31 protein-coding genes and 2 tRNA genes (1 of these 33 cut by a window edge) are annotated in these 41,891 nt (G+C 41.9%); 13 read left to right on the forward strand and 20 right to left on the reverse strand.

Going from position 1 to position 41,891, the window contains the following annotated elements; all coding sequences use genetic code 11:
- The 4 genes from gcvP to AB8P51_RS12240 form a co-directional block, all read left to right on the forward strand.
- A protein-coding gene (gene gcvP / locus AB8P51_RS12225; protein WP_369749113.1) for an aminomethyl-transferring glycine dehydrogenase crosses the window boundary here: on the forward strand, positions 1-1,069 show its 3' end. Its footprint begins 1,784 nt before the window's first position; 1,069 of the gene's 2,853 nt are visible here — the last part of the coding sequence; its start codon lies beyond the left edge, outside the window; the stop codon is at positions 1,067-1,069.
- Between the two features lie 149 nt (positions 1,070-1,218).
- Positions 1,219-2,277, forward strand: coding sequence for a 3-oxoacyl-ACP synthase III family protein (locus tag AB8P51_RS12230; RefSeq protein ID WP_369749114.1), 1,059 nt, complete (start codon positions 1,219-1,221; stop codon positions 2,275-2,277).
- A gap of 3 nt (positions 2,278-2,280) precedes the next feature.
- Positions 2,281-2,808 carry a methyltransferase gene (locus AB8P51_RS12235; protein ID WP_369749115.1) on the forward strand — a complete coding sequence of 176 codons (528 nt, stop codon included), beginning with the start codon at positions 2,281-2,283 and terminating at the stop codon, positions 2,806-2,808.
- A 14-nt stretch (positions 2,809-2,822) separates the two neighbouring features.
- Positions 2,823-3,692, forward strand: a complete 870-nt coding sequence (locus tag AB8P51_RS12240; RefSeq protein WP_369749117.1) for a glycosyltransferase family 2 protein — start codon at positions 2,823-2,825, stop codon at positions 3,690-3,692.
- Here AB8P51_RS12240 and pafA read toward each other — a convergent pair.
- Positions 3,684-5,339: an alkaline phosphatase PafA gene (pafA, locus tag AB8P51_RS12245; protein ID WP_369749118.1), complete on the reverse strand. Its 1,656-nt coding sequence runs from the start codon at positions 5,337-5,339 to the stop codon at positions 3,684-3,686. The two genes, AB8P51_RS12240 and pafA, sit on opposite strands and share 9 nt — an antisense overlap.
- Positions 5,340-5,448: 109 nt before the next feature.
- Between pafA and AB8P51_RS12250 the strand changes: the two genes are divergently transcribed.
- Both AB8P51_RS12250 and AB8P51_RS12255 read left to right on the forward strand, forming a co-directional pair.
- The gene (locus tag AB8P51_RS12250; protein WP_369749119.1) at positions 5,449-6,186 is read left to right on the forward strand and encodes an MlaE family ABC transporter permease; all 738 of its coding nucleotides are present in this window, start codon (positions 5,449-5,451) and stop codon (positions 6,184-6,186) included.
- Positions 6,186-6,953 carry an ABC transporter ATP-binding protein gene (locus AB8P51_RS12255; RefSeq protein WP_369749120.1) on the forward strand — a complete coding sequence of 256 codons (768 nt, stop codon included), beginning with the start codon at positions 6,186-6,188 and terminating at the stop codon, positions 6,951-6,953. The genes AB8P51_RS12250 and AB8P51_RS12255 overlap by 1 nt, the downstream gene beginning before the upstream one ends.
- Here AB8P51_RS12255 and AB8P51_RS12260 read toward each other — a convergent pair.
- The 9 genes from AB8P51_RS12260 to porV form a co-directional block, all read right to left on the reverse strand.
- Entirely contained in the window at positions 6,950-8,404 is a 1,455-nt protein-coding gene (locus AB8P51_RS12260) for a DUF389 domain-containing protein (RefSeq protein WP_369749121.1), read from the reverse strand. The two genes, AB8P51_RS12255 and AB8P51_RS12260, sit on opposite strands and share 4 nt — an antisense overlap.
- A gap of 14 nt (positions 8,405-8,418) precedes the next feature.
- Positions 8,419-9,501 carry a mannose-1-phosphate guanylyltransferase gene (locus AB8P51_RS12265; protein WP_369749122.1) on the reverse strand — a complete coding sequence of 361 codons (1,083 nt, stop codon included), beginning with the start codon at positions 9,499-9,501 and terminating at the stop codon, positions 8,419-8,421.
- Complete coding sequence (locus tag AB8P51_RS12270) at positions 9,491-10,105, reverse strand: SprT-like domain-containing protein (protein ID WP_369749123.1); 615 nt, start codon at positions 10,103-10,105, stop codon at positions 9,491-9,493. Before AB8P51_RS12270 ends, AB8P51_RS12265 begins: the two co-directional genes overlap by 11 nt.
- A gap of 150 nt (positions 10,106-10,255) precedes the next feature.
- Complete coding sequence (locus tag AB8P51_RS12275) at positions 10,256-10,936, reverse strand: SDR family NAD(P)-dependent oxidoreductase (protein ID WP_369749124.1); 681 nt, start codon at positions 10,934-10,936, stop codon at positions 10,256-10,258.
- Positions 10,936-11,886 carry a M28 family peptidase gene (locus tag AB8P51_RS12280; RefSeq protein WP_369749125.1) on the reverse strand — a complete coding sequence of 317 codons (951 nt, stop codon included), beginning with the start codon at positions 11,884-11,886 and terminating at the stop codon, positions 10,936-10,938. Before AB8P51_RS12280 ends, AB8P51_RS12275 begins: the two co-directional genes overlap by 1 nt.
- Positions 11,887-11,971: 85 nt before the next feature.
- On the reverse strand, positions 11,972-13,630 hold the full coding sequence (locus tag AB8P51_RS12285; protein WP_369749126.1) for a pyruvate dehydrogenase complex dihydrolipoamide acetyltransferase: 1,659 nt from the start codon (positions 13,628-13,630) through the stop codon (positions 11,972-11,974).
- A 4-nt stretch (positions 13,631-13,634) separates the two neighbouring features.
- Positions 13,635-14,633, reverse strand: coding sequence for a pyruvate dehydrogenase (acetyl-transferring) E1 component subunit alpha (gene pdhA / locus AB8P51_RS12290; protein ID WP_369749127.1), 999 nt, complete (start codon positions 14,631-14,633; stop codon positions 13,635-13,637).
- 175 nt (positions 14,634-14,808) lie between these two features.
- Complete coding sequence (gene cdd, locus AB8P51_RS12295; RefSeq protein ID WP_369749128.1) at positions 14,809-15,294, reverse strand: cytidine deaminase; 486 nt, start codon at positions 15,292-15,294, stop codon at positions 14,809-14,811.
- Between the two features lie 79 nt (positions 15,295-15,373).
- A complete protein-coding gene (porV, locus tag AB8P51_RS12300; protein WP_369749129.1) occupies positions 15,374-16,519 on the reverse strand; it encodes a type IX secretion system outer membrane channel protein PorV in 1,146 nt (381 codons plus the stop codon).
- 587 nt (positions 16,520-17,106) lie between these two features.
- Between porV and gldJ the strand changes: the two genes are divergently transcribed.
- The 4 genes from gldJ to AB8P51_RS12320 all read left to right on the forward strand — a co-directional run bounded on the left by gldJ (position 17,107) and on the right by AB8P51_RS12320 (position 21,766).
- Positions 17,107-18,774, forward strand: a complete 1,668-nt coding sequence (gene gldJ, locus AB8P51_RS12305) for a gliding motility lipoprotein GldJ (protein ID WP_369749130.1) — start codon at positions 17,107-17,109, stop codon at positions 18,772-18,774.
- Positions 18,775-19,332: 558 nt separating this feature from the next.
- Positions 19,333-19,491, forward strand: coding sequence for a DUF6747 family protein (locus tag AB8P51_RS12310; RefSeq protein ID WP_369749160.1), 159 nt, complete (start codon positions 19,333-19,335; stop codon positions 19,489-19,491).
- Positions 19,492-19,665: 174 nt separating this feature from the next.
- On the forward strand, positions 19,666-20,940 hold the full coding sequence (murF, locus tag AB8P51_RS12315) for a UDP-N-acetylmuramoyl-tripeptide--D-alanyl-D-alanine ligase (protein ID WP_369749131.1): 1,275 nt from the start codon (positions 19,666-19,668) through the stop codon (positions 20,938-20,940).
- 37 nt (positions 20,941-20,977) lie between these two features.
- Positions 20,978-21,766 carry a hypothetical protein gene (locus tag AB8P51_RS12320; protein ID WP_369749132.1) on the forward strand — a complete coding sequence of 263 codons (789 nt, stop codon included), beginning with the start codon at positions 20,978-20,980 and terminating at the stop codon, positions 21,764-21,766.
- 320 nt (positions 21,767-22,086) lie between these two features.
- Here the strand turns inward: AB8P51_RS12320 and AB8P51_RS12325 are convergent.
- The 10 genes from AB8P51_RS12325 to AB8P51_RS12370 all read right to left on the reverse strand — a co-directional run bounded on the left by AB8P51_RS12325 (position 22,087) and on the right by AB8P51_RS12370 (position 34,061).
- Positions 22,087-22,161, reverse strand: a tRNA-Val gene (locus tag AB8P51_RS12325).
- 159 nt (positions 22,162-22,320) lie between these two features.
- On the reverse strand, positions 22,321-25,149 hold the full coding sequence (locus AB8P51_RS12330) for a M16 family metallopeptidase (protein WP_369749133.1): 2,829 nt from the start codon (positions 25,147-25,149) through the stop codon (positions 22,321-22,323).
- Positions 25,150-25,287: 138 nt separating this feature from the next.
- A complete protein-coding gene (locus AB8P51_RS12335) occupies positions 25,288-27,522 on the reverse strand; it encodes a hypothetical protein (protein ID WP_369749134.1) in 2,235 nt (744 codons plus the stop codon).
- Positions 27,523-28,067: 545 nt separating this feature from the next.
- Positions 28,068-28,142, reverse strand: a tRNA-Val gene (locus AB8P51_RS12340).
- A gap of 58 nt (positions 28,143-28,200) precedes the next feature.
- The gene (locus AB8P51_RS12345; RefSeq protein ID WP_369749135.1) at positions 28,201-29,412 is read right to left on the reverse strand and encodes a folylpolyglutamate synthase/dihydrofolate synthase family protein; all 1,212 of its coding nucleotides are present in this window, start codon (positions 29,410-29,412) and stop codon (positions 28,201-28,203) included.
- 3 nt (positions 29,413-29,415) lie between these two features.
- Positions 29,416-30,312: an energy transducer TonB gene (locus AB8P51_RS12350; RefSeq protein WP_369749136.1), complete on the reverse strand. Its 897-nt coding sequence runs from the start codon at positions 30,310-30,312 to the stop codon at positions 29,416-29,418.
- Positions 30,312-30,698, reverse strand: a complete 387-nt coding sequence (locus tag AB8P51_RS12355) for an ExbD/TolR family protein (protein WP_369749137.1) — start codon at positions 30,696-30,698, stop codon at positions 30,312-30,314. The genes AB8P51_RS12350 and AB8P51_RS12355 overlap by 1 nt, the downstream gene beginning before the upstream one ends.
- A gap of 9 nt (positions 30,699-30,707) precedes the next feature.
- Positions 30,708-31,400, reverse strand: a complete 693-nt coding sequence (locus AB8P51_RS12360) for a MotA/TolQ/ExbB proton channel family protein (RefSeq protein WP_369749138.1) — start codon at positions 31,398-31,400, stop codon at positions 30,708-30,710.
- A 50-nt stretch (positions 31,401-31,450) separates the two neighbouring features.
- Positions 31,451-32,815: a sodium:proton antiporter NhaD gene (gene nhaD / locus AB8P51_RS12365; RefSeq protein WP_369749139.1), complete on the reverse strand. Its 1,365-nt coding sequence runs from the start codon at positions 32,813-32,815 to the stop codon at positions 31,451-31,453.
- A gap of 13 nt (positions 32,816-32,828) precedes the next feature.
- Positions 32,829-34,061, reverse strand: a complete 1,233-nt coding sequence (locus AB8P51_RS12370; protein WP_369749140.1) for a Glu/Leu/Phe/Val dehydrogenase dimerization domain-containing protein — start codon at positions 34,059-34,061, stop codon at positions 32,829-32,831.
- 290 nt (positions 34,062-34,351) lie between these two features.
- Between AB8P51_RS12370 and AB8P51_RS12375 the strand changes: the two genes are divergently transcribed.
- The 3 genes from AB8P51_RS12375 (at position 34,352) to AB8P51_RS12385 (ending at position 41,705) form a co-directional block, all read left to right on the forward strand.
- Positions 34,352-35,494, forward strand: a complete 1,143-nt coding sequence (locus AB8P51_RS12375) for an acyl-CoA dehydrogenase (protein ID WP_369749141.1) — start codon at positions 34,352-34,354, stop codon at positions 35,492-35,494.
- Between the two features lie 229 nt (positions 35,495-35,723).
- The gene (gene gltB, locus AB8P51_RS12380) at positions 35,724-40,229 is read left to right on the forward strand and encodes a glutamate synthase large subunit (protein WP_369749142.1); all 4,506 of its coding nucleotides are present in this window, start codon (positions 35,724-35,726) and stop codon (positions 40,227-40,229) included.
- 9 nt (positions 40,230-40,238) lie between these two features.
- Positions 40,239-41,705: a glutamate synthase subunit beta gene (locus tag AB8P51_RS12385; protein ID WP_369749143.1), complete on the forward strand. Its 1,467-nt coding sequence runs from the start codon at positions 40,239-40,241 to the stop codon at positions 41,703-41,705.
- The last annotated feature ends 186 nt before the right edge of the window (positions 41,706-41,891 follow it).

A 41,891-nucleotide genomic window follows, 5' to 3' on the forward strand; every position in this document is an offset into this window, starting at 1 on the left:
CGCGCATGGAACAAATCCAGCCTCAGCAGTTATGGCCGGGATGCGTGTTATTGTCACAAAGACCGATGAAAAAGGAAATATTGACGTCAACGATCTGGAGGAAAAAGTAAAGTTGCATTCAGAAAATCTCGCAGCTCTCATGGTGACATATCCTTCTACCCATGGAGTTTTTGAATCATCGATAAGAAAAATTACCCAACTGATCCATGATCACGGAGGACAGGTATATATGGATGGGGCAAATATGAATGCCCAGGTAGGACTGACAAATCCGGCAATTATCGGTGCCGATGTTTGTCACCTCAACTTGCATAAAACCTTTGCTATCCCACATGGTGGCGGTGGTCCGGGCGTTGGGCCGATATGTGTAGCAAAGCAGCTCGCACCATTTCTACCCGGGAATCCCGTAGTGAAGACAGGTGGCGAAAAGGCCATTACAGCAATTAGTGCAGCCCCCTGGGGCAGTGCCCTGGCTTGCCTGATTTCATATGGCTATATTAAAATGCTGGGGGCAGAAGGTCTGCGTCGGGCAACAGAAATTGCGATCCTCAATGCCAATTATATAAAGGAAAGGCTGGAGGGAAAATACGAGGTGTTGTACACTGGTGAACAAGGGAGGGCTGCCCATGAAATGATTATTGATTGCCGGCCTTTTAAGGTAAAGGAGGTAGAAGTTACAGATATTGCAAAGCGACTAATGGACTACGGATTTCATGCTCCAACAGTTTCTTTTCCCGTGGCAGAAACAATGATGATTGAACCAACTGAAAGTGAGGGGTTATCCGAATTGGATCGTTTCTGCGATGCGATGATCGCTATCCGGCAGGAAATTGATGAAATCGAGGAAGAAAAAGTTAATAATGTGATGAAAAATGCACCTCACACATTAAAAATGGTTACGGCTGATACCTGGAATTTCCCTTATTCACGCGAAAAAGCCGCCTTTCCTTTAGCCTATGTGGAGGAAAGTAAATTCTGGCCCAGCATCAGACGTGTTGATGAAGCCTATGGCGATCGTAATCTTATATGTACCTGCGCTCCAATCGAGGCATATGCCGAAAGTGAATAGGTCTTTTTTTGCTCACTATCCTTTTACTGTTCGTAAAACGAGCACTAAGGTCTTGTTTCTTCCTTTTTGGACATCGTATTTAGGTTGCATTCTACTTTTATTTTGATCAGCTTTTATTTACATTTCTGAAATAAATTAACATTTGCATTATGAGTATTGCCATTTCCGGTACAGGATGCTATATCCCTGAGGTGCTGGTTCCAAATAAAGCCTTTGAAGACAAACATTTCCTCAATAGCGACGGTTCTACCTTTCAACAGTCGAACACCGTAATAATTGAAAAATTCAAAGCGATTACAGGTATTAGTGAGCGTCGATATGCCAAGAAGGAATACAATGCCTCAGACCTGGCATTCTTTGCCTCACAAAATGCTTTGGAAGATGCCAACATCAGTGCCGAAGATTTAGACTATATCATCTTTGCACACAATTTCGGAGATGTCTCTTATGGGTCTTCCCAGGGAAACACACTACCAAGTCTGGCTACCCGGGTAAAGAACCACCTCCAGATAAAAAATCCAAAATGCGTTGCCTATGATCTGCTCTTCGGATGCCCGGGATGGATTGAAGGTATGATACAAGCCTATGCATTTATAAAGAGTGGAATAGCTAGAAGATGTCTTGTAATTGGGGCAGAAACACTGTCCCGTGTTGTAGACCCGCACGACAGGGATTCTATGATTTATTCAGACGGGGCAGGAGCTTGTATTGTGGAAGCCAAAGAAGGAGGAGGTGAAATCCTTGCGCATAACTCGGCTACATACGCCAATGAGGAGGCCTATTATTTGTTTCACGGCTCTTCATACCATCAGGAAATTCCAGACGACCTGCGGTACATTAAAATGTACGGGAGGAAGATTTACGAGTTTGCGATTACCTATGTGCCGGGAGCTATGAAAGAATGCCTTGATAAAAGTGGTATTTCCATCGACGAAGTTAAAAAGATCTTTATCCACCAGGCGAATGAGAAGATGGACGAGGCGATCATAAAACGATTCTATCAATTATACGATCGGGAGATGCCGGAAGGGGTAATGCCCATGAATATTCACGAATTAGGCAACAGCTCTGTTGCGACTGTTCCCACCCTCTTCGATATGGTACGAAAGGGAAAAATTAAAAATCAGCAGATCAGCAAAGGGGATGTTGTTATCTTTGCGAGTGTCGGTGCAGGTATGAATATCAATGCCGTCGTTTATAGATGCTAGTGAATGTACGAATCAAATTATCCTAAGAAAAGATACGAGAATACCCTTTCCTTTCTACAAAAGCATGTAAACACTTCAGAAACAATCCTGGATCTGGGGGTGGTTAATCCCTTTACTCATATCATGAAAAAACATGGGTATCGAGTAAAAAATACGCAGGGTGAGGATCTCGATCTGGATTATTCTGCCGTTTCCTCCTCAGACGCCTCGGTAGTTACGGCTTTTGAGATTTTTGAACATATGCTGGCTCCTTTCAATGTCCTGAAGGAAATTAAAGCCTCGAAGTTAGTTGCCAGTGTCCCTTTGAAACTCTGGTTTGCCTCAGCATACAGAAGTAAAACCGACCCAAGAGACCGGCATTACCACGAATTCGAATCCTGGCAATTCGATTGGCTACTTGAAAAAGCAGGGTGGAACATCATCGACTCAAAAAAATGGACGCATCCAGTAAATAAAATAGGAGTAAGACCTATTTTAAGGCGATTTACACCTCGATACTACATTGTGTATGCCGAACGATCAACTCCCTAAATAAGGAACCCACCATGTCATCGCAAGACGCTCTTTCTTATTATGTTGTCATTCCCGCACACAACGAGGAAGAATTCCTGGCAGATGCATTGGAAAGTGTTGCGAGTCAGACTGTATTGCCAAAAAAAGTTGTCATCGTAAATGATCATTCAACGGACGGTACGGCCAAGATAATAGATGAATATTCTTCAAAATATCCGTTTTTTGAAGGTGTAAACAATCATTCCTCAGACGAACATTTACCGGGAAGCAAAGTAGTAGCTGCTTTCAATAAGGGCCTTTCACTCCTTCACAATGACTATGATTTTATCGTGAAACTCGATGCGGATGTAGTTCTTCCAGCCAATTATTTTGAAACGATTTCGGAGGTCTTCCGGTCATCGCCGGATATAGGGATAGCAGGGGGATACGCTTATGAAAAAAATCCCGAAGGGAAATGGATCTTAAAACACCCCATGGACAAAGATCATATAAGAGGAGCTTTTAAAGCGTACTCTAATAGTTGTTTTCAGGCTATGAACGGACTCAGAACGGCTATGGGCTGGGATACCGTTGATGAGCTTCTTGCACAGTACCACGGCTTTAGAACGGCCGCGGTTAACTCCCTGAAGGTAAAGCATCAAAGGCCTATTGGTGCCGCCTATAATATTAAGGCCCGAAGGTCACAAGGTAAGGCGATGTTCCTTATGCGATATGGAATCATAATAACGATGATCGCCTCCCTAAAAATGGCCTTGAAAAACGGAAAATTGAGAATCATCCGCGATAACCTTCATGGATATCGGGACGCCAGGAAAAATGCCGTACCGTATATTGTCACCCCCGAGGAGGGCAAATTTATCAGAAAACTTCGCTGGAAGCGAATCCTGCGTAAGCTAATCTAGTACTTCCTCTATGGGCTGCCCTGTTGTTCCGCTTGGAAATGCTATGCCAAGCAGGGCTGAGATGGTTGGAGCAATATCATCTATCTCTGTTCTTTCTACCGTACTTCCCTGAGAGATTCCCTTACCGAAAAATAACAAGGGTACATGGGTGTCATAAGGATAAGGCGACCCATGGGTTGATCCTGTTTCAGGATAATAAACTACCCCCGGATTCAGCACGAGAAGAATATCCCCTGACCTTTTCTGATTATATCCATTCTGGATGATGTAAGGGATTCCGTGATTATATTCGTTATGCTCCATCTGGTACCCGGTAAACACCCTGCTTATCCCGTCATAGCTTAATAATTCCTGTCCGATCTTATATTGAACATCTTTTACCTCAAGATCGAGGTTTCGAATCACATCATGATCGAGAAAAAATTGCGCGTTGCTGTAGTTTTTAATCACATCTGCATCGCCGTAGGTGTAAGACATAAACTCCTTAAACTTGGCAGACATTCCCTGGGAATCCATATATCCGGCGGGGATTTTCTGATCTTTTAAATAGGCCGGAACGTCTACTGCCCCATGATCGGAAGAAAGAAATACAAGATATTCCCCTTTACCCACTTTTTGGTCGAGGACCTCAAGTAATCTTTCCAAATCCTGATCAAGCCGGAGATAGGTATCCTGAACTTCCTTTGAGTTCACCCCGAACTGATGTCCTACGTAATCGGTACTCGAATAGCTAACTGCAAGGAAATCAGGGATGGCATCCTTCCCAAGGTCTTCCCCATCGATAGCTGCCAGAGCGAAATCAGTAGTTAGACTATTTCCGTAGGCGGTTCCCCTAAGGAGATCAAACTGACCGTTATTTTCCCATATTGCAGGCAGATCATGTGGGAATACAGGAGCGGTTTCACCAGCGAACATTCCTTCATACATATTATTATCCGCGCCACTTTCCAGATAGGTGCTGATACTTTTTAGAGTAGTCCAGGGTTTCTTGTATTTTTCAACGGCATCAGAGGAATTAAAATTCTTAACCCACCTTGGAAGCTCTTCCATATAATATGAACTACTAATCCAATCCCCTTCTGCACCGCCATTATACCAATAAGCAGCATTCGCCATATGTCCTCCGGGCAACACGGCTCCGCGGTCTTTTAACGCCAGGGCTATTACCTTGCCTCTTTTTTGAGTAAACAAACGCAATTCATCTGTTACCGTCGAGACGGTCATCCTGTGAGGAGACATTTTTCCGGTACCTGCACTGGTCCCTACAGAAACGTAATTTTCATCGGAAGCACAATACACAATTTTGTCTGTGGTTTTGTCATACCAATTATTTCCTATGATACCGTGTGTGGAAGGTGTTGTTCCGGTATAAATAGAGGTATGGCCCGGACCTGTGGAGGTTGGAGCGTAATTAAAATGATTGTTTTTGCAGTTAAAACCTTCATTGACCAGCCTTTTAAAACCCCCATCCCCATAGTGATCCCAGAATCGAGTGAGATAGTCATATCTCATTTGATCTACGACAATCCCTACAACTAGCTTGGGAGTTGTTTTAATAGGTTTCTGGTTTTCCTGTGCAGTTGTTTGAAGTGCTGGAATTATAACCAAAGAGCCAAAAACCAGCATTGACCTGATATATTTTTTCATAGAATTAAGCGTATTCTCAAAAATAATTAAATAAACCCTATAAATTTTAATTCAGAGTTATAAGAGCGTTAATATTGTTATTTTTACAGCAATAAGCATACCATCTCCAATGAATTATGTAACCTCTATTGGTAGTTATTCCATCATGATCCGTGATGTTTTCAGGAAACCTACCAAATGGCCCATCATGAAATCTTTGATCTTAAAGGAAATTGATGAGCTCATTTACGGTTCCATGGGAATTATCATTTTTATTTCCTTCTTTATCGGCGGGGTTGTCGCTATACAAACTGCCCTGAACATCAGCAATCCTCTGATTCCTCGTAATCTGATAGGGTTTGCTACCAGGCAGTCCGTGATCCTCGAATTTGCCCCTACATTTACCTCGATCATCATGGCCGGGAAAGTGGGTTCATATATTACCTCAAGCATAGGAACCATGCGGGTTACAGAACAAATTGATGCACTGGAAGTTATGGGTGTCAATTCCCTGAATTACCTGGTATTTCCCAAGATCATCGCAATGTTCTTTTATCCTTTTGTGGTGGCCATTGCGATGTATATTGGAATCTTCGGAGGATGGATTGCAGGGGTTTTTGGAGGTTTTAGCTCCAGCGCCGATTTTGTAGAAGGTCTGCAACTCGATTTTATCCCTTTTCATGTCACCTATTCCTTTATTAAATCGGTTGTGTTTGCATTTATCATTGCGACAGTCCCATCCTACCACGGGTACTTTATGAAAGGAGGAGCCCTTGAGGTTGGGAAAGCGAGTACCACGGCTTTTGTCTGGACCAGTGTTGTGATTATCATTTTGAATTATATCCTCACTCAATTGTTATTAGGCTGATGATAGAAGTACACAATTTACACAAGTCGTTTGGCGAGAGTCATGTCCTGAAAGGGATCAGCACTTCTTTTGAAAAAGGAAAGACAAATCTGATTATCGGGCAGAGTGGTTCGGGGAAAACGGTATTTATCAAATGCTTGCTGGGTCTCTTCACACCCGATGAAGGTACCATTAGTTATGACGGCAGGATCTATTCAGAATTGGAACCAAGGGAACGAAGTGATCTCAGGCAGGAAATGGGGATGGTCTTTCAGGGAAGTGCATTATTCGATTCCATGACTGTAGAAGGGAATGTTATGTTTCCGTTGGATATGTTTACAAAACAATCGAAATCTGAAATGTTAGACCGGGTCAACTTTGTACTTAAAAGAGTGAACCTTATCGACGCCAATCACAAATACCCTTCAGAGATTTCCGGAGGAATGAAGAAAAGGGTTGCCATTGCCAGGGCCATTGTGATGAATCCAAAGTACCTGTTTTGTGATGAACCCAATTCGGGTCTCGATCCTAAAACGGCTATCTTAATTGATAACCTCATCCAGGAAATTACCCAGGAGTACGATATCACTACAGTGATCAATAGTCACGACATGAATTCGGTAATGGAGATCGGAGAAAAAATTATTTTCCTGAAAGACGGATTTAAAGAATGGGAAGGCTCTAACAAGGAGATCTTTAAAACCGATAACGCTGCAGTGACAAATTTTGTTTACTCCTCAGAACTCTTTAAAAAAGTGAGGCAAATGTATATTGAAGAGCGCAATTAATCCGGGCTTACCTTAACCTGCACTTTTGTGTCTTTTAACCTGATCTTTAGCCATTCATTTAACTTCTTCAAATCTGTATTGAGCTGGTCTATTTGAATACCTTCCTTCCATTTTACCTCAAAGACGGGAATGGTGTCGAGCGACTTAAAATCGGTGGTGATCATATAGGAAAAAGACAATTTTTCAAGATTGTCGTACTGACTTTGAGCTTCGGCGCTTATATCTGTGAAGGGAATCTGTTTCCTGGCAAAACTACTCAACTCCGTCAGTTCCTGTTCCAGGAGTCTAATTCGTTCATCTTTGCTGAGTAACTCAGATTTTTTGGCTTCGTAGAGTTCATTGACATAGTTTAACATCTGATCAGAATCATCCTGTCCTCCCTGAAGAATTTTTAGTTCTGTATTCTGCAATTTGGAATATGATGCCATTTGATTTTCCCAGGTGGCAATCACATTTTCCGGAATGGATTCGTCGCCCATAGTAACCAGTTCAATAGTAGAAATTCCATTGGGGTTATAATCGATTTCGGTAAGATTATTCATAAACCGACCTCTGTTTTTAAATTGATACAGGTCAATTGTATTGTGTATCAAATCATTAGCCTGATTCATAAACCGGGATTCCTGAAATACATTGTAAAAGGTGAAACCTGCGGGAATCATGACCAGGATTGCCACAAGAGAAGCAATTCGCGCAATAAAACGTCTTTTTGTAGAATTTGCATATTTCACCATGGGAAACCGCAGCAGCTTAAGTACGAGAAAAGTCGCCAGGCCTATAAAGATCGTATTGATCATAAAAAGATACATCGCCCCTCCGGCGAACGCAAAATTTCCGATAGCCAGGCCAAATCCGACCGTACATAAGGGTGGCATAAGTGCAGTGGCAATAGCTACTCCAAAAATGACACTGGCAACTGTTCCTTTCTTTGCCCGGGCTATGACAAGGGCCAGTCCGCCAAAAAATGCAATCAGTACATCCCTGATATCCGGTTTTGTACGGGCGAGTAGTTCTGATGATTCGTCCCTAAGGGGAAAAAACTCGAAAAAGAGATAGGCGGTTAATACACTCAGAACCACCATCACTGTAAAATTTCGCAATGCGCGCTTAAGGGTATCAATGTCATTAACGGCCAAAGACAAGCCAATACCCAGGATTGGCCCCATAAGCGGACTAATAAGCATGGCCCCTATGACTACTGCAGTTGAATTGGCATTTAAGCCAATGGAGGCAATAAAAATGGAACAGACCAGAATCCAGGCGGTATGCCCTTTAAAGGGGATATCGGCGATAATGGCTTCTTTGGTATTTTCCCTATCCGTATTTTTCCGAATATCTAAAAGCTCTCTAAGGAATTGTCTGGTAGATCCAAGCGCACCCTTGATCTCCCTTTTTACTTCCTCAGCTCCCTCTAGATCCTTATCATTATTGGGATCATTCCCTGTATTCATAATTGAGTCTATCCTTAAGTATATTGCTCACCAAATGTAGCCTTTGTTTTTGAAACAATTGCCTTTATATCCTGTTCCTTTGCCTTGGGAACAATCAACAGTACATCTTCCTTATCTACAATAATAAAGTCTTCTAAGCCGTCAATTACAGCAATTTTACCTTTGGGCAAACGAACCATGTTCCCTCTGGATTCCATCTCGAGTAATTTGCCATTTACTACCGCATTGTCATTGGAGTCTTTATCCAGTTTATCATAGAGGGATCCCCAGGTTCCAAGGTCATTCCAATCAAAACTAGCAGGCAGTACATAAATAGTGTCAGACCGTTCGAGGATTGCATAATCTATAGAGACATTATCTGCTTGGGAATAGTGTTGTCTGATAAAATCACCTTCCTTTTCCGTATTGTAAGATGGAATCCCCTTTTCAAAAAGCTGGTACTGTTCAGGCTGGTATTTTTGAAAAGCCTTAATTATGGTCTTTACACTCCACATAAAAATACCTGCATTCCACAAAAAATTTCCCTGCTCAAGGAAAGACTTTGCAGTTTGGTAGTCTGGCTTTTCCCTGAACTGTGCTACCGGCTTTAAATCATCCGTACTTTGTTTATCGTATTCGATATATCCAAAACCTGTATTGGGAAATGAAGGTTTGATTCCCAGTGTACAAAGTGCTTCTTCAGTTTCACAGATCTGAAAACATCGTGTTACATCCATGGCAAAGGCTTCTTCATTTTCGATCCAGTGATCACTGGGTGCAACGATCATCACCCCATCCGGGTTCATTTTCTGGATCTTGAGCGCAGCGTAGAGAATACAGGGGGCTGTATTTCGCATGGCAGGTTCCAGAACAACTTGTCCGGGTTCGATCTGTGGCAATTGCTCCAGCACCAGATCGTTGTATCTTTCATTGGTTAGAATTAAGATATTCTCCGTCGGGACAAAAGTATTAAGGCGTTTAAACGTTCGCTGTATTAGGGTATCCCCTGTTCCCAGCATATCGTGGAATTGTTTTGGGTTTTCCGTAGTACTCACAGGCCAGAATCGGGATCCGACGCCCCCGGCCATTAAAACGGCATAGTAGTTTTTATTTTTCATAAGTTTTTTCATTAACTATTCTTACTTCAGCATTGGGTTGAAACAGGTACATACGGCCTGATTTCACTTCCATACATTGATATCTTTTTATCTTTCGCTGACCCTTTTTAAAGGTACGACCATTTTTTATCAGAAAGATGCTGCCCGGAGGAAGCTCATATAATAACGATTCTTCGCCCGGGGGATCAAATTGCTTCAAAGCAATAGACAAATTAGCATCCGTAGTGCTACTGGCCTTTGGATTCCGGAAATGATTCGCCAGAAGGGGCAAAAGTGTCGACGGAAAAATCTGAGGCCTTAAAAAAGGGAGCATCAGTTGCTGAAATGAATATTTCCATTCCTTCCCATGTGGTTTAATCCGTCTTCCATAGTTTTCAAAGGCAACCAGGTGAGCTATCTCATGAACCAATGTAATGAGAAAACGATACGGGTTTAGGTTTGCATTTACTGTTATCTGATGACTGCCATCGGGCAGCAAGCGGTAATCTCCATGCCGTGTCACCCTTTCATTTACCACTTTAAGATTCACAGAATACGTCCTGATCAATTCAAAGCAGGGACCTACAGCATGCTCCGGCAAATACTTTTGTAAAACAGAATCCATTATGACAAAAATAAAGGTTCTGAAATTAGTTGTTCTTTATAAGGAAAATTAAAAGTGAAAACTTAGCCAAATGATAAAAGTCAATCTGGTAAACCGCAATGACATTCATACCAAACGTTATCACCATTAATAGTTTTGAAATGCCTTTTCTCAGGGAGTGGAATTACTAACCTGCAGGAGTTTGCCATTGTAGTATGAATGACCGTTTAGTGCAAAGTCCATTATATAAGCGGCCATCTCAGTAGCGTTGAGGGGTGCCTGATATCCCGGAAATGCCTCTTCCAGCATCTCGGTCTGAACTGCACCCAGTGCCAGAACATTAAATGAAGGGCCGGTTTCTTTAAACTCTTCTGCCAGTAATTCAGTTAGCGTAATCACAGCCCCTTTGCTGGAACTATAGGCAGACAGGCCGGGGAATTTAGCACTTCCCTGAACTCCTCCCATGGAACTTATGGTTAACACGTGCCCCTCTGCAGTCATAAATGGCAAAACCGTCCTTGTTAGCGCAGCAACACCAAATACATTTACTTTATATACTTCCTCGAACATTTCGGTAGTAGTCTCCAAAAACGGCTGGTTCACAAGCATGCCTGCGTTATTGATTAAAATATCAACCTCCTTCCAGTGTTTATTGATAAAATCGCTGACATTTGCAAGGGAATCTTCTTTTGAAATATCAAATGAAAAGCAATGCAAGTTACTGATGTTCAGATCTTTAATTGGTTCTTCATTCCTGGATAGCGCCAGGACCTCGTGTCCGGCGGCTGTAAACAATTGAGCCAGCTGGTACCCGATCCCTCGGCTGCACCCAGTAATAATTACATTTGCCATTACTTCAGAATTATTTCTTTGTTCGCTGCATTGACTATTCCTTCAATTGCTGGAATCATTTTATTTACCACCCTGGCCATATGAGCAAAATCCATCAGATCTGCCTCGTCCCCTACTTGATGATAATGGTCAAAATTTGTAAAATCAAAGGTCGCAAAAGTGTGGGCCGGGATCTGAAAGGCTTTGTAAAAAGGATAGTTATCTGAGCGCATAAAAAGATTAAACTCCTCTGCAGTAGGGAGAAATCCTACGACCTTTTCACCTGCATAGGAATTGCTAATCTCGGCAATATTTGATTTGTTGTACCCACTGACGTATACAAGGTGGTCCTTTCCCACCATGGGAACTCCGGTCATCTCGTAATTCAATACGGTATAGAGGTCTACTCCTTCAGCTTTCATTTTTTTAGCCAGATGATCTGACCCTTTGAGGCCTTTCTCTTCTGCAGTAAACCATGCAAATAAAAGGCTTCGTTTATTAGTTTTCGCTTTGGCGAAGTACCTAGCCAGTTCAAGCACGGTAGAAGTACCACTTGCATTATCATTAGCTCCGTTAGCTATGGAGTCGCCCAGCTTAACCTTGCCCATTCCAATGTGATCGTAGTGAGCTCCGATTAGTACAAATTCCTTTCTTAATTCGGGATCATTTCCAGGGATAACACCAACAATATTGTAGGCCACTGGAGTATAATTGTCCAAAGTGTCCTGGTAGGACTCGAAATAAGGTTCAATGTCCTGCGCTTTTAAAAAGTCCATTATAAAACCGGCAGCAAGTTCTATACCATCTGAGCCTGTATCCCTCCCTTTTAATTCATCAGAAGCGAGATACTTCATATGAGCTTCCATCTGTAGGGAGGAAGAGAAATTAGCTACATCGATTGCTGTTTTTTTGGTAGTCTTGCATGCTCCTAGCAATAAGCCCAAAAAAAGTAGGAAATAAATTCTGTGCATTTATATTAATTTAGGTTTATAAAAAAAGCATTCAGGCCTTAGTTGAATGCTTTTTTTACGGTTCATTTATTGTTGACCAACTTCATCAGGCCAGCATAGTTACGGGATTTTCCATATATACCCTGAGAGTCTGAAGAAATTGAGCTCCGGTAGCCCCATCCACTGTTCTGTGATCACAGGCTAGTGTTAGTTTCATTGTTTTGCCCACGACAATTTCTCCATTTCTCACCACCGGTTTTTCTACAATAGCCCCTACCGATAAAATAGCGCTGTTAGGCTGATTGATAATAGAAGTAAATTCGAGGATACCGAACATCCCAAGATTGGAAACCGTAAAGGTACTTCCTTCCATCTCGGCCGGAGTTAATTTCTTTATACGTGCCCTTCCGGCCAGGTCTTTAACGGCCGCCCCGATCTGTGTTAGGCTCATCTGGTCTGCAAACTTCAGAACAGGTACAACGAGCCCGTCTTCAACAGCCACTGCCACACCTACGTGAATGTGTTTGTTGTAACGTGTTGTATCTCCATTCCAGCTGGTATTCACCTGTGGGTGTTTCTGTAAGGCCATTGCACATGCTTTCACAACAAGGTCATTAAATGAGACCTTGGTATCAGGAAGTTCATTGATATGTGTTCTCGATTTAGCCGCATTTGCCATATCCACTTCTATGGTAAGGTAGTAATGTGGTGCGGTAAACTTCGATTCGCTTAGTCTTTTAGCGATTACCTTCCTCATCTGAGAATTCTTCGTTTCCTCTGATCCTTCTTCTCCGACGGGAAGAATGACAGGTTGTTGAGCTGCTGCCTGAGGCGAACTGACCTCTGCAGGAGTTGCTACTGTTTTCGCAGCCTCAGGGCTGAAATTCTCAATATCTCGTTTTACTATTCGTCCCTGGTCTCCAGTTCCTTTTACCACCTTGAGATCGATACCTTTTTCTTCAGCCATTTTTCTTGCCAGGGGAGAAACAAATATTCGTTGTCCGTCCTGGGTTACGGCTGGAGCAGGTGATTCTGCACTGTCTGTTTCCTGACTCTGGGATTCCGATTTTTCAACTTCCTGACTTGCGGAAGCATCGGGCTGAGCGCCGGAAGTTGTCTGATTCAAGACTGCATCCACATCGGTGCCTTGTGGTCCGATAATCGCGAGAATATCATCAACAGGGGCCGACTCCCCTTCTTTAATTCCTATGTACAAAAGGGTTCCGGAATAAAATGACTCAAATTCCATGGTAGCCTTATCCGTCTCAATTTCCGCAAGGATATCACCTTCCTCCACATCATCTCCAACTTTTTTTAACCAGGTAGCTACGGTTCCTTCTTCCATAGTATCACTTAGCCTGGGCATCTTTACAACCTCAACACCTTCGGGGATTTCGCCGGATGATGCCGGGACGTTGGACTCTTTAGCAGTGTCCTGACTTGAGGGTGAGCCTGAAGTTTCCGGAGCCTTTTCAGAAGCTTCCGATTCCTGAGTCCCTCCATCGAGCAAGGCAGAAATATCTTCTCCTTCTTCCCCAATAATGGCAAGTAGCGAATCAACCGGAGCACTATCTCCCTCAGCAATGCCTATATGGAGAAGCGTGCCTTCGTGAAAAGACTCAAACTCCATTGTAGCTTTATCGGTTTCGATTTCGGCGAGAATATCTCCTTCTTCAATCTTATCTCCCACCTTCTTCAGCCATTTAGCTACGGTACCTTCCTCCATGGTATCGCTAAGCCTTGGCATGTTTATGATCTCTGCCATTTAATTATGATTTGTGTTCAATAAACGGATAGTCTTCCTGTTCGTAAACCATGTCGTAAAGTTGATTCGTCGGAGGATAATCCGATTCTTCTGCGAATTTTTCGCACTCCTTCACCATGTTTTTCACTCTGCTGTCTATCTCTTTTATTTCGTCTTCTGTTGCGTATTTCTTGTCCTTGATAACTTCCAGAACCTGAGTAATTGGGTCGATTTTCTTGTATTCTTCAACTTCTTCTTTCGTCCTGTAGTGCTGGGCATCTGACATCGAATGACCTCTGTATCTGTAGGTCTTCATTTCGAGAAAAGTGGGTCCTCCCCCGCTCCTTGCCCGTTCTATAGCCTTACTCATTTCCTCTGCAACAGTAACGGGGTCCATTCCGTCTACAGGTCCGCATGGCATTTCATAACCAAGGCCCAGTTTCCAAATTTCCGTAGAATGGGAAGTACGCGCAACTGAGGTCCCCATAGCATATCCATTATTCTCACAGATAAACACCACGGGTAAGTTCCATAACATGGCCAGGTTGAAAGATTCGTGCAGCGACCCTTGCCTAACCGCTCCATCTCCCATATAACAAAGCGTAACTGCATCTCTTTTAAAGTACTTATCGGCAAAAGCCAATCCGGCACCTAATGGGATTTGTCCTCCTACAATTCCGTGTCCACCATAGAATCTATGTTCCTTGGAAAATATATGCATTGAGCCACCCATTCCTTTAGAAGTCCCTGTGACCTTTCCGTATAATTCTGCCATCACCTTTTTTGGGTCAACTCCCATACCAATAGGCTGGACGTGATTTCTGTAGGCTGTGATCATCCTGTCCTTAGAAAGATCCATAGCGTGCAAGGCACCTGCTAACACGGCTTCCTGTCCATTGTACAAGTGAAGAAACCCACGTACTTTTTGTTGTATATAGACTGCGGCGAGTTTGTCTTCAAACTTGCGCCAAAACAACATGTCCTCATACCACTTTAGATAGACCTCTTTGGTAATTTTTTTCATTTAAATTGTAGTTTATTCGGTTGACAGTGCCTTCGGCTGGTATTCTCTCTTCAAGATATTCACAGAAAAACAAAAATACACATTATATTCATAGTGAAAAAGAATTGAGAAAAAAGCTTACAGGGCCTTGATTCGTCGATCAAATCAATGATTTTTCTTCTTCTTTCTCTTCTGATTAATCGAGGAAATCACTACCAAATGCCAGGGGTAAGATATCTTTAATAGAAGAACATTTATACACTTCTCCATTGGTGCCCATCAAAAGCAATTCAATGGGCTGTTCATATCTTTTTTCGTATTCAAAAATAGACTGTCGGCAGTTGCCACATGGAGCAGCCGGCTTACTGGACGAGTTTTTTACCGATCCGGCGACGATGGCTACTTTCAGAATGGGAATGTCGGGATATTGTGCACCCGCCTGAAAAACAGCTACGCGCTCGGCACATAAGCCAGAGGGAAATGAGGCATTTTCCTGATTATTCCCTATAACAACTTGTCCGTTTTGGAGTAAAACTGCGGCCCCCACTTTAAAAGCTGAGTAAGGTGCATACGCATCTTCTCGTGCCCTTTGTGCCTGTTCGATCAAAGCTGCATCTTCAGCTGATAGTTCAGCGATGGAATTAAAAATAGTAAGATCAAAGGAATGGGTTTGTTTTTTCATACCTAAATATACGATTACTCTAAACCCGAAAATAAAAAAACCTGCTCAGAGGCAGGTTTTATCTTCTTAGTGATATCATTTAATTGTTGATAAATTCTTCACCCAGGTTAAAGGTCAGTGAAAAACGCAGCGTATTTTCAAGCGGATTTCTCACCTGAGAAGAAGAAAACAAATATGATAGATCTATTTGTGCTGCCTTGAATTTAAATCCGGCACCCAGGGAAAAGAATTTTCTAGAACCTTTATTCTCGCTTTCGTTAAAGTATCCAGTACGTACCATAAAGGACTGCTGAAAGGAATATTCTGCACCCAGCGCCCAGGTTATCTCCTGAAATTCTTCACTCATTCCATCGGGGGCATCACCAAAGGATTCAAAAACCCCTTTAAGAAAACCTATCTGCTGATATTCATCATTGTCTTCAGAATCGACATCCCCATCTCCGTCAAAATCCCGGGGAGTAGGCACAAGCAATTTATTAAACTCGGTAGTAATGGCGAGAACATTGTCCTCGTCCAGGATAAAATCGAACCCACCACCAAATCTCAGGTTGGTAGGTAAAAAGTTTTCCTGTCCTCCCTCATCGTATTGTATTTTACCCCCGAGATTGGAGATATTAAATCCAGCTCTCCATCGTCCGTTAAAACTGGAAAATGCAATTTCGTTAGATCTGAAGTAACCGGCTACGTCTACTGCAAAGGAGCTGGCGGCCTGAGAATCAACATTACTGATTTCGGGTAATCTCAGGTTGGATCGTATAAACCGACCTGCAACGGCCATCGAAAATTGTTCGCTCAATTTCAGAGAATACGAACCATCGAGGGCAAGCTCGTTGGGTTTTGCCAGTGTTCCCGGATCATTAGCAAATTGTCTTAATTCAATTTCACCAAGAGTAAAATAGCGAAGACTAAATGCAAAAGCACTTCGATCATTGATTTTGTTATAGAAACTACCATTCAACAAGGAAATATCTGTAATAATGCTTTCCAGATAGGGTGTATAACTCACACCTATTCCCATTTTTCTTTCTGCAAAGGCAAATTTTGCAGGGTTCCATTGCTGGGAAAAGGCATCTGTAGATGTAGCAACACCCATATCTCCCATCCCCGCAGCGCGTGCATCAGCGGCAATAGTCAAAAAAGGTACCGCTGTTGTGATTACCCTTTCTTGTTGTGCCAGAAGGTTACCGGCACATAATAAAAGAATCAATCCCGTTAATTTTCTCATATTTTTCACACTTAAATGAACTAATATATTTTCCTGAATCTGCATTGAAATGGTAAAACGGCCATGGAAAAACAGGACAATTATCCTTCCGTAAATTACTTTGCCCTCAGGTTCACTACAGAATTTTGTTAATTATACATCTGGTAAACGGCCAATTTGAGAATATCTTGTACAAAACCCTGCTAAATTTGCCCTTCTCCCTTCGAAAACAAAAGGTTGTTCGTCGATATGCATCCGCAAGATATAGCCTTAGCCAGCAGAACCTATTATTTTTTTAACATCAAACAAGAAAGAAAAACGGCGTTCCATACTATAATGATATTTGTTCCGTTATGAATTTGTAATGTTGGCCAGATTATACGGTGAACAGGCCTTAAGAAATTACAGAGCAATAAAATATTATAAGTAAAACATCGTTTAAGTAGCCGAAAGTAAAATTTAATCATTAAACCGTGTCTTTTCAAGAGTTTGAACAGACTAAAGCAAAGGAAGTCCTGAAAGGAACAGATTCTGACGAAAGAACGCATTCATCGGCACAAAGTTCATTCTCTCCGAATCTGAAAAACTATTAAATCAAAGATCAACAGATGAAAAAACAATTTATCAAAGTTGTACTCTCTTGCACCGTCCTAGTAGCAGGATTTACAGTGACCAGCTGTAAAAAATCTTCTAGTTCTAAAAATGTATCAAGGGCCACTGGTTGGAAGATCAATGCCAAAGAAGGAGGTTTTCAATACAACTCGGATTTTAAAGAGCAGGAAACAGCACCCGGACTTGTCTTTATTGAAGGGGGAACCTTCACCAAAGGTAAAGTTCAGGATGATGTGATGCACGACTGGAATAACACCCCTACACAGCAACACGTTCAGTCATTTTATATGGATGAAACCGAGGTAACCAATGTTATGTATTTGGAGTATCTCGACTATCTGAAAAGTGTATATCCTCCTGAAAACCCAAAATATGCCAATATCTATAAAGGTGCCCTTCCGGACACCCTGGTTTGGCGTAACCGATTGGGTTTCAATGAGACGATGACCAACAACTACCTGCGTCACCCAGCTTATGCAGAATATCCTGTAGTAGGTGTAAACTGGATACAGGCTACTCAGTTTGCCGAATGGAGAACAGACCGTGTCAATGAAGCGGTCCTGGAGCGAGAAGGATTTCTTGCCAAAGATGCCAAATACCAGGCCGTAACCGGTGAGGTTGCAGGAACATTTAGTACCGAGGCATATCTCAACAGGCCTGAGTCTGTTTATAACGGACAGATTGATTCCCTTCAGGGAAATAAGAAAAAGGACTCCGTCTCTACTTTTGCAAAGCGAAGTAGCGGAATTATAAGTCCGGAATACCGCCTTCCCACCGAAACAGAATGGGAATACGCAGCTGCTGCCTTACAGGGAAGCAGGGAGTACAATAACTACAGAGGAAGAAAAAAATATCCCTGGGAAGGGGAATATACCCGAAACGGCCAAAGAGTCGGAAGGGGTGATCAGCTTGCTAACTTTAAGCAGGGAAAAGGAGATTACGGCGGAATTGCCGGATGGTCTGATGATGGTGCAGATATTACTGCTGAAGTGAAGTCATATAAACCCAACGACCTTGGATTATACGATATGGCAGGTAATGTAGCCGAATGGGTAGCTGATGTATACCGACCTATTGTGGATGATGAAATAAGTGACTTTAACTATTACCGAGGAAATATTTATTCAAAAACCGCAATTGGCGAAGACGGGAAAGTAGAAATACTAAGAGACAGTATCGTTTATGATACCCTGCCAAATGGTAAAGTAGTAGCGGTAAATCTGCCAGGGGAGATCCTGATGGTGCCCGTTGATGAGGAAGAAACCTATCTCAGAACCAACTTTTCAAAAAGTGATAACAGAGGTTACAGGGATGGTGATGCGGGTTCTACAAGATTCTTCAATAGATTTAGCGATGAGGAAGACGAGGAGAATCAGCGCAAAATGTACGATTCCCCAAAGCATAAAGTGGAAAGGGATTCTACAGGAAACATCATCAGAGGATATGACACCAGTAATGAGAGGACTACCCTAATCAACGATGAAGTTCGTGTTTACAAAGGAGGTTCCTGGCGAGATCGGGCATACTGGCTAGATCCGGCTCAGCGTAGATTCCTGCCACAGTATATGGCGACTGATTATATCGGATTCCGATGTGCCATGTCTCGTGTAGGTTCAAAGGCTAAAACCAAAAACAAAACTGTACGCGGCAAGAAAGCGAAATAGAATAATAGAATATACATTACAAAAGCCCTGGCAATGATCTTGCCGGGGCTTTTTTGTTTTTGGCACACAAGTAGTCCGTAGACCATCCTATACTAACTATATAATTCTGATAACCTTATAGTTTAGCCTAAACCGTTCGGGCAACAGATGTAACACTTTTGATTTACTCCCTTAAGGGCTAACCAACATCACAAATTTACCCTCCACTATTCAACTGGGATATAGATTACCTCAATGCAATACAATGACATTGGTAGTTATTACTTGAATAATCAATATGACTATATAGGAAATATTAGCACTCAACCCCTTTGATTCATCCTTTTTTTAATAGTAAAGCTTTCTTAAAATCCAACATTTTTGTATACGGTATACTATTTTTAATGTATTTCATCGTTATTTTTTGTATTTCATCGATTTATAATACTATTTTGTAAGAAATTACCTTCTTGTACCGGGCCAACGCAATAAGGCTTTTAGAAGTAGGGACTATTTGCGAGACTAAACAGAATTAAAAAAGACATAAGAACCCAAATCTTAGAAGTTATGAAAAATGTAATGTTAGTGAAGGAACTTTACCTGGAGGCGTTTAAAAGTATTAGCAGTCATTTCGCTAAATCGTATTTAAAAATCTTATCCTGGTTGTTTTTGGCCAGTTATTTAATAGTTGTTTTTGCTTTCATATTTAGGGCATCCACAGGTTTTGCATTTGATTAGGGATCAACGCAAGGGATGTATAAAATAGCGCCCGGGGGAAAAATGGGCGCTATTTTTTTATCAATTACAATAAAATATTTTGAAAATACCATAGTAAATTTCGATTAGTTTAATTAGCAGTAAGTAATGGGCAAGCCTCGATGTAATAGTCGGGGCTTTTTTTATCTTTAGACCATGACAATTGAGGTTTTACACAAACTATTTCTAAAGCATCCCGAAGTATCAACGGATTCGAGAAAGATTAAGAAAGATGGGTTCTTCTTTGCCCTTAAAGGACCTAATTTCAATGGAAACACCTTTGCAGCAAAAGCCTTACAGGAAGGTGCGGCCTATGCCGTTATTGATGAAGAAGAGTATGTACACAACGAAAGCTGTATTCTCGTAGATAACGTTCTGACTACCTTACAGCGGTTAGCCACATATCATCGCACCCAATCTGAGGCAACTATAATTGCCCTTACGGGAAGCAATGGAAAAACGACCACCAAAGAGCTTATTTCAGCGGTCCTCTCGCAAAAATTCAATACCATTGCCACTGTCGGTAATCTCAATAATCATATCGGCGTCCCTTTAACACTGCTTGAGATTAAAAAAGATACCGAGATCGCCGTAATTGAAATGGGGGCTAACCATCAGAAAGAGATAGAATTCTTATGTCAACTCGCACTTCCCGACTACGGCTATATCACCAACTTCGGGAAAGCTCACCTGGAAGGTTTTGGAGGTGTTGAAGGAGTTATTAAAGGCAAGAGTGAACTATACCAGAATCTGATGTCGCGGAAAGCTCATATTTTCTGGAATGCCGATGATCCTATTCAAAAAGAAAAACTTGAAGATTACGAAAATAAAACAGGTTTCAGTCAGACTAAAACATCCGACTATCAGATCCTATTCCTAGGGGCAGATCCTTTTGTGCGAATTCAAACACAGGGCTCAGAAATAAAGACGAAATTACCCGGGGCCTACAATTTTCCAAACGCTGCCATAGCGATTCTCATCGGTTTGTATTTTAAGATTCCCCTGACTAAAATTATAAAGGGAATAGAAGCTTATCAGCCTGAGAATAACCGTTCTCAAATTATAAAGAAAAACGGCCTGGTGATTTACCTCGATGCCTACAATGCCAACCCGACCAGTATGGAAGCAGCTCTTAAGGCCTTTGACAAAACAACTCCAAGTCCAAAAACTGTACTCCTGGGAGATATGTTTGAACTTGGAGATGATGCCGCCCGTGAACATCAGGCTGTTGCGAATCTGGCAGAACGTTTGTCCTTTGAAAACAGATATTTTGTCGGAGAAAATTTTTCCAGCACACATAGCAAGGGAAAAACCTTCAGATCCTTTGAGGATTTTTCAACCTTTTTAAGAGAACACCCCCTGGAAAATGGGGCCGTTTTGATTAAAGGATCCCGGGGTATGGCCCTGGAGAGAGTACTCGATTTGCTATAAATAGAAAATTCGACAGAAAAGATAAAATCGCTGTTGTATGAAACCTGGATCGAAAACAAATCAATTGGCCTTATCAGAAGTTCGTCGGGTATTAAAGGCCGTATTCATTCTATTTCTTTTCGCTGGATGTAATAAGGATGATGCTGAAAAGGACTCCATTCCGACCCTTGAGGAATTTGAAAAAATTTCACTTGCAGCAGGAGAACGCAATGAGGAAATTAAACTTGCCGATGGTTCTATCTGGCAGTATCGTATCTCTGTACCCGATCTGGAAAACGGTGAAAAAGTACCCTTTCTTCTAAATCTACACTGGTCTGGTAATTACGACAGTTATATCGAGTCTATGCGATGTCTGGTGGAACCCGCTTTTAAAGAGAAACGGTACATCATATTTTCCCCAAGAATTGGTTTCGGTGAGAATTGGTTTGAAGAAGAAACCAGAGAACGGATTCTGGCTTTTCTGGATCTGGCTAGACAAAACTGGCCGATTGATACCTCTAAAATGGCGGTTACCGGATACAGTCTGGGGGGAACAGGAACCTGGAATTACAGTTTGAGCTACGACAATTATTTTAGTGCTGCCATACCAATGGCAGGGGCTTATTTCGGAGATGAAAAATTCAACATTCCGGTTTGTGTCATTCACGGGACTGAGGACGAACTTTACCCCTATGATCTCGCCCTTCAGGCCGTCCAGGACAGCAGGGATATGGGATCATCCATCACCGTCATCACAGCAGAAGGACGATCCCATCAGGAGGCTTGCCTGTATTTACAATACCTCATAGAGGCTGCTTCCTGGTTAGAGAACGAAGTTTGGCAGTAATCTCGCTGATGCAAACCTGTCCCGCCTTAGGCGGGATAGAAAATCCTACGCCCGTGGCGCAGTTATTTTTGCATTTCGCACCAATATCTCAAACTACTTTTGGTGAAGGATTACTCGCTTCGCCTGCCGGCAGGCAGGCAGACTCGTGATCCAATGGCAGTCCGCTGATGCAAACTTGCCTGCCGAAGGTATGGTACTAAATCCCGGCGACTTCAGTCGCCGAAGGTTTTTTATTTTCCCTTCACATCATCATACGAGTATGTGCTGTTTCGGGAAAATAAAAATCCATCCGCAAATGCGGATGGATTTAGTGCTTGATGTGGAGTGTATTGGATTCGAACCAACGACCCCCGCCCTGTCAAGGCGGTGCTCTAAACCAACTGAGCTAACACTCCGTAGTTTTTATTTGTCCGTTTAAAACGGGCCTGCAATATCGGAATTTTTTTACGTAAGAAGACAGACCGAATTCAAATAATAATTATGATTTTACAGACAGAGAATTAGATTGTTTACTCATTGCTCTACAAACTATTGAAAAAGCTTTCTCTTAAATTTTATTTAGACTCCGGCATTAAAATACCGAGAAAGTAATTTTCATCTAAATATGTTTGTGCAACAGTCTGTAGATCCTTAGCCGTTAATTGATCGAGATTAGCCTCAAGTTGCATCATTCCCTCCAGATCACGATCTTCCTGATCTGCTTTAACCAAATTTCCAATCCAAAATCTATTGGTCTTCATATCTTCTTTGTGCTTAACCATATAAGTCTCTTTCACCTTAGCCATATCTTCCGGTTTCACACCCTCATTTTTAATCTTTTCTACTTCCCCTAATGCCGCGGCGATCAATTTATCAACATTTTCAGGCCCACAGGGAAAGGAAATACTAAATGTCAGATTAGAATAAGAAATTTTAGACAAATTGCCTCTGGCTCCTACCCCATAAACTCCTCCTTCTTCTTCGCGTAACTTCTCCACAAGTTTAATTGTCAATAATTCGCCCAGTGCCCTGACAGCCATTTCAGTATCCTTATCATAGGGAATTACCTCTTCCCATATAATACTAACGTTGCTTTTTGGATCACTTCCCCTGTTAATCACGTGTTTTTGAAATGCATCTTTTCTTCTGAATTTTGTGGGGATATACTGCTCATTACTATCCTTTCCTGGAAGTGAAGCAAGATAGGTAGTGGCGTACTCCTTTAAATTTGACTCATCGACGTTTCCCACAAAGTAAAAGTGAAAATCACCTGCGTCTGCAAATCTTTCTTGATATTTACTATAAGCAAGGTCGTAATCAGCTGAATCCATTTTTTCAATCGTTGGAAATCCTGTGTATCTGGGATTACCCTCGTTTCTAATCTTACCCAGTTGATCCTGGAAATAAAACTGAGGATTGGCCATCAAATTACCCAGAAAACTTTTTTGCTTGGTAATAAATGAATTGAAGGCTTCCTGATCCTTATTTAGAGAAGTAAAATAGAGGTGAACCATTTGGAATAGAATTTCCAGGTCTTTTGGTGCTGCCGATCCGTTGAAATTTTCACTAAAAGAACTGATACCAGGTGATACTCTCACTATTTTACCACTCATAAACTTACTTAAATCCGTCAAGGACAATCCTCCTATACCCGCTTCTGAAAGTCCGTTATTTGCAAAAGCCGTCGCCTTGAGTTCCTCGTCAGAATACAAGCTGGTACCACCAGGGCTAAATGCTCTAAAGAGTACTTCATCATTTTTGAAATCTGTTACCTTATACGTAATCTTCGCGCCATTACTTAAAGTAAGTGTAGTCAGTCCCAATTCCGGATTTGCCTCCGTTTTTAAAATGGTCCCGGGAATGGGCTTTTTCTCAATAAGATCAGCTCTTACCTCTTCATCCTGATAAGCTGAAATGTCGGAGGTTTTGATCATCTCTAATAGTGTTGTTACCTCTTCCTCTTTAATCTGATTCAAGCCTTCTTTTTCGGGTCCGGTCAATACAATTACTCGGTTATCGTCATGCAGGAAATCATTAATAAGAACTCCCACCTCTTCCAATTTGATAGTAGGTAACAAGCGTTTAGTCATTTCAAATTCCCAGGCAATTCCTGGTATTGGTTCATTTCTTAAATAATTATAGATGTATTCATTGACCATACGGTTGCTCTCTAATTTATCGCGGTCATTATATTGTTTCTCAAGTCGAGCTAACAGACTTTTTTTAGCCCGTTCAAACTCTCCCGATTGAAATCCAAATCGTTTTACCCTTTCATTCTCTTCTAAAATTGCTTTGAGTCCGTCCATCTGCCCTTCAGGACTAGTCTGTGCAAAAGACTGATACGCATTCTTAGTTCTGGCAAATGTGCCTCCGTAATAAGAGTATCCAAAGACAAATGGCGGATTCGCACTATTACGGATTTCATCCAATCGATTATTGATTAGGGTTGAGAAGAGGTTTTTAACCAACCTTTCACGATAATCACCAACAGTAATTATCTGCGGAGCAGGAAATGGATCTTTATAAATAACCTGAACACTACTGAAAGCAGCTTCTTTATCGGAAGCAATAGCAATCAGCGTTTCTTTATGATTTGGCAGCTCATATGATTCGCGTTCAGAGGGATTTTTTTGAGAATCAATTTTTGAAAAGTGTTCTTTGATCTTTGATTCCATAGTGGCAACATCTAAATCCCCTACTGCTATTACTGCCATCAAATCAGGTCGATACCAGGTATTATAATAATTTCTAACATCCTCATATGTGAAATTTTCCAGATTTTCCTTGGTTCCAATGGGGAGTCGGTCTGCATATTTTGAACCGTACATGATTTTGGGAAGTGTAACTTTTTGCATCCTTTCCTGAGCCCCAAGGCGTAATCGCAATTCTTCAAGCACAACTCCTCTTTCTCCGTCTATAGCTTCTTCAGACAAGGTAGTATTATGCGCCCAGTCTTCCAGGATTTGAAATCCCTGTTCTAATTTTTCCGGGTCATCGCTTGGGATAGGTAGAATGTAAACTGTTTCGTCAAAACTGGTATAAGCATTCAAATCTGCACCAAATTTTACTCCAATACTCTGAAGGTAGTCTACCAAATCATTCTTTTTGAAATTCTTGGTTCCATTAAAATTCATATGTTCCATAAAGTGTGCAAGGCCTAGTTGCCGTTCTGTTTCCATGATAGAACCGGCGTCGACTACCAGACGTAATTCAACCTTATCCTCAGGTTTGCCATTATTCCGAATATAATATGTTAAGCCATTTGACAACTTTCCGACCTTTACAGCAGAATCTACCGGAATAGCGTCATCCGGAATTGCGCTGGTCTTTATACCATCAGTCTGAGCAAGGAGTGATGTTAGTCCGATAAAAGCAAAAACACCAAGAGAAATTAATTTTTTCATGCGTAAAATTTAATGTGGGTTATAAATTGAGCAGAAAAGATAGGGAACTAATACTTGTAAGAAAAATATTATATCTCCCTTCAGGGTAAAATTTTACTCTCGATTATAATACTTATTCGCAGAAGTAAATATTTTCACCTATTTAATATACTTGGAGACCAGGGTATTAACAAAAAGGATATTGCCAATACTATCGTACCCTTCAAATAATTCAATTGCTTTTTCTGATTTCATCATGCTTCCGTGAAAACCGATCAACGTTAGGTCTGCTTCTACGGAATACTTATTAATTACTTCTTTTCTACTCACGCCTGTTTCAATAGGCAACACCCTTATATTTTTGGAAGAAATAGGCAGGCGCCCGCTAGACGTGAGTTCAGTTAAATACTCTTTTTCCTGTTTTAAATCCTTTTCAGGAAAAGTCGCAAATATCTTGATTTCACCCTTCTTCCAGTCGGGATGCCCCAGAATTATATAGGAGAGCAAGATCATCAAGTTGACATTTTCATAGTCTTCCTTTCTAATCCAGATATGAATATTTTTCTTATACCCAAAACCTTTGTCAGAACTGGCCAGTATACACAGGTCATATTCAGCAACCTTAAGTAAGCTGTAATTTTGAATAATTTCCAAAAGCCACTCCCGCTCTCCTTTTTTGAATTCAAAGAGCATGGTATTATTTGGCTGCCCGGAGATTCCAGGCTGCTGAATAGCATGCGCAATGGCGCCGGTATTCGAAGGGGAAATAAGAGCTTCAAGAAAAACATTTGATTTGCTGGAGGCAGCCAACTGAATAAGTTTCTGCAGTTTATTATTAGCATCAGCCTTTAATTCATTAGACAGGTAACCTTGTACAAAATGGATAAAAGTGCCAAAACCATATCGATAGGATATCCATTTCATAATTTCCAGAGCACTATACCTTTCGAAACTGTCCTTTGATAAACACACAACAGCAGGTCGCCAGTATTCTTCCGCGGTTTCTTTTTCTGTTTTTTGAAGAAATACCTGCATAGTTCTGCTGAACTGATATATCACCCCCTGGAATATACGAGCCATTCCTTTCTTTTTATCGCCCCTATAAGTGATATAAAAATATAACAACACCATTACCAAAATTGCTGCAATGGCATAGATAGTATTTATTTTAAACATCAGATAAATACACATAATAGCGCCAAAGAGTGAAAAGTACCATTTCGACTTAAAGGAAGGTCTGTATGAGGGATCGGCAGCAAAGTGCTGCAAAAAAGAGATTAGACACAATGAACCGTAAGTCACCATAAAAAACATGGAGATAATTTCGGCTACTGCATTTACATCTCCCATTAATACAAATATCAGGGCAATAATGCTGGTAATGATAGTAGCGTTTCTGGGTTCATTACTGTCTTTTGATCCCCTGGCTACCCAGAAATTAACAAATCTGTTTGGTAAGACTTGATCGCCCCCTATTGCCTGTAATGTCCTGGGAGCTACCATAAAGGATCCTATTGCCGAGGAAATTGTAGCTGCCGCCAGGCCTATTGGAATTATCGGACCCCATAACGCTATCTGACTCATTACCAACTGATCATTCACAAGATCTGAAGGACTGGCCGAAGAAACCAATTTGTAAGCTATAAATATATAAATGATCATCCCTGCAATAGTAGCCGAAAGTGTACCCAAGGGAATTGACTTCTTGGGATTTCTCAAATCACCCGACAGTCCAACGCCTGCGGTCATTCCGGTAAAAGCAGGAAAAATGATGGCAAATACATAAAAAAAGCCTTTGTCTGTCGCTACGTTTTTAAAAATTAATGAATTGTCAAAGACTTCAGAATAAGGGGTAGAGCCCATAAAGAAAAGGATAAGTGATAATGCCAGAATACTAACGACAACATAAAGTGCTTTAACTCCCAAATTAGCACCTTTTGACACCATAAGCCAAATGAGCAGTAATAAAGCCGGAACACTGAACACACGGTTATCATTTAATTCGAATCCAAATACTGAGGTAATCCAGGGCTTAATTGCCTCAAAAGCCTCAGCGAATGCTATCACATAAAAGGCTACACTAATGGCTTGGGATAAATAGAGGGTCAACCCAATCGCTGCCCCGATATTAAACCCGAAGGAACGGGAAATGATAAAATATTCCCCTCCTCCTTCAACTTTCTGATTCGTTGCGATTTCAGCAAGAGCCATTGCCGTGGCAAATGTCACCGAATGGCCAATAAAAATTATTAATAGAGTACCCGTAAAGCCCACCGAGCCTACTGCAAATCCAAATCGAAGGAACATTATAGCCCCCAAAATGGTAGAAATGGCGGTTAAGAATACCGGCAGGGTACCAAAATTCGATTTTGTGGATGCTAGTATATTTGACATCTTTATGAGCTACAAAATGTAAATTCATAATCACAAGACGGACGTCTATTTATTCAACAAAGAGGTCCTTCTCTTAATCTAATTATTCATTTATTCTCCTCATGAAGATAAGAAGATATCTGCAAAGAATATTTATCTTATTTCAGCATATCTTTCTTTATGTAAACAACATTACATACGGAAATTTGAGCCTTGCTCTGGATGGATCCGTACTAAAACTTTATCCCACTCAAGTTGATTAAAAGAGGTTTGGCGAAGTATTACTCACTGCGTTCGTGATCCAGACTCGGCCCGCTGATGCAATTAGAAAATCACACCGCACTTCAGTGCGGTGTATGTTTTTATCCCCTCCATTCGCTCAAACAAGTTCGTTAAGGATTACTCACTGCGTTCGTGATCCAGCGGAAAACCGCTGATGCAAATAGAAAATCCAATGCCGATATATATCGGCATTGATATTTTATATCCGCTAAACACAGGAACAAGTTCCCTGTTTATCGGATATAAAAAATCCACGCGAGTTCGCGTGGATTTTCTGAGTGATGTGGGCCCTACTGGATTCGAACCAGTGACCCCCTGCTTGTAAGGCAGGTGCTCTGAACCAACTGAGCTAAGAGCCCTAAACGGGGTGCAAATATAGAATAGTTTTTTGATACCTAAAATAAAAAAAGTAAAAAATCACAGCACCTCAGCGACCGTAAAATTGCTTCCCCCAACAAAAATCAAATCGTTCTTCCCGGCTGCCTTCTGTGCAGTTTCCAATGCCTGCTTAACAGAACAGGATATTTCACCTTTGAGTCCGAATGCCTTCGCTTTTTCACGCAGAATCTCTGCATCCAATCCCCTTGGAATATCTGGTTTACAAAACAGATAATGGGCGTTTTTAGGAAATAAAGGAAGAATCTGATCGAGGTTTTTCTCCTTAACCATTCCAAGTACAATCCATAATTCCCTATAGTCCTCTTTGAGAAGTTGATCCATAACCAGAGAAAGACCTTCACTGTTGTGTGCAGTATCTGCAATTATCAGGGGTTCCTGCAATAAGACCTGCCAGCGACCTAAAAGTCCGGTGTTTTCCACCACTTTTTGCAGCCCTTCTCTAATATGATCCTCGGTTATATTGTACTGCTCCAATAACTGAATGGTTGCAACCACACCTTTTATATTCCTGTCCTGATAATTTCCCTTCAGGGAAGTTGTAAACTCCTTTTTAACTAAATCTTCCGCAAAAACTAGTTTCGCCTGTTGTTGCTTTGCCACCTGGGTAAAAACTTCGAGGGTTTCGTTTTGTTTCTCACTAACCACCACCGGAGTATATGGCTTAATTATTCCTGCTTTTTCGTATGCTATTTTTTCAACAGAATCTCCGAGCAAATCAGCATGATCCGTTCCGATGTTAGTGATCAGGGAGACTTCCGGGGAAATGATATTAGTTGAATCAAGTCGTCCCCCCAATCCTACCTCCACAATGGCAATATCTACCTTTTCCTTTGAGAATAAATCGAACGCAAGTGCAACGGACATCTCAAAAAACGACATCCGGTTCTTCGTTATATAAATTTTATTTTCTGAAATGAATTTGACTACCCTTTCTTCAGAGATCATTTGCCCGTCAATCCGGATACGTTCCCGAAAATCTTTTAAATGTGGCGAAGTGTATAAGCCCGTTTTGTAACCTGCTTCCTGAAGTATGGATGCAAGCATATGACTCGAAGATCCCTTCCCATTGGTTCCGGCAACGTGGATACTTTTAAAAGTGAGGTGTGGTTCTCCTAAATGAGTGGCGAAGGCCTGTATTCCCTGAAGTTTACCGTTGTACGCGCTAGCACCTTTGTGCTGGTACATTGGAAGTTGAGCAAACATCCAATCCAAGGTGTCGCGATAGGTCATCTATTATTCGCCTAATTTAAAGTTGACCACAACAAAACCGATTTGTTGACTAGGAGCTTTCTGATCGAGATTCCAGCGGTGAAGAAATGCTGTTTTCCTTGCCGGTTCTGTAAGACAGGGATGGTTATTGGTTGTACCTTTTACCCCCGGTTGAGCATCGATCACTTTTCCGTTTCGGTCTACAACAATTCTGACAACTACCCTACCTTCTTCGTTACATTCCTGCTGGACTTTCCCCTGGTTGACAAGAGATCTGCCTTTGAGGCCGTACCCGCCGGTTCCGCTTCCCGAACCCGGACTACCGTAATAACTATTGGCATAGGGATTTCCATCTGCCCGACCTTTGTCGCCAGGTAATTCATCATCACCTTCATTTCCCTGTGCGGTCCCATCAGCATTATTTATTCCGCCCATAAGGGCATCTAATTCTCTTTTCTTTGCCTCTTTTTCTAGTCGGGCCTTTTCAAGGGCGGCCTGCCGCTCCCTTTCGGCTCGTTCTTCTTCCCTTTTTTTCTTTTCTGCAGCTTCTTCAGCCTTTCTCTGGGCTTCCTTTTGTTTTTCAATTTTAACAGCCTCTTCCCTTTCCTGGGTGAGCAGTTCTTCAGCTTCTTTATCGGGAGCTGCCTCTTCCTGAGGTTCTTCTATTTCCTCGACCACTTCTTCCTCTTTTTCAGCTTCTGTTATTTCGGGAGTTTCACTTTGTTTTGGCTGCAGTATTTCCTTTGGTTGATCTCGTCCTGACCCATAATCCATACTTCCGAAGTCGACCGTAATCCCATTTTCAATGGGAGGATCCATATATGTCAGGCCAATATAGAATAACAATAGGAGGAGTGCACTTAACACGAATACGGTAAGTGAGAATGACTTTTTCTTGTGTCTCGTATCCAGGAACGACATTAATTAGGTCGCACGGCAAGGATCACCTTGTAATTATTCTTATTGGCAATGTCCATGACATTGACGGCCTCCTTAATGGCGACACTTTCCTCTGCCCTCAGAATAATGGTGGGGTTCTCTTTCCCTTCCAGTGCTTTTTTTAATTCAATTTCAATATAGGCTCCGTTAATCTGCTGCTTGTCTACAAAATATTCCAGGTTCTTATTAATGGAAACTGAAACATTTTGGGTATTGGTCGATTTCCCTTTGGCCTTAGGCAAAAGTAAATCAAGTGCATTGGGTGAATTTGCGGTCAACATAAAAAAGATAAGCAGGAGAAATACTATGTCTGTCATAGAAGACATACTAAATTCCGGGCTGATCTTATTTCTACCTTTCAATTTCATGGTGCTACTTTAAACAGGTTCGTTGAGTAGATCGAGGAAGTCAACCGCATTTGCTTCCATCTTATGGATCACTTTATCGGTTCGGTTTACAAGGTGATTATACCCCATATAGGCAATAATACCGACAACCAATCCGGCCACAGTTGTTGTCATTGCCGTATAAATCCCCGAGGCAAGGGCGCCCATTTCTGCCTGGCCACCACTACTGGCCATTTGATGGAAGGCCAAAATCATCCCTATTACTGTTCCCAGGAATCCAATCATGGGTGCTGCACCGGCTACCGTTGCCAGTATATTCACGTTTTTTTCAAGCTTATATACCTCCAGGGTACCAGCGTTTTCAATGGCAGCATTGATATCGTCCAGAGGTTTTCCAATCCGCGAAACCCCTTTTTCAGTGAGACGTGCAACCGGAGAATCTGTTTGCGCACAAAGGATCTTAGCGGCTTCCAGTTTCCCGTTCATCACGTGGTCCCTGATCTGGTTCATAAAATTCTTGTCGATGGTGGAAGCTGCTTTGATAGCCAACAGTCTTTCAAAATAGATATATAAAGCTACTGCAAGCATCGCAAACAATACGGAAATGATCACGATACTTCCCGTGCCTCCGCTGAGGATCAAATCGATGACCGAAAGTGTTTTCTCTTCGGATATTACCTCCCCTGCCTGGACATCATTAGCCAGATCTTGAAATATTATCATAGGTATTCTCTTAGTTAATTTGCCCCTATAACGGAGTTATGAAGATTTAATTATGCATTCAACACTAAATTTCTTATAAGTATAAAACAAGCTGCTCCAGAGACAAACCCTACGAGAGCCAACCACGCTATTTTGCGGAAGTACCAGAAGAAATCTATTTTTTCCATTCCCATCGCTACCACCCCTGCGGCTGAGCCTATAATGAGCATGCTTCCACCTGTTCCTGCTGAATACGCAATAAAATGCCATACAGAATCATCCATGGGTATTGAAAACATACCCATACTGGCTGCCACCAGGGGAACGTTGTCAATAATTGCCGAACCCACGCCAAGAATCATTATAACCAAGTCAGAAACTGACTGATTCATAGATTCTGAGCCCATCATGGGCATCGTTTTATCGAGTACTTCGGCAAATTCGAATAGCATCCCGAGGGATTCCAGTGCTGCTACTGCCAAAAGAATTCCGAGAAAGAAAAGAATACTGGGTAGCTCTATTTTAGAAAGTGATGAATGCACCGGACTGTGATGTGAAGCTTCATCAGAAACTGCATCAACGGAAGAAATACTAAATTTTGCATTACTGTATATCTCAGCGAAAGTAGCAACTACTGCCAAAGACAACATCATCCCTACATAAGGAGGAAGATGAGTAATGGTCTTGAAAAAAGGCACAAATACAATAGATCCCAGTCCGAGGTATAACATTGTAGCACCATAGGGCGATTTGGGAATTTCCTTTTCCTCCAGATCACCTTCTATTTCTCCTTGAAAGACCTTGTAACGGAGTGCAAAAAGCACCGGAACGACCATACAGACCACCGATGGAATAAATACATGTTCAATAAGCTGCCATGCGCTTACTTTATTGGCAATCCACAACATAGTTGTAGTTACATCTCCGATAGGAGACCAGGCCCCTCCGGCATTCGCAGCGATAATAATCATACCTGCAAACCAAAGTCGAAGCTCCCTGTCTTTGATCACCTTCTGTAAAATTGTAACTAAAACAATAGTCGCAGTAAGGTTGTCGATGATGGCCGAAAGAATAAAGGCCAGGATGGAAAATAGCCATAAGAGTTTTGACTTCTTTTTAGTACGTATATACCCTTTTATCGTAGCGAACCCATCAAAATAATCGATGATCTCTACAATTGTCATTGCACCTAATAAGAAAACCAATATTTCTGCAGTTTTACCCAGATGATGCAGTAGCATTTCATCAATATGTGAGGGCTCCAATTCCTTTAAATCTGCATTAACTTCAAAAACAGGCATATGCGTAAGTGCAATAATCGCCCACAGAATAGCCATCATCGCCAAAGCGGGAATCAGCTTATCTATTTTTAAATTATGCTCTAAAGTAATTGCCAAATATCCTGCTACGAAGATGATAATGATAATGGTTTCCATATCAAATTGGTTTTTATAGTAGTTGTTTCAATGCTATTTCAAAAGCGGTCTTGCTGATGTTGGTTCTAGTATGATTTTGTTTAAAGATATTCAAAATTGCTTTTCTGATGACATCGGAGGTATCATTAAATATTAATTCATCCTCCATAGCCACTCTTCCTTCCATAAAATAAGCAAAAACTCTGGCCATTCCACAATTGGAAATAAAATCAGGGATAAGGCTTACTTTTTCATCTGTGAATTCCATTATGGGACCGAAAAAAATCTCTTTATCGGCAAACGGGACGTTGGCACCACAGGAAATGACCTCCAGACCAGTATCGATCATCTGGGTAATTTGATCCTTTGTAATGAGTCGGGAAGCCGCACAAGGGGCAAATATTTCTGTAGGAAGGCTCCAGATCCGCTCGTTCATTTCTTCAAATGGTATCATCCTGTCGGCATCAGCAATCAATGTATTTCCCTTTTTGTGCAGGAAAAAATATTTGATCTCATCAAAAGAAAAACCATCTTCCTTGATCACACCGCCTTCGCGGTCTATGATTCCGACTACTTTAGCACCCATTTGGGCGAGGTAAAAAGCTGCTGCAGCACCCACATTTCCGAATCCCTGAACGACTGCTTTTTTGCCGATTACAGACCCCCCGTAAATATCGTAGTAATGCCGAATGGCCTCTGCGACCCCAAAACCGGTGATCATATCTGCAACCGTGTATTTCTTTGAGGTATCAGGGGAATGCACTGCACTCTCCAGTACTTTGATAACGCCTAGTCTAAGCTGACCAATCCTGTTGATTTTATCTGCCTCGGTTGGTTTGAAATGGCCATTGAAAACGCCTTCCTGCGGATGCCAAACTCCGGCATCTTCGGTAATCGGGATCACCTCATGTATCTCATCAACATTGAGGTCACCACCAGTACCGTAGTAACTCTTAAGTAAAGGGGAAACAGCCCTGTACCAGCGTTCCAGTACACCCCTTTTCCTCGGATCGTTGGGATTAAAATTTATACCCGACTTTGCCCCGCCTATAGGAGGACCAGACACTGTGAACTTAACCTCCATTGTTTTTGCAAGAGACAGTACCTCGTTCATATCAAGGCCTTCACGCATTCGCGTACCCCCTCCGGCAGCTCCTCCTCGAAGAGAATTGATCACTGTCCAGCCTTCCGCTTCCGTTTCGGGGTCTTTCCAATTAAAAACTATTTCAGGAGCTCTGTCTTCGTACTGCTTTAAAAGATCTTTCATTAAATAAGGATTAGATTATGAGTTGTAATACTTCTGCCCGGACAGCCCATTGTTATGGCCTTGGATGTGATTTAAGCTAGTGTTGTCTCATAATATAATGCAGATTTATCCTTACGCTTCAGTCTGCAACAAATATAAAAATATTGCCCGGGTATAAAAGGTTTTCATCCTGTCCTTCTGCAAATACGCAAGATTTAATTGTGAGATTCTCAAATTGGCTATATAATCATTGAATAATATCTAATCTAGATGTATATTTGTAAGCCTTTTTTAACAATATAATAAGCAGTATGGATTTTACGCTTTCCGAAGAACAATTGATGATACAGCAGGCTGCACGTGATTTTGCACAGCAGGAATTACTTCCCGGAGTAATAGAACGAGATGAAGAACAAAAGTTTCCTGCCGCCCAGGTTAAAATGATGGGTGACCTTGGTTTTATGGGGATGATGGTTGATCCAGAGTACGGGGGAAGTGGCCTTGATACACTTTCTTATGTCCTTGTTATGGAAGAACTTTCGAAAGTGGATGCGTCTGCTTCGGTTATCGTATCTGTAAACAATTCATTGGTTTGCTGGGGCCTTGAGACTTTCGGGACAAAGGAACAAAAGGAAAAATATTTGAAACGACTAGCTACCGGCGAGATCATTGGAGCGTTTTGCCTTTCCGAGCCCGAGGCAGGAAGTGATGCCACATCTCAGAAAACGACTGCTATAGATAAGGGCGATCACTATCTGTTGAATGGCACAAAGAACTGGATCACAAACGGTAGTTCTGCCGATGTATACCTGGTGATTGCTCAGACAGACGTTAAGAAAAAACATAAAGGCATCAATGCCCTGATCGTTGAAAAAGGTATGGAAGGGTTTGAGATTGGGCCAAAAGAGAATAAGTTAGGAATACGCGGAAGTGATACTCATTCTCTAAACTTCAACGACGTAAAAGTACCCAAGGAAAATAGGATAGGAGAAGACGGATTTGGCTTTAAATTTGCCATGAAGACGCTTGCCGGTGGCCGGATTGGAATTGCTGCACAGGCCTTAGGTATTGCGGCGGGAGCCTACGAACTGGCCAAAAAATACTCAAAGGAGAGAAAAGCATTCGGTACCGAAATCATGAATCACCAGGCTATCGCCTTCAAACTGGCTGATATGCACACGCAGATAGAGGCCGCCAGATTTCTGGTTTACAAAGCCGCCTGTGACAAAGACCGGCATGAAAATTATGATCTTTCCGGGGCGATGGCTAAACTTTATGCTTCTCAAGTAGCTATGGAAACTACCGTAGAAGCTGTTCAAATTCACGGTGGGAATGGGTTTGTAAAAGACTACCATGTAGAACGGCTGATGAGAGATGCCAAAATCACTCAGATTTATGAAGGAACTTCGGAAATTCAGAAGATTGTAATTTCGCGGAGTGTTCTCAGAGATTAACAACTTCAAAGGTTAATTCATTAATTATAATATCCTTATTAAAAGACCCCATTGAGGGTCTTTTTTCAATTTCCCCGATTGTGAAAAAACCATAAAAAAGAGGTTAAATATTCTATTTTGCATTTTTTTCAACAAAAAATTATGCACGATGTATTTTTCACCCTAAATGGCTTTAAACACTACATGATTCTTAGTGTTTTTGATATTTTTGGTAAAATACACTAAAGTGATGTTGAAGAAGCAAGGATTGTATTTACCGGAGTTTGAACACGACAACTGCGGTGCCGGGTTTATCTGTAGCCTTAAAGGAAAAAAATCCAACGATATTATCCATAAGGCCCTGGAAATTTTGGATAAGCTAGAACACAGGGGTGCTGTTAGTGCAGATGGTAAAACCGGAGATGGGGCAGGAATCCTTATAGATATTCCCCATCAGTTCTTTAAGGAGGTCTGTAATTTTGAATTGCCGGAACCCGGAGAGTATGCTACCGGGAATGTCTTCCTTCCTAAAAAGGAGAACCAGCGCGAGTTCTGCATCTCTATCCTTGAAGGGGAGATCAAAAGACAGGGACTGCAACTCCTGGGTTGGCGCGACGTACCTGTTAACAGAGGAGTGCCCGGCAGAATGGCTTCTGAAACAGAACCCTATGTAAAGCAGATATTTGTAGGAAAAGGCTCTGAAGAAGAGGATATAGCCACTTTAAATCGAAAGTTGTTCATCGCCCGAAAGATAACAGAGCATACAGTAATCAACTCTAAACTCTCTGAAAGCAAGTTTTTCTACATCCCAAGTCTTTCTACCAAAATCATCATTTTTAAAGGGCTATTGATGCCCCAGGATATCAAATTATACTACAAAGACCTAATGGATCCGCGGGTAGTGACCAGATTGGCTTTGGTTCACCAACGGTTTTCTACCAACACCTTTCCTACCTGGGACCTGGCACAGCCTTTCAGATATATGTGTCACAATGGAGAAATCAACACCCTCAGAGGAAATGTAACGAGAATGCGATCCAGGGAAGCATTAATGGAAAGTCCGCTTTTTGGACCTGAAATAAAGAAAATACTCCCGATTATCCTGCCCGGTAAATCCGATTCTGCCACTATGGACATGGTGGTAGAACTGCTGCTGATGACAGGTCGCTCTCTCCCGGAAGTAATGATGATGCTGGTTCCTGAAGCCTGGGAAAAGAATATTGAAATGTCTGAGGCAAAAAAAGCCTTTTACGAGTATAACTCCTGCGTTATGGAGCCCTGGGATGGACCGGCTTCTATACCATTTACGGATGGCAACTACATAGGGGCAGTCTTAGACAGAAACGGACTCCGACCATCGAGATATTCGGTGACCAAAGATGATTATGTAATCATGTCATCAGAAACCGGAGTACTAGACATTGCGCCGGAAAATATTGAGTATCACGGGCGACTTGAGCCAGGAAGGATGTTCCTTGTCAACATGGAAGAAGGAAGGATTGTCAACGATGCTGAAATAAAGGAGGAAATAGCAAAACGGCATCCCTACAAAAAGTGGCTCGAAGCAAATTTGGTACATCTGAGAGACATTCCCTATAACGATTGCCCTCTGTTTCTTGGAGAAGAATCGGTAGAAACGAGAAAGGCGATTTTTGGGTACACCCTTGAGGATATCAATACTATCATCCTGCCGATGGGTAAAAATGCAAAAGAACCTATTGGTTCTATGGGATCGGATACCCCAATTGCGGTTTTATCAGAACGTCCCCAACTTATTTACAACTATTTCAAACAATTATTCGCTCAGGTTACCAACCCCCCACTGGATGGAATCCGGGAAGAACTCATTACTGATATCAGTTTAACTCTGGGGACAGACCGGAATATTTTTGACATTACCGAACTGCATTGTCGCAAACTCAAGATCCAGAATCCGGTCATCTCCAAAGAAGACCTGGACAAGATTAAAAATTACGACGCCAGTCCGGATTACAAAGTAGTATCCATATCTGTCCTATACGATATCGAAAGAGGGCACAACGGGCTGGAAGACTCTTTGGAATCAATCTTAAAACAAGCATCAGATGCTATAGACCATGGGGCAAATATTATCATTCTTTCTGACAGGTTTGTCAGCAAGAAAAAAGCACCCATTCCAGCCTTACTGGCCTGTTCCTTTGTCAATAGTGGTTTACAGCGTCTTGGGAAGCGTTCTAATCTAAGTATTATTATAGAATCGGCAGAACCGAGAGAGGTTCATCATTTCGCCTTATTATTCGGATTTGGAGCAAGCGCAATAAATCCTTACCTGGTAAATGAAATTATAGGGGAACAAATAGAAGAGAATGACATTACTGAATACACTTTTGATGAAGCAATAAAAAATTACAATAAGGCTATTGGAAAAGGGATTGTGAAGGTGATGAATAAAATAGGTATTTCCACCTTGAATTCATATCGCGGATCTCAACTATTCGAATGTATCGGTCTTAACACGAATGTGGTAAATACATATTTTCCGAATACTCCTACCAGGATTCAGGGAATTGGATTGTATGAAATAGAGAAAGAGATCGCTAAACGCCATAAAAAAGCGTATGCAGATAAATATGTAGCGGCTAATCTTGATGTAGAGATAGGCGGGGAATACCGCTGGAGACGGGGTGGTGAAAAACATATGTTCAATCCTCTCACCATCGCCAAACTACAGAAATCGGTTAGAAATAACGAACCGGATACCTACAAAGAGTATTCAAAGATTGTAAATGAACAATCGCGAGAGCTGATGACACTCAGGGGGCTTTTTGAATTTACGAATTACGATCCCATCCCGATAGATGATGTGGAACCCTGGACCAATATTGTAAAGCGCTTTAAAACAGGAGCGATGTCTTATGGTTCTATTAGCAAGGAAGCTCATGAAAATCTCGCGATTGCCATGAACCGAATTGGGGGAAAAAGCAATTCCGGTGAAGGAGGGGAAGATGCCGAAAGATTTTACAAGAATCAATCGGGCGACTGGCGAAATAGTGCTATTAAGCAAGTCGCATCCGGTAGGTTTGGAGTCACTTCCAATTACCTGACCAATGCACAGGAGATTCAGATAAAAATGGCACAGGGCGCCAAGCCCGGTGAAGGGGGACAGTTACCCGGACCGAAGGTCAATCCATCAATTGCTAAGACCAGGAATTCAACACCATATGTTGGGCTCATTTCACCCCCGCCTCATCACGATATTTACTCTATCGAGGATCTTTCACAATTAATTTACGATCTGAAATCAGCAAATCGTGAAGCAAGGATCAATGTAAAATTGGTCTCAGAAGTAGGAGTGGGAACTGTTGCAGCCGGAGTTGCAAAAGCCAAGGCCGATGTCATCCTTATTTCCGGATTTGATGGTGGTACCGGAGCCTCACCTCTCACCTCCTTAAAACACGCCGGACTTCCATGGGAACTCGGAATTGCAGAGGCACAGCAAACCCTGGTAATGAATGATCTCAGGAATCGGGTGGTCCTGGAATGTGATGGTCAATTGAAAACGGGAAGAGACGTTGCGGTAGCCTGTTTACTCGGGGCAGAAGAATTTGGATTTGCCACTGCACCCCTTGTGGCTTCAGGTTGTATTATGATGCGAGTTTGCCATCTTAACACCTGCCCGGTGGGTATCGCTACACAAAATCCTGAGTTGCGAAAGAAGTTTGAAGGAAAACCAGAACACGTTGTAAACTATATGTACTTCGTGGCACAGGAATTACGCGAGATCATGGCAAAGCTCGGTTTCAGGACCATTAGTGAAATGGTAGGCCAGGTGCAGAAACTCAACAGGAATAAGGCGATTGATCACTATAAGGCCAATGGCCTGGATCTTACCCCTATTTTACATAAGATCGATGTTACACAGGGAACAAAACTGTACAATACCCAACAACAGGAACACCATGTAAAGGATTCCATGGAGTTCGAAATTATCTCAAAGGCTCATCCTTCACTTTTCAGAAAAGAAAAAACCAGTCTGGACTTCTCTATCCACAATACAGATCGGGCGGTTGGAGCCATAATAAGCAATGAGATTTCCAAAATCTACGGGGCCGAGGGTCTCCCTGATAATACCTTAAAACTAAACTTCACCGGTTCAGCCGGACAGAGCTTTGGTGCTTTTGCCACTAAAGGTCTTACCATGATCGTCAATGGAAATACAAATGATTATTTGGGAAAAGGTTTAAGTGGAGCAAAACTGATTATTAAAATACCGGCAAAGTCGACATTAAAGCCTGAAGAAAATATTATCACAGGTAACGTAACTCTTTATGGGGCGACATCCGGAGAAGCTTACATCAATGGCAAAGCAGGAGAACGATTTTGTGTGCGGAATTCAGGGGCCATTGCCGTAGTTGAAGGAATTGGCGACCATGGATGTGAATATATGACAGGGGGTACAGCCGTTATTCTGGGTGAGGTAGGAAGAAACTTCGGTGCCGGAATGAGTGGAGGAATTGCTTACATTCTGGATGATAAGAAAACTTTTGAGAAGAGGTGCAATAAGGAAGCCTTAAATCTCCTTCCCGTTGAGGATAATAAGGATGTTGAAATGTTGAAAAGCCTGATTGAAAATCATTACAATGCGACTTTCAGTCCGCTTGCTCAGCGCATTTTAGAGAACTGGGAAAATTATCTGCCGAAATTTATAAAGGTATTCCCAGAGGAATACAGGCAGGCACTTTTAAGGTTAGAGGAAGAAAAATTACAAATTACATAGGACGATAGCATGGGAAAAATCACAGGATTTTTGGAGTACGAAAGAAAGACAGAGCCCTATAAACCGGTAGACCAGCGAATTAAAAATTTCAGGGAGTTTACCGTCCCGATGAAAGAAAAGGAACTCAAGGAGCAGGGGGCGCGATGTATGGATTGCGGAATTCCCTTTTGCCATAGTGGGTGTCCGCTGGGAAACCTGATACCGGATTTTAACGATGCGGTATACAGGGGTAAATGGGAAAAAGCAGCAGAAATTTTGCATGCCACGAATAACTTCCCAGAGTTTACTGGGAGGCTGTGTCCTGCCCCCTGTGAGGAAGCATGTGTTCTTGGAATTAATGAGGATCCTGTTTCCATTGAGAATATTGAAAAAAATATTGTTGAAACGGCCTTTAAGAAAGGTTGGATTAATGCCGTCCCTCCCGAATCAAGAACAGGCAAGAAAGTGGCAGTAATAGGATCGGGACCTGCAGGCCTGGCAGCTGCCCAGCAATTGAACCGTGCTGGTCATTTAGTGACTGTTTATGAAAGGGATGAAAAGCCGGGAGGATTACTGCGCTATGGCATTCCGGATTTTAAAATGGAAAAACACATCATTGACAGACGACTAAAGGTCCTTGAAGATGAAGGCATTGAATTTAAGTGCGGCATTCATGTTAGTAAGGACATTTCCGCTGAGGAATTAAAAGAGCGTTTTGATGCCCTGGTACTTTGCGGTGGGGCAACAGTACGCAGAAACCTACCTATTGAAGGATCTGAATTAAAAGGAGTCGTACAGGCCATGGACTTCCTGGCTCAAAATAACCGGAGAGTGGATGGACAGAAGAAATTCAAAGGGGAAATTAAAGCGACGGATAAGAATGTAATTGTCATAGGTGGCGGTGATACGGGATCTGACTGTATAGGAACATCCTTTAGACAGGGAGCAAAATCGGTTACCAATTTTGAGATTTTAAACAAACCATCTTCCGAAAGACCTCAGGATCAACCCTGGCCTTTCTGGCCAATGCGTTTAAGAACGAGTTCGTCTCACAAGGAGGGAGCTGAGCGTTTTTTCAGTATTTCTACCAAGAAATTTGTCGGGGATAAAGATGGTAATCTTACGGCATTGATTACTTCTGAGGTAGAGTGGATCAAACAACCGGGGGAACGACCTGTATTGAAGGAAATCGAAGGAACTGAAAAAGAATGGCCCTGTGACCTGGCTTTACTCGCTCTTGGATTCACGGGTTCGGAACTGACATTGGCTGATCAGTTGGGCCTGGAAGTTGATCCTCGCACTAACATTAAAGCATCTGTTAAGGATTATCAGTCTAATGTTCCAGGGGTGTTCGTCGCCGGGGACCAGAGACGCGGTCAATCTTTAATTGTATGGGCTATTTCTGAAGGAAGACAGGCTGCATATCACGTTGATACTTTCCTAATGGGTTCTTCCTCCTTACCGCTGAAGGGAGAAGGAGATTTACCCCGTATTTAGGTTTCTGAGTACTTTTTTCAGGATTATTTTTAAAGAACAATTGATCTCAAAATTCCCCAGGCAGTATTCTGATAGGAAGATGCAGGGTTAGACCTTATATTCTATGCATGGGGGTAAAGGGACGAATGTCCCCCGGGGGGAATATAAATCTGACTTGTCATAAAGGGGCTTTTGCTTCTGTTTCTT

The organism is Muriicola sp. SD30 (genome assembly GCF_041205185.1).
Taxonomy (GTDB): domain Bacteria; phylum Bacteroidota; class Bacteroidia; order Flavobacteriales; family Flavobacteriaceae; genus Muriicola.

Coding starts and splice junctions, on each gene's coding strand:
- AB8P51_RS12230 (WP_369749114.1), top strand. CDS start 1,219: ATGAGTATTGCCATTTCCGGTACAGGATGCTATATCCCTGAGGTGCTG.
- AB8P51_RS12235 (WP_369749115.1), top strand. CDS start 2,281: ATGTACGAATCAAATTATCCTAAGAAAAGATACGAGAATACCCTTTCC.
- AB8P51_RS12240 (WP_369749117.1), top strand. CDS start 2,823: ATGTCATCGCAAGACGCTCTTTCTTATTATGTTGTCATTCCCGCACAC.
- pafA (WP_369749118.1), bottom strand. CDS start 5,339: ATGAAAAAATATATCAGGTCAATGCTGGTTTTTGGCTCTTTGGTTATA.
- AB8P51_RS12250 (WP_369749119.1), top strand. CDS start 5,449: ATGAATTATGTAACCTCTATTGGTAGTTATTCCATCATGATCCGTGAT.
- AB8P51_RS12255 (WP_369749120.1), top strand. CDS start 6,186: ATGATAGAAGTACACAATTTACACAAGTCGTTTGGCGAGAGTCATGTC.
- AB8P51_RS12260 (WP_369749121.1), bottom strand. CDS start 8,404: ATGAATACAGGGAATGATCCCAATAATGATAAGGATCTAGAGGGAGCT.
- AB8P51_RS12265 (WP_369749122.1), bottom strand. CDS start 9,501: ATGAAAAATAAAAACTACTATGCCGTTTTAATGGCCGGGGGCGTCGGA.
- AB8P51_RS12270 (WP_369749123.1), bottom strand. CDS start 10,105: ATGGATTCTGTTTTACAAAAGTATTTGCCGGAGCATGCTGTAGGTCCC.
- AB8P51_RS12275 (WP_369749124.1), bottom strand. CDS start 10,936: ATGGCAAATGTAATTATTACTGGGTGCAGCCGAGGGATCGGGTACCAG.
- AB8P51_RS12280 (WP_369749125.1), bottom strand. CDS start 11,886: ATGCACAGAATTTATTTCCTACTTTTTTTGGGCTTATTGCTAGGAGCA.
- AB8P51_RS12285 (WP_369749126.1), bottom strand. CDS start 13,630: ATGGCAGAGATCATAAACATGCCAAGGCTTAGCGATACCATGGAGGAA.
- pdhA (WP_369749127.1), bottom strand. CDS start 14,633: ATGAAAAAAATTACCAAAGAGGTCTATCTAAAGTGGTATGAGGACATG.
- cdd (WP_369749128.1), bottom strand. CDS start 15,294: ATGAAAAAACAAACCCATTCCTTTGATCTTACTATTTTTAATTCCATC.
- porV (WP_369749129.1), bottom strand. CDS start 16,519: ATGAGAAAATTAACGGGATTGATTCTTTTATTATGTGCCGGTAACCTT.
- gldJ (WP_369749130.1), top strand. CDS start 17,107: ATGAAAAAACAATTTATCAAAGTTGTACTCTCTTGCACCGTCCTAGTA.
- AB8P51_RS12310 (WP_369749160.1), top strand. CDS start 19,333: ATGTTAGTGAAGGAACTTTACCTGGAGGCGTTTAAAAGTATTAGCAGT.
- murF (WP_369749131.1), top strand. CDS start 19,666: ATGACAATTGAGGTTTTACACAAACTATTTCTAAAGCATCCCGAAGTA.
- AB8P51_RS12320 (WP_369749132.1), top strand. CDS start 20,978: ATGAAACCTGGATCGAAAACAAATCAATTGGCCTTATCAGAAGTTCGT.
- AB8P51_RS12330 (WP_369749133.1), bottom strand. CDS start 25,149: ATGAAAAAATTAATTTCTCTTGGTGTTTTTGCTTTTATCGGACTAACA.
- AB8P51_RS12335 (WP_369749134.1), bottom strand. CDS start 27,522: ATGTCAAATATACTAGCATCCACAAAATCGAATTTTGGTACCCTGCCG.
- AB8P51_RS12345 (WP_369749135.1), bottom strand. CDS start 29,412: ATGACCTATCGCGACACCTTGGATTGGATGTTTGCTCAACTTCCAATG.
- AB8P51_RS12350 (WP_369749136.1), bottom strand. CDS start 30,312: ATGTCGTTCCTGGATACGAGACACAAGAAAAAGTCATTCTCACTTACC.
- AB8P51_RS12355 (WP_369749137.1), bottom strand. CDS start 30,698: ATGAAATTGAAAGGTAGAAATAAGATCAGCCCGGAATTTAGTATGTCT.
- AB8P51_RS12360 (WP_369749138.1), bottom strand. CDS start 31,400: ATGATAATATTTCAAGATCTGGCTAATGATGTCCAGGCAGGGGAGGTA.
- nhaD (WP_369749139.1), bottom strand. CDS start 32,815: ATGGAAACCATTATCATTATCATCTTCGTAGCAGGATATTTGGCAATT.
- AB8P51_RS12370 (WP_369749140.1), bottom strand. CDS start 34,061: ATGAAAGATCTTTTAAAGCAGTACGAAGACAGAGCTCCTGAAATAGTT.
- AB8P51_RS12375 (WP_369749141.1), top strand. CDS start 34,352: ATGGATTTTACGCTTTCCGAAGAACAATTGATGATACAGCAGGCTGCA.
- gltB (WP_369749142.1), top strand. CDS start 35,724: ATGTTGAAGAAGCAAGGATTGTATTTACCGGAGTTTGAACACGACAAC.
- AB8P51_RS12385 (WP_369749143.1), top strand. CDS start 40,239: ATGGGAAAAATCACAGGATTTTTGGAGTACGAAAGAAAGACAGAGCCC.